This is a genomic window from Pseudoalteromonas sp. SR44-5 (assembly GCF_014163675.1).
In the GTDB taxonomy this organism is placed as follows: Bacteria; Pseudomonadota; Gammaproteobacteria; order Enterobacterales; family Alteromonadaceae; genus Pseudoalteromonas; species Pseudoalteromonas rhizosphaerae.
This window is the reverse complement of the sequence record NZ_JACJDT010000001.1, coordinates 1-57,671: the sequence shown is the minus strand read 5'-3', so window position 1 is coordinate 57,671 and position 57,671 is coordinate 1. Positions and strand designations below refer to the sequence as shown.

At 40.4% G+C, this 57,671-nt stretch carries 59 protein-coding genes (1 of these 59 running past the window's edge); 28 read left to right on the top strand and 31 right to left on the bottom strand.

Annotated features, from left to right (window positions below; genetic code table 11):
• On the top strand, positions 1 to 307 hold the 3' portion of the coding sequence (gene arcA / locus H5154_RS00295) for a two-component system response regulator ArcA (protein WP_182717015.1). 410 nt of this gene lie to the left of the window's left edge; 307 of the gene's 717 nt are visible here — the last part of the coding sequence; the start codon falls outside the window, past its left edge; its stop codon occupies positions 305 to 307.
• Positions 308 to 334: 27 nt separating this feature from the next.
• Here the strand turns inward: arcA and arcB are convergent, their stop codons facing one another.
• Positions 335 to 2,659, bottom strand: coding sequence for an aerobic respiration two-component sensor histidine kinase ArcB (gene arcB, locus H5154_RS00290; protein WP_182717014.1), 2,325 nt, complete (start codon positions 2,657 to 2,659; stop codon positions 335 to 337).
• Positions 2,660 to 2,872: 213 nt separating this feature from the next.
• Between arcB and folE2 the strand changes: the two genes are divergently transcribed.
• The 4 genes from folE2 to H5154_RS00270 all read left to right on the top strand — a co-directional run bounded on the left by folE2 (position 2,873) and on the right by H5154_RS00270 (position 6,237).
• Complete coding sequence (gene folE2, locus H5154_RS00285; protein WP_182717013.1) at positions 2,873 to 3,793, top strand: GTP cyclohydrolase FolE2; 921 nt, start codon at positions 2,873 to 2,875, stop codon at positions 3,791 to 3,793.
• Positions 3,794 to 3,884: 91 nt separating this feature from the next.
• Complete coding sequence (locus H5154_RS00280; RefSeq protein ID WP_145237569.1) at positions 3,885 to 4,478, top strand: DUF2726 domain-containing protein; 594 nt, start codon at positions 3,885 to 3,887, stop codon at positions 4,476 to 4,478.
• 102 nt (positions 4,479 to 4,580) lie between these two features.
• Positions 4,581 to 5,288, top strand: coding sequence for a 5'-methylthioadenosine/S-adenosylhomocysteine nucleosidase (gene mtnN, locus H5154_RS00275; RefSeq protein WP_182717012.1), 708 nt, complete (start codon positions 4,581 to 4,583; stop codon positions 5,286 to 5,288).
• Position 5,289: 1 nt separating this feature from the next.
• Positions 5,290 to 6,237 carry a cobalamin biosynthesis protein gene (locus tag H5154_RS00270; protein WP_182717011.1) on the top strand — a complete coding sequence of 316 codons (948 nt, stop codon included), beginning with the start codon at positions 5,290 to 5,292 and terminating at the stop codon, positions 6,235 to 6,237.
• A gap of 63 nt (positions 6,238 to 6,300) precedes the next feature.
• On the opposite strand, the gene tyrS is transcribed toward H5154_RS00270, so the two are convergent.
• Positions 6,301 to 7,500 carry a tyrosine--tRNA ligase gene (gene tyrS / locus H5154_RS00265; RefSeq protein ID WP_145237578.1) on the bottom strand — a complete coding sequence of 400 codons (1,200 nt, stop codon included), beginning with the start codon at positions 7,498 to 7,500 and terminating at the stop codon, positions 6,301 to 6,303.
• A 150-nt stretch (positions 7,501 to 7,650) separates the two neighbouring features.
• On the opposite strand from tyrS, the gene H5154_RS00260 reads away from it, so the two are divergent.
• Together H5154_RS00260 and H5154_RS00255 are read left to right on the top strand one after the other, a co-directional pair.
• Positions 7,651 to 8,964 (top strand): peptidoglycan DD-metalloendopeptidase family protein, encoded by a 1,314-nt coding sequence (locus H5154_RS00260; RefSeq protein ID WP_182717010.1) that lies wholly within the window; start codon positions 7,651 to 7,653, stop codon positions 8,962 to 8,964.
• Between the two features lie 208 nt (positions 8,965 to 9,172).
• The gene (locus tag H5154_RS00255) at positions 9,173 to 9,667 is read left to right on the top strand and encodes a tetratricopeptide repeat protein (protein ID WP_182717009.1); all 495 of its coding nucleotides are present in this window, start codon (positions 9,173 to 9,175) and stop codon (positions 9,665 to 9,667) included.
• Positions 9,668 to 9,938: 271 nt separating this feature from the next.
• On the opposite strand, the gene H5154_RS00250 is transcribed toward H5154_RS00255, so the two are convergent.
• The 4 genes from H5154_RS00250 to H5154_RS00235 form a co-directional block, all read right to left on the bottom strand.
• Positions 9,939 to 10,115: a hypothetical protein gene (locus H5154_RS00250; protein ID WP_167542971.1), complete on the bottom strand. Its 177-nt coding sequence runs from the start codon at positions 10,113 to 10,115 to the stop codon at positions 9,939 to 9,941.
• Positions 10,116 to 10,516: 401 nt separating this feature from the next.
• Positions 10,517 to 11,647, bottom strand: a complete 1,131-nt coding sequence (locus H5154_RS00245; RefSeq protein ID WP_145237582.1) for a sodium ion-translocating decarboxylase subunit beta — start codon at positions 11,645 to 11,647, stop codon at positions 10,517 to 10,519.
• Between the two features lie 11 nt (positions 11,648 to 11,658).
• A complete protein-coding gene (gene oadA / locus H5154_RS00240; RefSeq protein ID WP_182717008.1) occupies positions 11,659 to 13,443 on the bottom strand; it encodes a sodium-extruding oxaloacetate decarboxylase subunit alpha in 1,785 nt (594 codons plus the stop codon).
• 10 nt (positions 13,444 to 13,453) lie between these two features.
• Positions 13,454 to 13,702 (bottom strand): OadG family protein, encoded by a 249-nt coding sequence (locus tag H5154_RS00235; RefSeq protein WP_182717007.1) that lies wholly within the window; start codon positions 13,700 to 13,702, stop codon positions 13,454 to 13,456.
• Between the two features lie 518 nt (positions 13,703 to 14,220).
• Between H5154_RS00235 and H5154_RS00230 the strand changes: the two genes are divergently transcribed.
• From H5154_RS00230 to H5154_RS00220, 3 genes are all read left to right on the top strand, one after another.
• Positions 14,221 to 14,394 carry a DUF1328 family protein gene (locus H5154_RS00230; RefSeq protein WP_145237585.1) on the top strand — a complete coding sequence of 58 codons (174 nt, stop codon included), beginning with the start codon at positions 14,221 to 14,223 and terminating at the stop codon, positions 14,392 to 14,394.
• Positions 14,395 to 14,448: 54 nt separating this feature from the next.
• Complete coding sequence (locus tag H5154_RS00225) at positions 14,449 to 14,640, top strand: hypothetical protein (protein WP_149980895.1); 192 nt, start codon at positions 14,449 to 14,451, stop codon at positions 14,638 to 14,640.
• Between the two features lie 257 nt (positions 14,641 to 14,897).
• Positions 14,898 to 17,861 carry a TonB-dependent receptor domain-containing protein gene (locus tag H5154_RS00220; protein ID WP_182717006.1) on the top strand — a complete coding sequence of 988 codons (2,964 nt, stop codon included), beginning with the start codon at positions 14,898 to 14,900 and terminating at the stop codon, positions 17,859 to 17,861.
• 70 nt (positions 17,862 to 17,931) lie between these two features.
• Here the strand turns inward: H5154_RS00220 and pdxJ are convergent, their stop codons facing one another.
• The 10 genes from pdxJ to rpoE all read right to left on the bottom strand — a co-directional run bounded on the left by pdxJ (position 17,932) and on the right by rpoE (position 26,484).
• Positions 17,932 to 18,663, bottom strand: coding sequence for a pyridoxine 5'-phosphate synthase (pdxJ, locus tag H5154_RS00215; protein WP_182717005.1), 732 nt, complete (start codon positions 18,661 to 18,663; stop codon positions 17,932 to 17,934).
• Positions 18,664 to 18,725: 62 nt separating this feature from the next.
• A complete protein-coding gene (recO, locus tag H5154_RS00210) occupies positions 18,726 to 19,415 on the bottom strand; it encodes a DNA repair protein RecO (RefSeq protein WP_145237591.1) in 690 nt (229 codons plus the stop codon).
• A gap of 17 nt (positions 19,416 to 19,432) precedes the next feature.
• A complete protein-coding gene (gene era, locus H5154_RS00205; RefSeq protein ID WP_145237593.1) occupies positions 19,433 to 20,365 on the bottom strand; it encodes a GTPase Era in 933 nt (310 codons plus the stop codon).
• The gene (gene rnc, locus H5154_RS00200) at positions 20,355 to 21,032 is read right to left on the bottom strand and encodes a ribonuclease III (RefSeq protein WP_145237595.1); all 678 of its coding nucleotides are present in this window, start codon (positions 21,030 to 21,032) and stop codon (positions 20,355 to 20,357) included. Before rnc ends, era begins: the two co-directional genes overlap by 11 nt.
• A 2-nt stretch (positions 21,033 to 21,034) precedes the next feature.
• On the bottom strand, positions 21,035 to 21,970 hold the full coding sequence (lepB, locus tag H5154_RS00195) for a signal peptidase I (protein WP_149980897.1): 936 nt from the start codon (positions 21,968 to 21,970) through the stop codon (positions 21,035 to 21,037).
• 39 nt (positions 21,971 to 22,009) lie between these two features.
• Positions 22,010 to 23,797, bottom strand: a complete 1,788-nt coding sequence (gene lepA, locus H5154_RS00190; protein WP_182717004.1) for a translation elongation factor 4 — start codon at positions 23,795 to 23,797, stop codon at positions 22,010 to 22,012.
• A gap of 69 nt (positions 23,798 to 23,866) precedes the next feature.
• Positions 23,867 to 24,316 (bottom strand): SoxR reducing system RseC family protein, encoded by a 450-nt coding sequence (locus H5154_RS00185; protein ID WP_149980899.1) that lies wholly within the window; start codon positions 24,314 to 24,316, stop codon positions 23,867 to 23,869.
• 12 nt (positions 24,317 to 24,328) lie between these two features.
• On the bottom strand, positions 24,329 to 25,285 hold the full coding sequence (locus H5154_RS00180) for a MucB/RseB C-terminal domain-containing protein (RefSeq protein ID WP_149980900.1): 957 nt from the start codon (positions 25,283 to 25,285) through the stop codon (positions 24,329 to 24,331).
• A gap of 4 nt (positions 25,286 to 25,289) precedes the next feature.
• Entirely contained in the window at positions 25,290 to 25,901 is a 612-nt protein-coding gene (locus H5154_RS00175) for a sigma-E factor negative regulatory protein (RefSeq protein WP_145237606.1), read from the bottom strand.
• A 1-nt stretch (position 25,902) separates the two neighbouring features.
• On the bottom strand, positions 25,903 to 26,484 hold the full coding sequence (gene rpoE / locus H5154_RS00170; protein ID WP_064666393.1) for an RNA polymerase sigma factor RpoE: 582 nt from the start codon (positions 26,482 to 26,484) through the stop codon (positions 25,903 to 25,905).
• 263 nt (positions 26,485 to 26,747) lie between these two features.
• On the opposite strand from rpoE, the gene nadB reads away from it, so the two are divergent.
• Positions 26,748 to 28,373, top strand: coding sequence for an L-aspartate oxidase (gene nadB, locus H5154_RS00165; protein WP_182717003.1), 1,626 nt, complete (start codon positions 26,748 to 26,750; stop codon positions 28,371 to 28,373).
• Here the strand turns inward: nadB and H5154_RS00160 are convergent.
• A complete protein-coding gene (locus H5154_RS00160; RefSeq protein ID WP_310736225.1) occupies positions 28,333 to 28,704 on the bottom strand; it encodes a hypothetical protein in 372 nt (123 codons plus the stop codon). The two genes, nadB and H5154_RS00160, sit on opposite strands and share 41 nt — an antisense overlap.
• Before the next feature lie 40 nt (positions 28,705 to 28,744).
• The gene (locus tag H5154_RS00155) at positions 28,745 to 28,996 is read right to left on the bottom strand and encodes a succinate dehydrogenase assembly factor 2 (protein WP_054205400.1); all 252 of its coding nucleotides are present in this window, start codon (positions 28,994 to 28,996) and stop codon (positions 28,745 to 28,747) included.
• 130 nt (positions 28,997 to 29,126) lie between these two features.
• Between H5154_RS00155 and ygfZ the strand changes: the two genes are divergently transcribed.
• A complete protein-coding gene (ygfZ, locus tag H5154_RS00150) occupies positions 29,127 to 30,038 on the top strand; it encodes a tRNA-modifying protein YgfZ (protein ID WP_182717002.1) in 912 nt (303 codons plus the stop codon).
• A gap of 12 nt (positions 30,039 to 30,050) precedes the next feature.
• On the top strand, positions 30,051 to 30,536 hold the full coding sequence (locus tag H5154_RS00145; RefSeq protein ID WP_182717001.1) for a peptidylprolyl isomerase: 486 nt from the start codon (positions 30,051 to 30,053) through the stop codon (positions 30,534 to 30,536).
• A gap of 69 nt (positions 30,537 to 30,605) precedes the next feature.
• Here the strand turns inward: H5154_RS00145 and H5154_RS00140 are convergent, their stop codons facing one another.
• From H5154_RS00140 to H5154_RS00120, 5 genes are all read right to left on the bottom strand, one after another.
• Entirely contained in the window at positions 30,606 to 31,058 is a 453-nt protein-coding gene (locus H5154_RS00140; protein WP_182717000.1) for a hypothetical protein, read from the bottom strand.
• 16 nt (positions 31,059 to 31,074) lie between these two features.
• A complete protein-coding gene (locus H5154_RS00135) occupies positions 31,075 to 31,890 on the bottom strand; it encodes a DUF481 domain-containing protein (protein ID WP_149980906.1) in 816 nt (271 codons plus the stop codon).
• A gap of 61 nt (positions 31,891 to 31,951) precedes the next feature.
• Entirely contained in the window at positions 31,952 to 32,272 is a 321-nt protein-coding gene (locus H5154_RS00130) for an HI1450 family dsDNA-mimic protein (protein ID WP_145237630.1), read from the bottom strand.
• A 107-nt stretch (positions 32,273 to 32,379) separates the two neighbouring features.
• On the bottom strand, positions 32,380 to 35,496 hold the full coding sequence (locus H5154_RS00125; RefSeq protein WP_182716999.1) for an efflux RND transporter permease subunit: 3,117 nt from the start codon (positions 35,494 to 35,496) through the stop codon (positions 32,380 to 32,382).
• A gap of 11 nt (positions 35,497 to 35,507) precedes the next feature.
• Positions 35,508 to 36,674: an efflux RND transporter periplasmic adaptor subunit gene (locus H5154_RS00120; protein WP_182716998.1), complete on the bottom strand. Its 1,167-nt coding sequence runs from the start codon at positions 36,672 to 36,674 to the stop codon at positions 35,508 to 35,510.
• Positions 36,675 to 36,977: 303 nt separating this feature from the next.
• Between H5154_RS00120 and H5154_RS00115 the strand changes: the two genes are divergently transcribed.
• The 4 genes from H5154_RS00115 to H5154_RS00100 all read left to right on the top strand — a co-directional run bounded on the left by H5154_RS00115 (position 36,978) and on the right by H5154_RS00100 (position 39,822).
• Positions 36,978 to 37,769: a crotonase/enoyl-CoA hydratase family protein gene (locus H5154_RS00115; protein WP_182716997.1), complete on the top strand. Its 792-nt coding sequence runs from the start codon at positions 36,978 to 36,980 to the stop codon at positions 37,767 to 37,769.
• A gap of 97 nt (positions 37,770 to 37,866) precedes the next feature.
• Positions 37,867 to 38,250, top strand: a complete 384-nt coding sequence (locus H5154_RS00110) for a CidA/LrgA family protein (RefSeq protein ID WP_182716996.1) — start codon at positions 37,867 to 37,869, stop codon at positions 38,248 to 38,250.
• Entirely contained in the window at positions 38,243 to 38,950 is a 708-nt protein-coding gene (locus H5154_RS00105; RefSeq protein WP_149980912.1) for an LrgB family protein, read from the top strand. Before H5154_RS00110 ends, H5154_RS00105 begins: the two co-directional genes overlap by 8 nt.
• Before the next feature lie 35 nt (positions 38,951 to 38,985).
• A complete protein-coding gene (locus H5154_RS00100) occupies positions 38,986 to 39,822 on the top strand; it encodes a mechanosensitive ion channel family protein (RefSeq protein WP_149980913.1) in 837 nt (278 codons plus the stop codon).
• Between the two features lie 64 nt (positions 39,823 to 39,886).
• Here H5154_RS00100 and H5154_RS00095 read toward each other — a convergent pair whose 3' ends face one another.
• Positions 39,887 to 42,046 carry a TonB-dependent siderophore receptor gene (locus H5154_RS00095; RefSeq protein ID WP_182716995.1) on the bottom strand — a complete coding sequence of 720 codons (2,160 nt, stop codon included), beginning with the start codon at positions 42,044 to 42,046 and terminating at the stop codon, positions 39,887 to 39,889.
• 101 nt (positions 42,047 to 42,147) lie between these two features.
• Here H5154_RS00095 and H5154_RS00090 point away from each other — a divergent pair, with 101 nt between their 5' ends.
• The 3 genes from H5154_RS00090 to H5154_RS00080 all read left to right on the top strand — a co-directional run bounded on the left by H5154_RS00090 (position 42,148) and on the right by H5154_RS00080 (position 45,372).
• A complete protein-coding gene (locus H5154_RS00090; protein WP_182716994.1) occupies positions 42,148 to 43,290 on the top strand; it encodes a PepSY domain-containing protein in 1,143 nt (380 codons plus the stop codon).
• The gene (locus tag H5154_RS00085) at positions 43,290 to 43,757 is read left to right on the top strand and encodes a hypothetical protein (protein ID WP_149980916.1); all 468 of its coding nucleotides are present in this window, start codon (positions 43,290 to 43,292) and stop codon (positions 43,755 to 43,757) included. The genes H5154_RS00090 and H5154_RS00085 overlap by 1 nt, the downstream gene beginning before the upstream one ends.
• 202 nt (positions 43,758 to 43,959) lie before the next feature.
• Complete coding sequence (locus H5154_RS00080) at positions 43,960 to 45,372, top strand: family 43 glycosylhydrolase (RefSeq protein ID WP_182716993.1); 1,413 nt, start codon at positions 43,960 to 43,962, stop codon at positions 45,370 to 45,372.
• Positions 45,373 to 45,416: 44 nt separating this feature from the next.
• Here H5154_RS00080 and H5154_RS00075 read toward each other — a convergent pair whose 3' ends face one another.
• Both H5154_RS00075 and H5154_RS00070 read right to left on the bottom strand, forming a co-directional pair.
• Complete coding sequence (locus H5154_RS00075; RefSeq protein WP_182716992.1) at positions 45,417 to 46,154, bottom strand: RIO1 family regulatory kinase/ATPase; 738 nt, start codon at positions 46,152 to 46,154, stop codon at positions 45,417 to 45,419.
• Between the two features lie 87 nt (positions 46,155 to 46,241).
• The gene (locus H5154_RS00070; RefSeq protein ID WP_182716991.1) at positions 46,242 to 46,706 is read right to left on the bottom strand and encodes a MarR family winged helix-turn-helix transcriptional regulator; all 465 of its coding nucleotides are present in this window, start codon (positions 46,704 to 46,706) and stop codon (positions 46,242 to 46,244) included.
• A 131-nt stretch (positions 46,707 to 46,837) separates the two neighbouring features.
• On the opposite strand from H5154_RS00070, the gene H5154_RS00065 reads away from it, so the two are divergent.
• Together H5154_RS00065 and H5154_RS00060 are read left to right on the top strand one after the other, a co-directional pair.
• Complete coding sequence (locus H5154_RS00065) at positions 46,838 to 48,004, top strand: hypothetical protein (RefSeq protein ID WP_182716990.1); 1,167 nt, start codon at positions 46,838 to 46,840, stop codon at positions 48,002 to 48,004.
• A gap of 240 nt (positions 48,005 to 48,244) precedes the next feature.
• A complete protein-coding gene (locus H5154_RS00060) occupies positions 48,245 to 50,221 on the top strand; it encodes a phytase (RefSeq protein WP_182716989.1) in 1,977 nt (658 codons plus the stop codon).
• A gap of 29 nt (positions 50,222 to 50,250) precedes the next feature.
• Here the strand turns inward: H5154_RS00060 and H5154_RS00055 are convergent, their stop codons facing one another.
• The 4 genes from H5154_RS00055 to H5154_RS00040 all read right to left on the bottom strand — a co-directional run bounded on the left by H5154_RS00055 (position 50,251) and on the right by H5154_RS00040 (position 53,404).
• Positions 50,251 to 50,835: a YqaA family protein gene (locus H5154_RS00055; RefSeq protein ID WP_145237660.1), complete on the bottom strand. Its 585-nt coding sequence runs from the start codon at positions 50,833 to 50,835 to the stop codon at positions 50,251 to 50,253.
• Positions 50,836 to 51,034: 199 nt separating this feature from the next.
• The gene (locus tag H5154_RS23500) at positions 51,035 to 51,928 is read right to left on the bottom strand and encodes a GGDEF domain-containing protein (RefSeq protein WP_259398212.1); all 894 of its coding nucleotides are present in this window, start codon (positions 51,926 to 51,928) and stop codon (positions 51,035 to 51,037) included.
• Between the two features lie 161 nt (positions 51,929 to 52,089).
• Complete coding sequence (locus H5154_RS00045) at positions 52,090 to 52,422, bottom strand: PBPRA1643 family SWIM/SEC-C metal-binding motif protein (protein ID WP_145237663.1); 333 nt, start codon at positions 52,420 to 52,422, stop codon at positions 52,090 to 52,092.
• 118 nt (positions 52,423 to 52,540) lie between these two features.
• A complete protein-coding gene (locus H5154_RS00040) occupies positions 52,541 to 53,404 on the bottom strand; it encodes a PA4780 family RIO1-like protein kinase (RefSeq protein ID WP_145237666.1) in 864 nt (287 codons plus the stop codon).
• A 211-nt stretch (positions 53,405 to 53,615) separates the two neighbouring features.
• Between H5154_RS00040 and H5154_RS00035 the strand changes: the two genes are divergently transcribed.
• The 5 genes from H5154_RS00035 to H5154_RS00015 all read left to right on the top strand — a co-directional run bounded on the left by H5154_RS00035 (position 53,616) and on the right by H5154_RS00015 (position 56,400).
• Positions 53,616 to 53,834 (top strand): hypothetical protein, encoded by a 219-nt coding sequence (locus tag H5154_RS00035; RefSeq protein WP_145237669.1) that lies wholly within the window; start codon positions 53,616 to 53,618, stop codon positions 53,832 to 53,834.
• An 84-nt stretch (positions 53,835 to 53,918) separates the two neighbouring features.
• Entirely contained in the window at positions 53,919 to 54,809 is an 891-nt protein-coding gene (locus H5154_RS00030) for a dienelactone hydrolase family protein (protein ID WP_182716988.1), read from the top strand.
• A gap of 132 nt (positions 54,810 to 54,941) precedes the next feature.
• Positions 54,942 to 55,310: a hypothetical protein gene (locus tag H5154_RS00025; protein ID WP_179959150.1), complete on the top strand. Its 369-nt coding sequence runs from the start codon at positions 54,942 to 54,944 to the stop codon at positions 55,308 to 55,310.
• On the top strand, positions 55,307 to 55,687 hold the full coding sequence (locus H5154_RS00020) for a hypothetical protein (RefSeq protein ID WP_149980924.1): 381 nt from the start codon (positions 55,307 to 55,309) through the stop codon (positions 55,685 to 55,687). Before H5154_RS00025 ends, H5154_RS00020 begins: the two co-directional genes overlap by 4 nt.
• A gap of 146 nt (positions 55,688 to 55,833) precedes the next feature.
• Positions 55,834 to 56,400: a DUF2799 domain-containing protein gene (locus H5154_RS00015; RefSeq protein ID WP_149980925.1), complete on the top strand. Its 567-nt coding sequence runs from the start codon at positions 55,834 to 55,836 to the stop codon at positions 56,398 to 56,400.
• Between the two features lie 263 nt (positions 56,401 to 56,663).
• Here the strand turns inward: H5154_RS00015 and H5154_RS00010 are convergent, their stop codons facing one another.
• On the bottom strand, positions 56,664 to 57,419 hold the full coding sequence (locus H5154_RS00010) for an SDR family NAD(P)-dependent oxidoreductase (protein WP_220493339.1): 756 nt from the start codon (positions 57,417 to 57,419) through the stop codon (positions 56,664 to 56,666).
• 166 nt (positions 57,420 to 57,585) lie between these two features.
• Here H5154_RS00010 and H5154_RS24145 point away from each other — a divergent pair.
• Positions 57,586 to 57,671 (top strand): LysR family transcriptional regulator (locus H5154_RS24145; protein WP_404936179.1); only part of this gene is annotated, 86 nt, incomplete at its 3' end.

Sequence of the window (57,671 nt, the reverse complement as noted above, 5' to 3'; positions counted from 1 at the left end):
CACTTTCAATGGCTGGGAACTTGACGAAAATAGCCGCTGTTTAACATCACCAAATGGTGATGCCAAACGTTTACCTAAAGGTGAATACAGAGCACTACGTTTAATGCTTGACTCTCCAGGCCGTATTTTTAGTCGTGAGCAGCTAATCAAGCATATGACTGGTCGTGAGTTACGTGCAAATGACCGTACTGTTGATGTAACGATCCGTCGTATCAGAAAGCATTTTGAAAGTGATAACAACACATCTGAGCTTATCAGCACCATCCATGGTGAAGGTTATCGTTTCATTGGTAAAATCGATAGTTAATATCCGTTCTACCAAGTAATGACAGCATTAACGTTCTAATTGCTGTAAGAATAAATGAAGGGCATGTTGCCCTTCATTTATTTTATCTGCCAATATTGTTAGCCAAGTATTTAATACTTCATCACTTTCTTCAATCGCACCATGTTCCATGATCTTAGCGTGTAACTGTACATCATTTAAACCAACTGAACCTGCAGCACCTTTAAGCTTATGTGCGACGGACTTATACTCTTCACGGTCACCAGCTGCTAATGACGTTGCTAACTCTTGCTGATACTGTGGATTTAGCTTTTCAAATAAACTGCTGCTGCGCTTAAATGTTACTATGCCCATCGAATTAACAAAATCTTCTATGGTTTCAACATCAAGTAACTCTACATTGATATTTTCACTGGCTTCTTTGCTAACCGTCAGGCGTGTTTCATCAGACTGTTGTAGATGTTTAATATCAAATAGTTCAGCCAACATTTTATCAAGCTTCGTGGTATTGATGGGCTTGGCTAATGCGCCTTGAATTGAGATACCTTGTAACTCTTCTTCGGCGCTACGCACATTAGCCGTAAGGGCTACAATAGGTAACTTATCAAAATGGCTATCGGCACGGATCTGCCTTGCTACTTCATCGCCATTAATATCTGGCAGTTGCATATCTAGCAGTACTAAATCCAGATCATCCTCAGTTTCAACAAACGACAATGCATCTTCACCGGTTTCAGCCCAGATAACTTCATGGCCGCGTTGCTCAAGTAAGTTAGTGGCGATTTCAGCATTAAGCGGCACATCTTCAACTAGCAAGATATTCAAACTACGGCCAACATAACTTTGTTCAGCCGGAGCAATACAAAGGGCCAGCGGTATTTCAACCACAAAGCAACTGCCCTCCCCTTCGGTACTGCTCACATGTAACTGTCCTTTCATTGCAGTAACCAATGCCTTAGTGACAGCTAAACCGATACCTGATCCTATCGCATTAGTACCATTTAAATCTGGCGCTTTATAATACATATCAAAAATACGATGTAATTGCTCTTGTGGAATACCTTGCCCGGTATCTGTTACTTTCATGACTAACCACGCGCCATCCGCACGGTTTTCCCGAACACACGCTAATTGAACTTTACCTTGTTGGGTAAATTTAACCGCATTATTTATTAAATTCCACACCACTTGGCGTAATCGGGTCGGATCTAGTTGCGCATAAATATCCAACATACCTTTGCGCTTAATTTCAAACTCTAGGCCTTTTTGTTCAGCAATTAATCCAGCAAAGTTAACCACATCATTAATAAAGTCGGAAACATTTATTGAGTCGGTAACAATATCGAGTTGCTCGCGGTCTATTTTATCTAAATCTATAATATCATTAAAAATATTTCCTAATGTTTCAGCACTAGAAAATACTGTATTACACCAACTACGTTGCTGCTTATCCAAGTCGGTGTCTAGCAACATCCGGGTTAAACCCACAATACCATTGAGCGGAGTTCGTAATTCATGACTTAGGGTGGCAATAAATTTCCCCTTGTCTTTATAAGCGGTTTCAAGTGCTTGAGCAGCTTCTTTACGGCTGGTGATGTCGCGGCCAAACGCTAATAAACCAATGTAGTCACCGTCATCATTAATAAATGGGAGCTTGCGCATTTCAAACCAACGGTTTTCATTGCCTACAGGGTATTCAACATCAAGCGTTAATGCGGCGTGAGTTTTTTCGACTTTGTTATCAGTTAGTAATACTTCCGGTAAGAATTGCGTTGGATAAATTTCCTCTGCAGTTTTACCTATTAACTCGTCACTTGATTTACCCATCACCTCTTCAAACATTTTATTACAACCGGCAAAAACACCATTGTTATCACGGTAATAAAATAAATCAGGCGATGAATCAACAATAGAGCGCAGTAACATGCCTTGTTGAGCAAGCTCTTGCTGGGTTTTTTTACGCTCGACGATTTCTCGTCTGAGTTCTTCGATTGCACGGTGTTTGGCATGAAATGCCATTTTACGTTCATCTATCTCTACATTTAAGCGATTGATATTATCTTTTAAAGTTTGATTTAATAATTTTTCTTGCTTGGTGGCACTATCTAAATACGCATAGGAAGCATCTAACTGGCGAATTGAATTGATCAACACACTGATAATAATGGGCGACACTACTGCAGTAAAAAACATTACGGCAAGCACATCAACGAGCATCACCTCGCCCACTGCAACATAATAAAACATACACGACAATATTAATGCCAAGACTAATAGTAATGCATAACAGATAGTTGCGGTTTTGAATTCACCGAATCGAGTAATTAAACTGGAAAGTGTTCGAGCCCATGGACTCAAAGAGGAATCGATCATATATAAATCTGTCTCTTAACTATACATATAAGTATATAAAAAATCAGCTGACTACACAGCTACAAAAAAACCACTAGTGCTAATATGTTAGCATTTTTGCATTAACTATTTTCATGTTCCGCGACGAAAACAGAAAATTTTCATCTACCACGTATTTTTTATTTATTTCGTGTAAAATATCGCGCTTTACAATTGCCAATAACGAGATTTTTCATGCAAAGCAACATGCCCGATATAGCAGATACGGCTCCCGCCTTACAAACAGGTAAATTAGACTGGGTTGGTATGGCTGATATTGAACTGCCTTTTTTATTTGAATCTCGTGATCTTGCGCCTATTAATGTCAACGCTAAAGCTCGTGCTTTTGTTAATCTTCACAAAGAAGACGCAAAAGGTATTCATATGTCGCGGTTATTTTTAGCGCTCGATACCTTATCAACTGAGCAGCAGGTAAACCCCACAACGATTGCTCAAGCACTAGATACTTTTATTTCCAGCCATGAAGGGTTATCGGATCAAGCTAAAATTGAATTTAAGTTTGAACTACCGCTGCGCAGAAAATCACTCCTTAGCGGCAAAGCGGGTTGGAAAAGCTACCCGTTAACCATAGTGGCAAAAATTGACCGCGGTGTACTTAGTTTTGAGTTAAGCCTTGATGTAACTTACTCATCAACTTGCCCATGCTCAGCGGCATTAGCTCGCCAACTTATTCAACAAGCCTTTGTTGAAAAGTTTCAGCAGCATACTCTTAGCCATGAAGAAGTGGTCAACTGGCTTGGCAGTACCGATGGCATAATCGCCACACCGCATTCTCAACGCTCTATTGCCAATGTAAAAGTCAAACTAGATAGCAGCATCCGTGAGTTTGATATTTTAAGCTTGATCAATACTCTTGAAGATGAGCTTAAAACCCCTGTACAAGCGGCAGTTAAGCGTGAAGATGAGCAAGAATTCGCCCGTTTAAATGGTCAAAATCTGATGTTTTGTGAAGATGCTGCGCGTAAAATCAAAGCCGTGTTAGAAGATGCACAATACGCCGATTACTGGTTACAAATAAACCATTATGAATCTCTGCATGCCCATGATGCTGTAGCGATTGCAGTAAAAGGAATTGCTGGCGGATACCAGCCATAACTTAGCTGTTATAAAGTGTAACTTCATTACAACTGGGCACGTAAATTGCTAAGTAATTTATAGTGTCAATTTGTTGTTGTGGAGTTACCGTATGGAATTCGCTTTATTATCAATTTTAGTATTAGTCGTAGGGGCATCTGTTGTTGCGTCAAAGTTTACCGATGATGGCGGAAACCCTTACCCATTCACGCGTAAAACCAGTGTATTTACGCAAGTTGAAAGCTCATTTTTAAACCTTTTAGAACGTGCTGTAGGCGATCAATATAAAATTGTTAGCCGTGTAAAATTAATCGATATCATTGATTGTAAAAAAGGTTTATCTGCTAAAGCTAAACGTGCTGCAATCGCTAAAGCAAAAAACAAACAACTGGATTATGTGCTGATTGATAAAGAAAAGATGACGATTGTGGCAGCGGTTGACTTAGTAAACAACGCCAATAAAGATGGTCATAAAGCACAACGAGACTGGTTTGTTAATGGTGCACTTGAAGCTGCTGGCATTCCACATATCCGTATGAAAGTTAAATCTGGCTATCGGCCATCAGAAGTACGCGAAGCAATTATGTTTAAGCTTGGCAAGCCGACAGCACAAAGTAGTCGCCCGACACGCAACCGTGTTACTAAGCCGGCGGTACTATCTCCTTCGCAAGCTAAAGCCCATTCCACAGCTTTAGCTGAAATATAAGTTTTCTTAAACGATAAAATGCGAGCTTTTAAGCTCGCATTTTTGTTTTTTATCGCTAACTTCACGTATAATCTAAACATCTAATTAGAGGAATTTAAAATTATGAATGTCGGTATTATTGGCGCGATGGAGCCAGAAGTTAAAATTTTGCGTGAAGCAATGCAAAATCCACAAATTCTAACTAAAGCAGGTTTCACTTTTTATACAGGTGAATTAGCTGGTAACACTGTGACTTTAGTGCAATCAGGTATTGGTAAAGTCGCCTCTAGTATTGCAACAACGTTATTGATTGATAATTTTCAACCAGACTGTGTGATCAACACAGGCTCTGCCGGTGGTTTTGATCCATCTCTGAGTGTTGGCGACGTGGTAATTTCATCTGAGGTACGTCATCATGATGTTGATGTAACCGCTTTTGGTTATGAAATTGGCCAAGTACCACAGATGCCTGCTGGTTTTGCCGCTCACCCTAAATTAATCGAGGCTGCACAACAAAGTGTTGAAAGCATCAGTGACGTGAAGACCCTGATCGGCTTAATTTGTACTGGCGATTCATTTATGTGTGATCCGGTGCGTATTGATAAAGCCCGCGCGGACTTCCCTACTATGTTAGCTGTAGAAATGGAAGGCGCTGCCATTGCACAAGTATGCTTTTCTTTAGCTACACCGTTTGTAGTGATCCGTTCAATGTCTGATATTGCAGGTAAAGAGTCACCACAGTCATTTGAAGAATACCTAGAAACCGCTTCAATAAACTCATCAAAAATGGTGGTCGCATTACTAGAAAAGCTGACTACGGTAACGCTATAAGGTGTTACTCAATTTAGTTCAGCAACATTTGGACTTTATTGTATTTATATTAGCGCTCCTTGCTGAGCGCTTTTTACCTTTGGTAAGCTGGTATCACCCAAATACATTTTTAATTGCGGTATTTAGAGCACTTGGGAAACGCGTTTTTCGAAAGAGTGAACCTGCAAGTTACCAATATTTGTCCTCTTCGTTATGTTTCACCTTAGTCATTTTAGTGATCATGACCTTGGTAATCTTACTGCTTGAATTTGCATATTACCCTGAACTATTAGCTGGGTTAATTTTATACCTCAGCCTAGAGTGGCGAAGTGTAGAAAGTAAAGCGCTGCGTATTGCACGACTCGTTAAACAAAATCAAAAGTCTACAGCCCGAGAGTTATTAAAACCACTACTTGCTCGCCAGGTTGATAAATTATCAGGCCCTGGTCTTTGCAAAGCCATTATGGAAACGCTGATCTTAAGAGTGGCTCGTCATTACTTTAGCGTTATTTTCTTTTATTTACTATTAGGCCCTATGGCTGCACTGGCTTATCGCTTACTGACTTTGATCCACCAAGCTTGGCGCAAAGATATTTTGCCTAATAGCCCATTTTTAAAATCACTCAGTTGGCTATTATATATTCTTGAGTGGTTACCTACGCGGATATTGGCGCTGACTGTTGCAGCAAGTAAAGCCAGTAAATTGAGCGTTCATTATATTAAGCATTATGGACGGCATTTTTATCAAACAAATAGTGGCTGGTTATTAAGTTGTTGTTCGGCCTCTGTTGGTGTGCAACTCGGTGGCCCTGCCATATACCAAGATACTCGATTTGATAAAATGCGTATTGGTACTGAGCGTTTACCACAGGCTGATGATATTGCGGTATTGATCAATCGGCTAAATCAAGCGCGTGGCTTTTGGTTACTGGTTATATTTGGCATCGAAATCATTAAAACAATGTTGTAGATCACAAAGAGTAAAAAACCAGCCGAAGCTGGTTTTTAAAACTGAATTTTCATTCTTTACCTATTAAGCACAGGTAATATTTGCAAACTTACGTTTGCCAACTTGATAAATAGCTGTGCTGCCTTTTGCAATTTCAAGCTTAGTATCAGTGACCTTTTCTTCGCCATTGATTTTAACTGCGCCTTGTTTGATCATTCGCATAGCTTCTGACGTACTCGCAACTAAGCCTGCTTCTTTAAGCAAATTAGTAATAAATACGGTATCTTCATCAATCGTTACTGTCATATCTGGGATATCATCCGGTAACGCATTTTTTTGAAAACGTTTAATAAAATCTTCATGCGCACCAACAGCTGCTGCATCGCTGTGAAAACGAGCAATCATTTCTTTTGCTAAATCGATTTTAATATCACGCGGATTAGTACCTTGTGCAACCTTTTCTTTAAGCGCAGCAATTTCGTCAATTGATAAGCTACTTAGCAAATCATAATAACGCCACATCAGCTCATCACTAATAGACATGATCTTACCAAACATATCGTTAGGAGCATCAGTAATACCAATGTAGTTACCTAATGACTTAGACATTTTTTGCACACCGTCGGTGCCCTCAAGTAAAGGCATCATTAATACGGTTTGTGGCTTTTGGCCTTCGTCTTTTTGTAGCTCTCGACCCATTAATAGATTAAAGCGTTGATCAGTACCACCGAGCTCAACATCAGCTTCAAGCGCAACTGAATCCCAACCTTGCACTAATGGATACAAAAACTCATGAATCGCAATTGATTGTCCGCCAGCATAACGCTTTTTAAAATCATCACGTTCTAGCATACGAGCAACAGTTTGACGTGCTGCTAGCTTGATCATCCCTGCAGCGCCTAAATTCTCCATCCAAGTTGAATTAAAAGCAACCGTGGTTTTAGCCGGATCCAGAATTTTAAATACTTGTTCTTTATATGTTTCAGCATTTGCCAATACATCTTCACGGGTTAGTGGCTTACGAGTTACATTTTTACCCGTTGGGTCACCAATCATACCGGTGAAATCACCAATTAAGAAAATCACTTCATGACCTAAGTCTTGGAAGGTTTTCATTTTATTAATTAGCACAGTGTGACCTAAGTGTAAGTCAGGTGCAGTTGGATCAAAACCAGCTTTGATCTTTAGCTTTTTACCAGACTTTAGCTTTTCGACTAACTCGTCTTCAATTAATATTTCTTCAGCACCGCGTTTTATCTCTGCTAGAGCGGTTTGTAAGTCCACTATGTATTACTCCAAAAAATTCAGTCAATCTGGTGATTCTAGCGTAAATCCGCGCCAGTTTAAATCTACAAAACACTGGTATTAACGCTTTATTAAGTATATCCTGCAATATTAGTGATTAATTATCTTGACAGCAGGAAAAGGCACGTTATGGTTCGCGTTGTGCACACTCTCCCAAAAAAACACAAATTGCTTATTCTAGGCTTGGTTTCTGCTATTGCTGCTTTAACACTCATTCCTTCAGAAAAAGCCACCGCCTCTAAAGACAATAGCGCTGATGCGCTAGAAATTGGCAAGCGCTACGAATTACAAATTAAAGTTGATGATAACGAAAAATTAACTGAATTAAATTCGCAAGAAGATGCAGCAAAATTCCCAGAATACAATCTAGTCGATTTTGAAGTAAAGAACGGTGACAATTTAGCACTTATTTTCAAACGCGCCGGCTTTTCAGCGCAAACCGTTCATAAACTGCTTAATACCAATGCAGAAACACGTAAACTTAGTAAAATTCACCCTGGTGAAACATTAAGCTTTGCTACCGCCGAAGATGGTTCTTTGGCACAGTTACGTTATGTGATTTCAAAAACAGATACCCTATTCGTTACATTAAATGAAGAAGGTAACTACGATACGTCTATTGATAGTAAAGAAATTGAAACATTAACTAAATCAACAGGCGGAGAAATTACCAACAGCTTTTGGACCTCAGGTATTGCTGCTGGTTTAAGTGAACGGCAAATAATGAACTTTGCTGACATATTCGGTTGGGATGTGGATTTTGCCAATGATATCCGTAAAGGCGATCAATTTGGTTTAATCTATGAATCGCATTATGTTGATGGCGAGTTTATTGGCACAGGTAAAATTATAGCTGCTGAGTTTATTAACCAAGGTCAACGTTACGCGGCTATTCGTCACAGCGATGGTACTTTTTACACGCCTGAAGGGCGTAGTATGAAAAAAGCATTTTTACGTGCACCGGTTAACTTTAAATATATAAGCTCAAGCTTTAATCCGCGTCGCTTACACCCTGTAACAGGACAAGTAAGAGCACACCGTGGGATTGACTACGCAGCTCGTACTGGAACGCCAGTAGTTGCCTCTGGTAATGGTAAAGTAATTAAAGCCGGATACAGTAAGTATAATGGTAACTATATATTTATTAGTCACGGCACACAGTACGTCACTAAATACCTACACCTTAACAAGAAACTAGTTAAAACTGGTCAAAAAGTTAAGCAAGGTCAACAAATTGGTACTGTCGGCTCCACAGGTCGTGTAACAGGCGCACACTTACACTACGAGTTTTTAGTTAACGGCGTTCACCGTAACCCTAAAACGGTTAAGTTACCGAAGTCAGAGCCACTGCCTCGCGACGAGCTTGCTAAGTTTAAACCAATCGCAGATAACTTCTTAGCGCAGCTAGAGCGCAACCGAGAGCTACAGTTAGCGCTTAAGTAAAGCGGTCAGCGAAAAATATAAGCCGTTGTTATGTAAATAGCAACGGCTTTTTGTTGAACTGTTTGATGTGATGCGCTCCGGTTGTATTCGCAAATTAATGTTGCAATAGAACTTGCATGTGCTGCCTCATATCTACTTTTATAGTTTTGAAAGTTAAGCAAACGTCACCTGATAAACGGCTATGAGCGAAAATTGAATATTTTATTGATTGAAATTTAGCCATGCGATTATTAATATCGCAATTTTCTCCGATAACATTAGTGACCGCCGTTTTGGTGTGCTAAAAAACCACCAAAATGGGACAAATAGATTGTTACGTTTCAGAATGAGCATTGAAGATATAAACAAAAAAGCCAAATCATTAATAGATGAAACTTGGAAAGATAACTCCAAGTGGCATCAAAACTTTGATGAGGCAAAAAGCATTCTTGAGCAAGTCTTACATAACCATACTGATGATGAGCTAACTCTCATAAACTATGGAACTGTTCTATGTGATATGGGCAAACATCAAGAAGCGGCTGAATATTTTAAAAAAGCAATAGATCAAGGCAGTAATAACAAACATGCATTTTACAATTTAGGTGTAGCGCTTATGAATTGTTCAACTGACGAAAATGCAATGTTCTACATGAAAAAAGCAAAATCAAAACAAGCTTGTGCTCTAACCTGGGAGGCTTACTTTGATCCAATGGGGCACTAATAACTTAACAAGATGGGTTTATTATCCATACAAAGCGTTTAAACATCGTTCAGACCATGTGGCCTTCACGGGAAACCCAAAGCTGCGTGACTGTTGTGGGATCGCAGAGTAACGAGCATAGATAAATATTCAAAGATTGATATCTACCGTTACAATTTTTTCGTTGTGTTTCGCGGTGCTCAACCCAACCTACACAGTCCATTTAAACACGAGCTTATCACTTACAACTTAAAGCTTACCGCTCCTAGACCTTAAAACTGGCAGCTACGCTCTACCTCACCAACACATAAATCAATTGCACAACCAATGAAATCATCACTAATGGCCAAATGTATTTGGCGTATTTAGTCGCACCATCTAGGCCCATTTTAGACTGATACTTTTCAAGTAGTGGCACAAGAATGATTAATGCAACAAACAGTGAAATTAAAATCACGAAGATATTCATACCATTCCTATTTAATAAAATATCTATCGAGTATACCTAGGGTCTGTTTATCTTTCGAGGTTAAATTTGCAGCTGCGCGTTTGGTTTTTAGGCAAGGCAGAGCCTATGTAGTGTGGTTATTCCCCATAAATAGGAGATAACTCGGCATAAATGCCAAACACGCGCTGCCCGAAGGGTTCTGCCTAGGGGCGATTAACTCTTTGTTGCTCGATTTTTACTTAGCCCACTAGGTTACAAATCTCGCGCCGTGATTAAATCGCCCCTAGTTTGAACAAATTTTAACCCTGAAAGGTCAACAGACCCTAAGCGCAAAAAAAAAGCGCAGTAAATACTGCGCCAGTCGGTTGGAAGTAAAAGTTACCTCACCATACTCAGCTCGCTGGGTATGGTTTAAGATTTGTTTAACCTACCAGAGCTAACAAGATACCTGCAGCCACAGCACTACCCAGTACTCCCGCAACATTTGGTCCCATTGCATGCATTAATAAGAAATTATGCGGATTATTCTCCAGACCCACTTTATTAACTACGCGTGCAGCCATTGGCACAGCTGATACACCAGCCGCGCCGATGAGTGGATTGATTGGTGATTTAGAGAACTTGTTCATACCTTTTGCCATAAATACACCTGAAGCTGTACCAATTGCAAAAGCCAAGGCGCCGAGTACCAAAATACCAATTGTTTCTACGGTTAAAAACTTATCTGCAGCAAGCTTAGAGCCTACAGCTAAACCAAGGAAAATAGTGGTGATATTTATGATCTCGTTTTGTGCACTATTACTTAAACGGTCAACCACACCAGACTCTCGCATCAAGTTTCCTAAACAGAACATGCCTACCAGTGGCGTTGCTGCAGGTAAAAACAAAATCGTTAAACTCAATACCATTAACGGAAAAATAATTTTTTCCTTTTTTGATACGGTGCGTAACTGTGGCATTTGAATTTTACGTTCTTCTGGTGTGGTTAAAGCCCGCATAATTGGCGGCTGAATAATTGGCACCAACGCCATATATGAGTATGCAGCTACGGCGATAGCACCCAATAAATCAGGAGCAAGTTTTGAGGCTAAGAAGATTGCCGTCGGGCCATCTGCACCACCTATAATCGCAATTGCTGACGCATCTTGTAAAGAAAACTCAAAACCTGGTACATAGTTTAGTAAAATTGCGCCAAACAAGGTTGCAAAAATACCAAACTGAGCTGCAGCACCTAGCAATAACATACGAGGATTAGCTATCAAGGCACTAAAATCAGTGAGTGCACCAACACCCATAAATATTAATAATGGGAATACACCGGTATCAATCCCAATATGATAAACGTAATACAGCAAACCACCGGGGTCTGATAAGCCCGCTACGGGGATATTTGTTAATATTGCCCCAAAGCCAATTGGTAATAATAATAACGGCTCAAAGTTGCGCGCAATTGCCAGATACAACAATAAACACCCTACTGCGATCATAATAAGCGCAGGAAATGTAAAATTAGCAATACCTGTTGCTTGCCAGAGGTTTAATAATGCTTCCATCCTCTGAGCTCCTAAGCTAGTGCTATCATAGCGTCACCCGTTGCCACTGAATCACCTTCAGCAACAAGAATTTCAGCAATAGTACCGGTGTGGGTTGCACGAATTTCAGTTTCCATTTTCATCGCTTCCATGATGATCACTACATCGCCTTCATTTACCGTTTGACCCGCTTTCACCTTGATTTTAAAGATGTTACCAGCAAGTGGAGCGTTAAGTGTTTCGCCGGAAGCAACTGACGCCGATTGTGGAATATGCTCACTATCTTTAAGTGTTACTTCTTTAAGCTCACCGCCTTGTGCAACCACTACATCATAAACTTTACCATCTACTTTTACGCTGTACTGCTCTGCTTTTACTGTGTTGCTGTTACTTTTTTTATTGCTAACTGGTTGTTCTTTATTAGCAGATTCAGCACTTGGCACAGCTTCGAATGCATCTGGGTTATTACGATTCTTAATGAATTTCAACCCAATTTGTGGGAATAATGCATACGTTAACACGTCATCAATCTGCTCATCCGCTAAGCTTAAACCTTGCTCTTGTGCTTCTTTTAATAGCTCAGCTTGGAGTATTTCTAGTTCTGGTTGCAATAAATCAGCTGGGCGGCAAGTAATGACTTCTGCGCCATTAAGTACGCGCTCTTGTAACTCTTTATTCATCGGCGCAGGAGTTACGCCATACTCACCTTTTAGCACTCCGGCAGTTTCTTTGGTGATAGTTTTATAACGCTCGCCCGTCAATACGTTTAATACTGCTTGTGTACCAACAATTTGTGATGTTGGTGTAACTAACGGTAAATAACCTAAGTCTTCACGTACACGTGGGATCTCAAGTAATACTTCATTCAATTTATCCGCAGCACCTTGCTCTTTAAGCTGGTTTTCCATATTAGTTAACATGCCACCAGGCACTTGCGCTAATAAAATACGGCCATCAACACCTTTTAAGCTGCCTTCAAACGCGGCATATTTTTTACGAACATCACGGAAATAAGCAGCAATCTCTTCGAGTTGATTTAAATCCAGCTCAGTATCACGTTCAGTACCTTCAACAATCGATACAATCGTTTCAGTTGCGCTGTGCCCGTAAGTCATACTCATTGATGAAATTGCGGTATCAAGCATATCAATACCAGCATCAATCGCTTTTTGGTAAGTAGCAGTACTTAAACCTGTTGTGGCATGACACTGCATTGCAATTGGGATAGAGACTGTTTCTTTTAACGCTTTGATTAACTCTTCTGCATCGTATGGTTTAAGCAAACCGGCCATGTCTTTAATACAAATTGAATGACAGCCTAACTCTTCAAGCTGCTTGGCAAGCGTTAACCACATATCAAGTGTATGAACCGGGCTTACTGTGTACGAAATTGTACCTTGTGCATGTGCGCCAACTTTAATTGCAGCTTTAATAGCCGTTTCAAGATTACGAACATCGTTCATCGCATCAAAAATACGAAACACATCAACACCATTTTTGTGCGCTCGCTCTACAAATTTTTCAACAACATCATCGGCATAATGACGATAGCCTAAAAGGTTTTGACCACGTAATAACATTTGCTGTTTAGTATTTGGCATAGCTTTTTTAAGAGCACGAATACGCTCCCAAGGATCTTCACCCAAATAACGAATGCATGAATCAAAAGTAGCCCCACCCCATGATTCGATCGACCAATAACCTGCATCATCTAATTTTTGTGCAATCGGTAGCATGTCATCCAAACGCATACGCGTTGCTAATAATGATTGATGCGCGTCCCTAAGTACTAATTCTGTTAATTTTAATTTAGCCACAAGTAACTCCTTATAGTTTTTGTTTATTTTTGTATTGAGCTATGGCTGCACTTATCGCAGCGATGTGTTCACTTGATACACCTGATGCTTTGATTGACGGTGTACGCGTTGGCGTTGTTGCAACCGGCTGTTCAAAACGACTCGCTAATTTAGACATAATGGTAATTGCTGAAATCAACAACGAAAGAAAAACGAAAACGCCCACCATCCCGGTGATCATTAAGTTTGCTGCTGTAGCAAGTAACTGACCTATATCCATCCTGCTCCCCCCTGATTATTTCCACCCAGCCCCGCTAGGTAAAAAATCACTTTATTTAAATAATTATGCAACAATCATAACAAAGAAAAAGACCAAGTCCAACACTTTGTAAATTGGTAAAACCAATTAATACAAAGCTAACATATGCTCAGCAAAGTTAACACTCTACATTTTGCTATAATTTCATAGGATATAGATGATAAAAATACTGAATATAGCTATAACTTATAAGTAAAAGCTTATCCGCAGCTGGAAAACCTACCGACTGAACGACTGAACAACCGCTTGATTAAATACAAAATGGCTCAAAAATGAAATTGGTCTTACCAAAAAACGACTTAAATATTGATTTTTAGAGCGTCGAGTATAAGTTACAGATAAAGCTGTAAATAATTCCCACCTAATTTATGAAGAGAAATGAAATAAACCCCTATGATATTGATAATAAAGGATTTAAATACATGGCATGTAACTAGCATTATTTACTCCGAACAAATTTACAAACCAAGGAGACGACAATGTTACGCTGGACAATTACATTTCTAGTTATTGCACTTATTGCTGCAGTGTTAGGTTTTGGTGGTATCGCAGGTGCCGCAGCAGGAATTGCTAAGATTATCTTTTTTATCTTTATTGTATTGTTAGTTATTTCACTCGTTTCAGGTGCATTGCGCGGCAATGTCCCTAAGTGATAACAATTTATTTTAAATAACAACACATTTATTATTTTTACAAGGAATTACATTATGAAATCGACAACTATTAAAACCGCTGTGATCGCTTTATTCGCTAGTTTTTTTATCATGGGTTGTGAAGACAATCATGCAGAAGAGGCCGGTGAGCGCATCGATGAAGCTGTTACCGACGTACAAAACAAAGTAGAAGACGCCTGTGAAGAAGTAAAAGAAGGCGTTAACGCTAAAGAGACTAACTGTTAATAAATATATTCAAGATTAAAAAGCGGCTTCCGAAGCCGCTTTTTTATTTAAGCTACTGTTTAAAAACAATCTTTTTATCTACCCTGCCGTATTTCATTCGTTTTACATTTCAAACTTTTCAAAATTTTATATTTTGACGCTTTAAATTATTTGTATGTCCCAACTTAATGACTATCTTTAAAAAGCTAAGAGGAAGCATCTGCAATGTGCTTCCTGTTGTATTTAGCCTAATTATTATAAATATTTGGGAGATTACAATGTTAAAAAGTAGAATTTCATCTGCAGTGAAATATGCACTTAGTGCAGGGGTTGTCTCAACCGCACTCATCTATTCACCACTTTCCACAGCACAAGAAACTGAAGTCGACAAAGACGTCGAAGTTATTTCTGTTACAGGTAGCCGTATTCGCCAACCAGGAGCTGTTTCCGCTAGTCCTATCATTTCCATTGGAGAAAAAGAACTTGGTTTTCAACAAGAACCTGAAGTTGAACAAATATTAAGAAACTTACCAGCAACAGTACCTGGTGATGGTAGTAACGTTAATAATGGTTCTGGCGGTGCAGCTACAATAAACTTACGCGGTCTTGGTGCTCAACGCTCATTAGTATTAATGAATGGCCGTCGTATGATCCCATATAACTATAATGGTGCCGTAGATAGTTCAACCATCCCCAGTGCATTAATTGAACGAATTGATATTGTTACCGGTGGAGCATCTGCCGTTTATGGTTCTGATGCAATAGCGGGCGCTGTCAACATAGTGCTAAAAGATGATTTCCAAGGGGTGGTTTTTGACGCCAAACATTCAGAAACTGGCGATGGTGACGGTGATAAAGACAGCTTCAGTATTACTCTGGGTTCTAATCTTGAAGATGACAAAGGTAATGTAGTGTTATCGCTAGGTTGGACACAACGAGATCAAATTTTATTAGGTGATAGACCATTAGGCCTGCTAGGAATTGAAACTAAAACGGGTGCTAACTATGAACAATTCTTAAATGGCGAGCCGCCAATCCCAGCTCCTGATGCATGTAGTGGTCCAAACTCCGTCGAAAGTGGTGGATCTACCACCGCTTTTCCTACTCGATTTACAATTGTTGGTGCTGGCGGTAATGGTAGTGGCCAATTCAGAAATGATGGCACATTAGCCGCTACTGAGTGTAGTGTATTCAACTTCAACCCATACAACTTCTATCAAACACCATCTGAACGCTATTCAGCAACAGCTATTGGTAATTACTACCTGACAGATGATCACCAAGTTTATTCATCTGTGAACTTTACTAATACCAGTGTTGATACCCAAGTAGCTCCTTCTGGTACTTTTGGATCTGTGTTCAATTTACCATTAGCCAATCCATTAATAGGCGATCAAGCAAGGCAATTTATGATCGATGGCGCTACGGCTGCTTTAGGTGAAGGAAGTTTAGATACATCTAATTGGCAAGACATAAATGGCAATGGTATTGTTGATGAAGCTGACTACCTGTCAGTTCAACTTAGAAGACGTACATTAGAGCTTGGCGCTCGAACAGAACGATTTGACAGCACTCAATTTCAAATGGTGACTGGGGTTACAGGTTACTTTTTAGATGATTGGCAATATGATGCAAGCTATCAATATGGTGAATCTAACCGAACAACTGTTCGTGGTGGTTACACCAACTTAACTAACATTCAAAACGCGCTTGATACTACAGATGGCGTTACTTGTAAAAATGGTGATTCTAGTTGTGTTCCTATCAACTTATTTGGTGGTTTTGGTTCAATCACCGAAGAAATGGCAGGTTATGCACAAGCAATTGCATTGCAACAACAAAAATACAGCCAAGAAGTTTTCACTGCTAGTGTAAATGGCTCATTCGACTTTATTGAAATTCCGGGCGCTGGCGCACCACTGGCAATGAGTTTTGGCTATGAAAAGCGTAAAGAAAAAGGCTTATTTGAGCCTGACGAATGTTTAAAGCTTGCTCCAGCAAGCTGCCAAGGTGGTGCTGGCGGTAATCAACTTCCAATCTCTGGCGGTTTCTCCGTTGATGAGTTATTTATGGAAGGCTACTTGCCGGTATTAGATGGGTTACCAGGTGCTGAAACGCTTGATGTTGAGTTTGGTTTTCGTTGGGCTGATTATGATACAGTTGGTAGCAATGAAACCTGGAAGTTAGGCTTTAATTGGCGTCCAGTCAGCGATATTTTAGTCCGCGTCATGCAACAACAAGCTACTCGTGCACCTAATGTTGGTGAGATTGCATCCCCTGTAGTCACAGGATTAGATAATGCTCAAAGTGACCCGTGTTCAGTAGCTAATGCAGGTAATATTGATGAAACATTAAAACAGCTTTGTATATCAACTGGAATGACTGAAGCGCAAGTTGGTAATGTGCAAAATGTTATTTCAGGGCAAGTACAAGTTATTAGCGGTAGTGATCCTCTGAATCCTCCGGGGGCCGAAGAAGCAGACACATTTACAGCAGGTATTGTGTGGACGCCTGAGTTTGATGCGCTTGAAAACTTTACAATCACATTAGATTACTATGATATTGATATTAGTAATATTATTGGCAACTTTTCTGCTCAAGAAATTCTTGATGCTTGTTATGTACTTGGCGATACCAATGAGTGTGCAAAAATAAATAGAATTGGTGGTGATTTAACAATTGCTGGAGCTGGTATAGAACAGTTCACCACTAACTTGAAAAGCCAACGTGCTGAAGGTATCGAACTTGGTTTTAACTTTGCTGTACTAATGGACGAAATGGGCGAATTGCAATTTTCAGGTAATATCAATAAATATCTAACACAGGAGTCACAAAGCTCAGACACAGCTAGAATAATCGATTGTAAAGGTTACTTCAGTACCAGTTGTGACCCTGTATCAGAGCTTCGTTGGGTGCAACGTACTAGCTGGGTATGGGAAGATTTAACAATGTCATTACAATGGCGTCATATAGATGGCGTTGAAGTAGAGCCGATTGAAGCCCCGAATGTTTTTGAAGATTTTAGAAGCATTGACAGCTACGACTACTTTGATTTATTTGCTAGTTATTACGCAACAGAAAACATTGTAGTTAATTTCGGTATAGATAATATTTTTGAAAAAGAACCACCTGTCGTTGGTGGTGAAGCTGGCGATACCAGCTCTAACTCAGGTAATACATTCCCAAGTAACTATGATGTACTTGGCCGCAAATTTAAAATGGGCATTAAAGTCCAATTTTAAATAAATCCTTTCAGTTGCATTAACATGCACCGCACTTTATGCGGTGCATGTTTATAATTTATTACAATGGCTATGCTCTCGCTTCTAGCATTAGTCGCTTCATGTCACGTACTGCTTTATCTAATCCATCAATGGCTGCGCGCGCTATAATTGCGTGACCAATGTTTAATTCGTAAATTTCTTTCATAGCAGCAATCGGTTTCACGTTATGATAATGAAGACCGTGGCCGGCGTTTACTATCAAACCCAAACTTGCTGCATACTTTACGCCTTGATGAATATGCTCAAGTTGTTTTTGTATCTCGGTATCAGTTTGCGCATCCGCATAAGCGCCAGTATGAATTTCAACATAAGGGGCATTACAGGCTTTAGCTGCATCTAGTTGTGCTTTGTCTGCATCGATAAATAATGATACTTTAATACCGGCGTCAGTTAATTTTGCTGTCGCGGCTTTAATCTTATCTAGATTACCAACAACGTCTAAACCGCCTTCGGTGGTCAACTCTTCGCGTTTTTCTGGTACTAAGCAAACATAAGCTGGCTTAACATCTAAAGCAATATCAATCATTTCATCTGTAACCGCTATTTCAAGGTTCATTCGTGTTTGGATTGTTTTAGCCATCACATACACGTCACGATCTTGAATGTGACGACGGTCTTCACGTAAATGAATAGTGATCCCATCAGCGCCAGCATGCTCAGCAACACTCGCAGCATGTACTGGATCTGGGTAATTTGTACCCCGAGCTTGGCGTAAGGTAGCAATATGATCAACGTTTATACCCAAAAGAATATCTTTCATTTTTTTACCTGTAAAAATAACGGTTAAAAATACCGTATTAAGATTGTTGGTGAATACCCAAACTATTTGGATATAAACAGCTCGCGACTTTTTAATGGTTTTTTGCCTAATAAAGGCTTCATTAAATGACGACTTAATTGTTTTGCCATATATAACACATCCGGCGCACTAAAGTCATGAGCTGCAATTGCATTTAACTGCGCGCCAGAAAAGCCACTGCCTTGATTTTCTTGGGCAACAAAGCCGTATTCAGCAAAGTAACTATACGTTTGCTCTGCCGAAATTGGATCGCCTGCGGCATCAAAACTAAAGTCAACGCCATAGCCTAATAATTCTAATAGTTGAAATTCATAAGAACGTAATACAGCTTGTAAATTAGGGTGCTGGTTAAGCTGTTGTAGGTGAGTTTTATACAATTGATAGGCATGATCAATCGGTTCATTAATTGGTACAATGCGGTTGGTTAGTTCATTGAGGTAAAACCCACAATAAAGCTGATCCCCAACTAGTGTGGATTGCGTGCCATGTAGTTCAAATCGTTGGATATATTTCAGGTCGTGTTTACCGGTATAATTTACCAGTAAGGCTTGGAAGGGTTGTAACTGAGCTTTGTATTTTGTTGCTTGGCGACCGCTAATTCGCGCCAGCATGCGCAACTGGCCAACGCCTTCTACTAACATATCAAGCATTACTTGTGAGTCACTAAAAGGACGTCGGTGTAATAAATATGCCGTGTAGAAGTCGCTATCCATAAATATCGCTTAGGCTATTAATCTTCACCATAGCCTAAACTGCGAAGTGCTCTCTCGTCGTCAGCCCAACCTGATTTAACCTTCACCCAAAGTTCTAAAAACACTTTATTATCAAGCATTTCTTCGAGATCTTTACGGGCTTCGCGGCCAATCACTTTAAGCTTTTCGCCTTTATTACCAATAACCATACGTTTTTGCGTTTCACGCTCAACTAAAATCAAGCCATTGATATGCCAAATGCCATTTTCTTGCCATTTAAATTGCTCAATTTCAACGGTAACTGAGTAAGGAAGCTCCTCACCCATAAAGCGCATCAACTTTTCACGGATCACTTCGGCTGCCATAAAGCGCATTGAACGATCTGTTACGTAATCTTCAGGGAAGTAAAATTCACACGGTGGTAAACGCTTAGTTACTTCATCTTTGATCAGGTTGATATTTTTACCTTGAGTCGCAGATACTGGCATAATGCCAACAAAATCAAACTTTTCGCCTAACCACTTCATATGCGGTAGCACAAGGTCACGGTCTTTTACTTGATCAATTTTATTCATCACAAGTAATACTGGTTTGCCATTTTGCTTTACTTTGTTAAGCACCATTTCATCGTCAGCATTCCAGTGAGTACCTTCAACAACAAAAATAACTAGCTCAACATCACCTAATGAACTTGAAGCAGCACGGTTCATTAAACGGTTAATGGCACGCTTTTCTTCAACATGCAGGCCTGGTGTATCAACGTACACGGCTTGGTGCTTACCGACGGTATGAATACCCATAATACGGTGGCGTGTGGTTTGCGGTTTGCGCGAGGTAATACTTACTTTTTGCTCAATAATTTCATTAAGCAAGGTAGATTTACCAACGTTTGGGCGGCCAACAATAGCGACCATGCCACAAAAAGTATCTAAATCACGCGTGTGCGGTTGGATCAATGTATCAAGATTCATTTTTAAGTATCTTCAACGCTTTTTCAGCGGCTTTTTGTTCAGCTTTACGACGAGAACTGCCAACTGAGATGATGCTATCCATACCTTCAACAATACATTCAACCGTGAACGTTTGATTGTGTGCCTGACCTTTAGTATCTACTACAGTATAGCCTGGCAAAGGTAATTTGCGGGCTTGTAAGTATTCTTGTAGTAATGTTTTAGGATCTTTTTGGTTTAAACCTGGCGAAATGGCATCAAGGCGAGATTCGTACCACGCCAAAATCAAGTCTCCACAAACATCAATGCCAGCATCTAAAAATACCGCACCAATAATTGCTTCAACCGCATCAGCTAAAGTTGATTCACGTCTAAAACCACCACTTTTAAGTTCACCCGGCCCTAAGCGTAAGTAATCACCTAGGCCAAACTCTAAACCAAATTCAGCTAAGGTTTGTCCACGCACAAGCGTTGAACGCATGCGGCTAAGATCGCCTTCACGCGCTTTGGGGAACTTACTATATAAAGCATTGGCAATGACAAAGCTTAAAATGGAATCGCCCAAAAACTCTAAGCGTTCATTGTGTTGTCCTTTATGGCTGCGATGGGTCATCGCCTGCTCAAGTAATACTTGATCAATAAAGGTATACCCTATTTTGCTATATAACTCTGTTACATTTTTTTTCATTGTTACTGAATATTACCTAGGCGTTCAAAACGAACACCAGTTGGAACCCAGCCTGGTAAAATGTCATCTGGGCCATTCTCAAATTCAAAACTCATCCATATAAAGACAGCTTTACCCACCAAGTTTTCTTTTGGCACAAAGCCCCATACGCGACTATCTTGGCTGTTATCGCGGTTATCACCCATCATAAAATAATGATCAGCCGGCACTACCCATTCATCAGAACGTGTACCCGGTTGTTGATAGTAACGCCCTTTCATTTCCAGCGCTTCAGGGTTAATTAAAATATTATGTTTTAGCGTAGTCAAATTTTCATCTAACCGAACTAAATCCATAGAGCCTTGCTTAAATTCATCGCGATTAATGATCTCCATGTCAATTTTATTAAATTCATTACACAATAAGTCACCTTGTTGTGTTTGTCCTTGTTCGCAATTTGGCTGAATGTATAAACGCTTATCACGGTAAACGATTTTATCACCCGGTAAACCAATCGCACGTTTAATATAATCGATACTTTCATCTAATGGGTATTTAAATACCACAATATCACCACGTTCTGGCTCTGCCACATCAACTAATTGAGTACGCCAAACAGGGTCTTTCACGCCATACGAATATTTCTGTACTAAGATAAAATCGCCAACTAATAGTGTCGGCATCATTGAACCTGATGGTATTTGAAACGGCTCGAATATAAACGACCTAAAAATCGTAATAGCCGCAATCATCGGAAAAATTGATTTTGCCGTTTCAGTAATCGTCGGTTCTGGCGCAATTAGTGCTGCAGTTTCTTCATCTAGCTCGCCGCCAGCAGAACTTTGCGCAAGAGCTAAGCGTTGCTGCCTTTTTGGTGCAAACATAAAATGGTCAATTAACCAAATTAAGCCTGAACCTAAAGTTAACAACACTAAAAATATTGAAAAATAACCTGCCATGCATTAAATCCTTTATCTTACGTAATTTGGTTAAAAAACTTACTTACCAACTTTAAGAATAGCTAAAAATGCTTCTTGAGGCACTTCAACATTACCTAGTTGCTTCATACGTTTTTTACCATCTTTTTGCTTTTGAAGTAGCTTTTTCTTACGACTCACGTCGCCACCATAACACTTCGCGATTACGTTTTTACGTAACTGTTTAACAGTGGTACGGGCAATAACGTGTGCACCTATTGCCGCTTGAATCGCAATATCAAACATTTGACGAGGAATAAGCTCTTTCAATGCATCAGCTAGTTGACGACCACGCGATTGCGCACTGTCTCTGTGAACAATAATCGCAAGTGCATCAACACGCTCACCATTGATCAAAATATCAACACGTACCATGTCTGATGTTTGAAAGTGCTTAAAGTTATAATCAAGCGAGGCAAAGCCACGACTGGTTGACTTTAACTTATCGAAAAAGTCCATCACCACTTCAGCCATTGGCAGTTCATAAGTAACTGCGACTTGTTTACCGTGATAGTTCATCTTGGTTTGCATACCACGCTTTTCAATACAAAGCGTAATAACACTGCCTAAATACTCTTGTGGTACAAGAATATTAGCTTCAACAACGGGCTCACGAATTTCTAAAATATCATTTACAGCAGGTAAATCAGATGGGTTATCAATCTGAATCGTACCTTCCTTAGTTACAACTTCGTAAATTACCGTTGGTGCGGTGGTAATTAAGTCAATATCGTATTCACGCTCTAAACGCTCTTGAATGATTTCCATGTGCAACATGCCCAAGAAGCCACAGCGAAAGCCAAAGCCAAGTGCTGTTGAATTTTCTGGTTCGAAGAATAACGACGCATCATTTAAGCTTAGTTTATTAAGCGCATCACGGAATGATTCATACTCATCCGAGGCAATTGGAAACATACCGGCATAAACTTGTGGTTTAATTTTTTGAAAGCCCGGTAAGCGCTCAGGTGCTGCATTTTTTTGATGGGTAATAGTGTCACCTACTGGCGCACCATGTATTTCTTTAATACCCGCAATAACAAAACCTACTTCACCAGTTCTTAAAATACCGGTGTTGGTTTGCTTTGGTGTAAAAACACCAACCTGATCTGCAGTGTGTATATGCTCGTTCGACATAATTTTTATCTTGTCGCCCGTTCTTAATTCACCGTGCTTAATACGCACCAGCGATACTACACCTTGATACGGGTCAAACCATGAGTCGATGATAAGCGCCTGTAGCGGCTTGTCTTTATCACCCTCTGGTGGCGGTACGTCCTTAACAATCATTTCAAGAACTTCGGCAATACCCACACCTGTTTTAGCGCTACATTGCACGGCATCTAGGGCATCGATACCAATAATATCTTCAATTTCTTCGGCTACACGAAGTGGATCAGCTTGTGGTAAATCGATTTTATTTAATACCGGAATTACTTCTAAATTCATTTCGATGGCGGTGTAACAATTCGCTAGAGTTTGCGCTTCAACACCTTGACCGGCATCAACAACTAATAATGCACCTTCACACGCTGCTAGTGAACGCGATACTTCATAAGTAAAGTCAACGTGTCCAGGGGTGTCGATAAAGTTAAGTTGGTAAGTCTCACCATCGTTGGCTTTATAATTTAGAGTTACACTTTGCGCTTTAATGGTGATACCACGCTCGCGCTCAATATCCATTGAATCCAATACTTGCTTTTGCATTTCGCGGTCTGTTAAACCACCACAAACTTGGATCAAACGATCTGAAAGGGTCGATTTACCGTGGTCAATATGGGCGATGATCGAAAAATTACGGATATGCTTCATAAACTGGATTCTAAACTTCTATTTTAATGGACTGAGTGTATAAAGCCGTAATTTTACATTTAATTGGCTTCAATCACCATCTATTTGAGTTAAAGGAAGGCTAATAGGGTGAATTTTTATTACTTTAACATCATGCTTTAGGCTTTTCACTCGGCTTTTAGCGATGCCAAAGCCAGTAAAACCACCAGCTATAGCGGCAATGATTTGCAACCATTCAGGCACAGAAAAAACCTCAGCAGCCACTAACGCAAATACCAGACTTAACACTAAAGGCAACATATACACTGCAAAAGCATGCTTTACCATGTGGCTATCATCCAGTGCTAGGGTTACTTTTTGCCCAACCACAACTGGAATTTCAAATCGATAGGGGAAGGTTTTTTTAGCAGTGCCAAATAGCTTACTAAAAATTTGTGAACCACAACGGCCATTACACCCTTCACAGGCTTGCTTTTGTTGGGCTTCTAAATGCGCAGTGGCGCCTTGAATCGACACCACTGTAAGAGTTTGTTCTATCATTATCAGCTTATATTACAAGGGTCTTGCAACCGATTCAGCAATTGCTTTTGCAGTCATTGCTGGAATATTCCCCACCACTGACACATCAAAACTACCGCTATTATGCACATATACTGTCGTGGCACCGGATGACAATGCACCGCTTGGTCTGCGACCTGGTAATGGTCTTTGTACGAACACTGAAATTTCGACAAAACCATCTGAGTATAAATAATAATCCGTCAGTTCATTGTTCAAATCAAGCTTATGACGGTCTGATTTTAGTAAACTAAACCCCTCAGGTAACCAACCTATTTGCCAATTATTACTTCCTGTATTTGCTTCATTTTTGGTAATTGCCGCTGCCGGTAGTGGCGTTGGAAATTTACGATTAAGCATTTCAAGTAATAACGCAGCGGGCTCTTCGGTTACACTAATATGGGTTAACTGTAGTTGTTCTAACATCTCACCGGCATGATTAACATAAGCAGATTTTAGTAATAGTGATGACTCTGCATCAAGCCACAGCCAATAATTAAACTTATACTCGTCTTTTGATTCGATGCGCACAAGCTGCGCAGCACGCCCTGCAATACGGCCTTTACCACCGAGTACAAAATCGTAATGCTGACTTAAGCGCTCGACATCTTTAAACAACACTTCTGGGATTGGGCCTGCTATAGAATCAGTATCTATTGAATAAGGCTCAGACTGTGGCTCAAAATAAGTAACTTGGTCATCGATACGAACCATCTCAAGGCCTGCGCCATTGAGTAAGCTCAAATGTTCGAGTTCTGTATTACCTTGTTTTGCATGCAACCACCGATATGGTTCCATTGACTTTCCTTTCACGACCACAAATGATGCGTCAAAGTTACGATTATGAACGGCGTCAGCCATTTTGAGCAGTAGCTCTTTTGCGGGGTTTTCGTCGTCAGCAAAGGCTGGAGCCATTAATACCAACGACAAAATAAAAGTAATTACTTTCATTTAATTAGTTTTTTTCCTCTTCGGCTTGCGCCTCAGTGTGAGCTTTTTCTAATGAATATGCAACTCGTGCTTGGCGTTGATGTTCTAATACTAACGCGCCAATACGCTGTTGCTGTAACTCACGCAAACCTTGCTCTGCATTTTGTAAAGCGGGTTCTGACGAATAGCTAACTGGTGATGCCATTCCTGTTACTGGTGTTGTTTGTAACATCGGAATTTCATTGCTAGGTGAGTTTTCACCTTGTGGCAATGTTTGTACACCAACAATTGCAAACATGGCGACACTTGCTGCAATTGCAAGTTGTGCAACTGGTTTGCGCCAGTTAAACGCCACTACGTTATCGGTTCCCGTGGCAGCCAATGGTGCAGGTTGTGACGCAGATTGTGTGAAATCAGCATAAACTGGCTCACTTTCCAGCGCTTGCGCAACACTATCGCTTATATCAAAGACGAACGCATCTTCTGACTCAGCACGCATTACGTCACCTATTAGCGCATAACGTCCTAAGGTTGCCGCATCTTGCTGGGCAATAACCTCATCAGTTAATGATTGTTCGCCGTCAAGTAATGCGGATAAATGCTGATTATCCAACTTGTTAACGTGTGCTTTTGTCATATTAAGACTCGCCTATTAATGGGTTTAATTTGTTATCTATTGCTTCACGGGCACGAAAAATACGCGAACGCACCGTCCCGACTGGGCAATCCATCACCACGGCTATTTCTTCATAGCTCATCCCTTCGATTTCTCGTAGAGTGATCGCGGTTTTAAGATCTTCAGGCAAACTATCAATGGTGTTAAAAATCACTGCGCGAACTTCTTCGCTTAATAACAAGTTTTCAGGGGATGCATTTGAACGCATTGCATCAGCACCATCATAAAACTCTGCATCGTCAGCATCTATATCATTTGCTGGCGGTTTGCGGCCCTGAGCCACTAAGTAATTTTTAGCACAATTAACGGCGATACGGTATAACCAAGTATAAAAGGCACTGTCCCCTCTAAAGTTTGGAAGTGCGCGGTATGCTTTAATAAAAGCTTCTTGAGCAACATCAGCAATATCGCCTTGATTTGATACATAACGTGAAATCAAACCGGCTATTTTGTTCTGATACTTCTTTACTAAAAGATTGAAGGCATTTTTATCGCCCTGCTGGACCCTTTTTACTAGCGCTAAATCCAAATCCTGCTCGCTCATTCGAGCCGGTACTCCTCTGTCTGATTATTGCTTGTCATTCATATCCTGCCATTGTTTACAAATACTCTGACTGCTGCATGAATGAAAAGTTCTGTTTAATATTATTTTTTTATAAAATAGCATATAAATATATTGGCGAAAGTTGAAAATCACTAATAGTGTCGCGCCAAATATGATACATATACGCCTATCATAATATTATTATTTGCTCATTACTGTTTATACATTAGTATCTGGGCATTGTAACCGCAAAGACCACGGACATGAACCAAAATAAACACCATATCACGGATGTCGCTATTATTGGCAGCGGCGCAGCTGGCCTCTCATTAGCATTATCTTTAGCTAATCACTGTAAAGTTACCGTGATCAGCAAAGGTGAATTGACGGAAGGTTCCACACTTTATGCACAAGGCGGCATTGCTGCCGTGTTTGATAAAAAGAATGACAGCATTGAATCTCACGTACAAGATACCTTAGATGCCGGTGGTGGTTTATGTGATAAAACCGCCGTGCAATACACCGCAAGTAATGCCCATGACTGCTTGCAATGGCTAATCGAGCAAGGCGTGCCTTTTGATATGGAGTTTGATAGCAAAGGCAAAGAGCGCTTTCATTTAACCCGTGAAGGCGGCCATAGCCATCGCCGAATTTTACACGCTGCAGATGCCACCGGCCGAGCAGTGCAAACAACGCTAATAAGCCAAGTACAAGCGCACCCAGAAATTACCTTATTAGAACAATACAACGCGATAGATTTAATTGGTGATAAAAAATTAGGCCAAAACGGTAAACATATTCATGGCGTATATATGTGGAACCGAGCGGCAAAGAAAGTCGAAACAATTTCAGCTAAGTTTGTAGCCTTAGCAACCGGTGGTGCCAGTAAAGTATACCTTTACACATCCAACCCTGATGTATCCAGTGGTGATGGTATCGCCATGGCTTGGCGGGCAGGTTGTAGAGTAGCCAATATGGAATTTAACCAATTCCACCCGACCAGTTTATATCACCCAGAGCTACAAAACTTTCTGATCACCGAAGCGATGCGCGGTGAAGGTGCTTATTTAAAGCGCCCTGACGGCACACGATTCATGAAAGACTTTGACGAGCGTGAAGAGCTCGCACCACGCGATATTGTTGCCCGCGCTATCGATTTTGAGATGAAGCGCTTAGGTGCTAACTGTGTGTATTTAGATATTAGCCATAAAGATAAAGACTTTATTATTGAGCATTTCCCGACCATTTATGCAAAATGCTTAAGTGTCGGGCTCGATATCACTAAAGATCCAATTCCAGTGGTTCCTGCGGCACATTATACCTGTGGTGGAGTAATGACTGACTTTAACGGCAAGACCGATCTAGATAACTTATATGCGGTAGGCGAAGTCGCTTATACGGGGCTACATGGCGCTAATCGCATGGCCAGTAATTCATTACTAGAGTGCATTGTATTTGCTCACGCCGCAGCAAAAGATATTTTAGCAAAAATACAACATAGTCCAGCATTAAAAGTGCTGCCGATGTGGGATGAAAGCCGCGTAACTAACTCAGATGAAGAAGTGGTGATCACCCATAATTGGCATGAACTAAGACTATTTATGTGGGACTATGTTGGCATTGTGCGTTCAACTAAACGCCTAGAACGTGCGTTACACCGAGTTGAATTACTACAGCAAGAAATTCGTGATTATTATGCAAACTTCCGCGTTTCGAATAACTTGCTTGAACTGCGTAATTTAGTGCAAGTAGCAGAGCTTATAATTCGCAGTGCAATGGAGCGAAAAGAAAGCAGAGGCTTGCATTATACCATTGACTACCCGCAGTTAAATGATAATCCAACGCCCACTATTTTAACTCCGCTTGCTCATGACGAGCAGCCAAAGTAAGACGTTTCAAGCGCACAAAACTCAGTTCATCAACCCCGCTGGCATTAATAATCAGCCAGTGGGAGCTTGCAAAGCCATTAATATATAACCAAACACTGCTTTGATAAACACGGCTTTTGTTGCTGATATGGCCATTTATTTTTAGCGTATTATTTTCAAAACGACATTGCGTAGAATCTAATATAAAAACGCCTTGCTGAGGATGGGATTTTTTATACCAGTGCCAACTTACATAGCCAAAAATAGTACTACTGGCGACACAAATAAATTGCGCTAATACGCTAGTTAAAAATAAGCTATAACACACTGCGAACAAGCTAAAGTAGACCACAAAAGGTCTGTGGTCTGGAACATTATTAGTAACCCTAAACCTATACACGAACTCGGTCTAAAATCAGTTGTACCATCTGTTTAAGCTCAGGATCTTTACATTCTTGATGGCCCATAAACCACGCAAATAGATCGGGATCATCCGCTTCAAGCAAACGTTGAAGAACAGCTTGCTGCTGTACAGATAACGAATCAAATGCCTCATCTACAAATGGCATAAATAACACATCTAGTTCTAACATGCCGCGGCGACAAGCCCAGCGGATACGCGCTTTATTGTGAATTTCAGTCATTTTTTACCTCGTACTAAGTTGCTTAGCAGTTTAACAAATTGCACCTGAATAAACAGCTATTTATGCATCTATACCAGCAGCGCTAACTACGGTATTATACGCGCCTACATTTCTTGTAACGCAGGTTTTTATGTCAACAGTACACGCATGCCCTTTATCACATCAGCTGATCCGCATTAGCGGTGTTGATAAACTCGCCTACCTTCATGGCCAAATTACCCAAGATATTAATAAGCTCAACCAAACCAACTTCTTATGGGCTGGGCACTGTAATGCCAAAGGTAAATTATGGAGTGTAGCCAAGCTCTTTGCTTATCAAGATAGTTACTATTTAGCAGCATCAGCGGTTGAAACCGCTCAATCTTTAACTGAATTAAAAAAGTATGCGGTGTTTTCAAAAGTTGAAATACACGCTGCTACCAGCAAGTTAATTGGTTTAATCGGTGATGATCTAGCTGCAACCTTAAATGCGTTGAACATTCATTTTAATGAGCAAGATAGCGCTTGCGATTTTAGTCATGGTAAAGCACTAAAATTAGCAAAAAACCGCATTTTACTGATGGTTAATGACGAATTTTCACTGCCTGATGAGGTTATCGCCCTTGAAAACGACGCGCTGTGGCACCAACATAGTATTTTAGCGGGTGAGCCTGAGCTCAATGAAGCGGCACTCGGTGAATACGTACCACAAATGGTTAACCTGCAAGCTATCGGTGGAGTAAGCTTTCGTAAAGGCTGTTACACAGGCCAAGAAACCGTTGCCCGCATGAAATACCTTGGTAAAAATAAACGCGCTATGTATATCGTATCAGGGCACAGCGATGGAGAATTAGCTGAACCAGAGCTTGAAACCCAAATGGGTGAAAACTGGCGTCGTGCTGGCAAATTAATAAGCCAAGCCTACAATCAACAAAGTAAAACCTTATTTGGCCTTGTTGTGTTGCCAAACGACAGTGAAACTAGTCAGTTACTGCGTGCAAAACATGCCCCAACGGTAGAGCTATCAATCCTTCCTCTACCCTACTCTCTCGAAGACGAATAAATAGGAGTGACTATGATCGTTGCAACAAATAAAGTGGTAAAAATGCATTATTCAGTCATGGATAATGACAAAAACTCTATCGATAACTCATTTGATGGTGAGCCACTGATCTTTATCGTTGGTACCGGTTACTTAATTCAAGGCCTAGAAGATGCCCTGCAAGGTAAAAAAGCGGGCGACACACTCAGCGTTACTGTGCCACCAGAGCAAGGTTATGGCGAACGCCATGATGATCTGATGCAAGCAGTACCTAAGTCGATGTTTGAAGGCATGGAAATTGAAGTTGGTATGCAATTTCGTGCCTCAACAGATGACGGCGATCAATCTGTAATGATCATTGATATTCAAGAAGACGATGTAATTGTTGATGGTAATAATCCACTCGCTGGCATCACTTTAAACTTTGATGTAGAAATACTTGAAGTGCGTGATGCAACAGCAGACGAGCTAGAGCATGGCCATGTCCATGGTGATGGTGGCTGTGGTCACGACCACTAATATCGACTTAGTGGACTAAACCGACAATAAAAAAAGCGCTACTGCGCTTTTTTTATATCTATAATTTAATCAAACGGGTGTAGGCTCTGCTATTGGCTCACTTATCTTACCCGCCAACGCTGCCAGTAAACCATCTTGGTCGTTAGTTCCCAAGCGATATTGGCTGCCATCTTTTAAAGTTAGCTGTACCGCGCTAAATCCTGACACTGTGTATACCCAACCATCATGGGTAATACGTAAGCCAATACCATGACGAAAAGAGTTTTCTACCGCTTTAGCTTCAATAATATCCACTAACTGTAACTTATCACCAAACACACCAGGACCAAACCCCCAGCTAATTTGGCTGTCATCAACTTTAATGGTTAAACCATGGAACAAAAACCCCACCAGCACTAAAATCGCTGCAAATACCATTAACGGCATATCGGCACCAATTAAATACCAAGCTAAACCAACAAAGCTGGCAATCCAACTTAGAATAACAAAAATGAACAGTGCAAATTGCTTATGCTGATACATAACACTCTCTAAAATATTAAAAACTATAAACTAATGTCGCACTTAGTTCTGAATCAAACTTTAACTTATCGTCTTCCGGCTTAGAATTATAACGATATAAATAAGTAAACTTTAATGATACAGCGCCCATTAGTTGGCTGATCAGTGATGTTTCTGACTTTAATCGTGAGTTCAATCCTGACAATGACTGTTCAATACTTAAATCTTGATTGAAACGTGTTCGAGTCGAGACCGTACGCTCCCACTGCAGTGCTAAACGTAATAAATAACCGGTTTTGGTTTTGTCTTGCTCATCTTCAAGCTCAGCATCATCTTGTGCTACCGAGCGGTATAAACCAGGCCCTATATCAAAATCAACTTGGTTTTTTACCCCTTGATATAAACGATTACCATAACCTGCCGCAAGTGTGCTTTTAAACTCAAGACCACTGAATTCATCTTCTTCATAATCACCATACATAAAGAATGAGGCATTTTTTACCCCTACTTTATAGTTGCCCTGCGCAGAGAAAAATATACGGTTTGCCGAGACTTCATCATTGCCAGTGGTGTCGTTACGATCACGTTTATATAAACTATCTATCTTGAATTGATTACGCCAATTTTCAAGATCTTGATATAAGTTACCTTTGAACTTAAAACTGGTCGAATTAGTATTACCGCGACTAACAATAAATCCAAATTCAGTATCGCCGTATAATAGTTCGCCTTGATGGATTTTATGGATCTCTTCATCTGAGAGTTGACCGTACTCATGAAAGTCTTCAAAAGGATCAACCGCCCAGACTCTAAAGCTAAGCAGACAGCCCAACAACAGCAGTAACCTAATCACTGTTCGCTCACTGTGTTGATATTTAAAACAAGGCTGTTTTCACTAAGATACTGCATCGAGATTATTCGCTATCTTTCCATAATATATGACAAAACGGCGCGTCTTTATCACGGCTAATCAAAATTTTAGCAAATAAAATATCTTGATTATCGAATTCAAGTCCCACTAACACCTGAATAAATAATTCTGGCTCTATTTCTAATGCGACAAAATCTTGCCATTGGTCATCAGGCTCACCTTCTTCAATAAAGCCAAGCTCTTCACGATGCTGGTTAAAATCATCAACATCTTGCTCACTAAGGTTATCTGGGGCTAACTCTAAAAAGATATCGTAAGCTTGATGCGTTACTTCTTCTTCACTGTATAAACGGGGTCCTGTCATTGCCATAAACCTTTCATGATGCTAATGCCAGATATAGTATCAAACCTCAGCAAATTTTTGACAAAAAAAAGCCAGGTTTCCCTGACTTTTTTTATACAGGGCTTATTTTACGTTTGCGTTGTCGCTGTGCCCTTTACTTTTTCGCGCATTGACTGCACCAAACTATAAAATAATGGCACCAGCAAAGTACCCAATATAGTCGCGGCTAACATGCCGGCTAGCACAGTGACACCAAGCGATACGCGGCTTCCAGCACCCGCGCCAGTTGCAAATACTAACGGTAATACACCTAATACAAATGAAAGAGCCGTCATTAATACCGCACGAAACCTCATTTTGGCTGCACTAAGAGCCGCATCAAAAATACTCTTGCCGGCAAGCCGTTCTTCCATCGCAAACTCTACAATCAAGATTGCAGTTTTGGTCGACATACCTATAAGCAGTACTAACCCCACTTGTGCATAAATATTATTTTCCATACCCAGTACGTATAACGCTAACATTGCGCCAAACATCGCCAGGGGAATTGCGGCTATAACTGAAAAAGGGATCGTCCAACTTTCATATTGTGCAACCAAGAACAAGTAAACAAAGATAACGGCCAAAGCAAATAGCAACGGTGCCATATTGCCAGCTTCAATTTCTTGTTTAGATTGCCCTGCCCATTCAAATACATAGCCATTAGGTAACTGCTTAGCTAGCTCTTCCATGGCAGCTATTGCATCACCACTTGAGAACCCCGCAGCTGCTTGACCACTGATACTCGCACTACGATATAAATTAAAGTGCTTAAGGGTTGTTGGCCCAAGAATTGGTTCAAGTTTAGCAAGTGTCGTTAATGGCACCATGTCGCCTTCATTATTACGCACAAAATAATGCTGTAAGTCGGAAGGATTTTTACGGAACTCACTCTCAGCTTGCATGATTACTTTATAAGTACGACTAAACTGATTGAAATCGTTAATATATAATGAGCCGAGCTGGGCTTGGAGCGTTAAGAATATGTCACTTAATGCAACCCCTTGAGCCTTTGCTTTATTGCGATCTATCTCTAAAAAGTACTGCGGTACATTTGCTCTAAAAGTACTGTACACATTACTCAAGCTTGGATGTTGGTTCGCTTCATATACCAGACCATTAAGTACTTGCGCCAATTCAGTCGGATCCCGACCTTCACTGTCTTGTAGGCGAAACTCAAAACCAGCGCTATTACCTAAACCAGGAATTGGCGGCGGGTTAAATACCATTATCTGCGCATCTGGCATGGCCCACATTTTTCCCATCAAACGACCAATCACTGACTTTAAGCCTAGTTCAGCACTAGTGCGTTCTTCCCAGTCTTTTAAAATAACAATACCTAAAGCATTATTTGAGCCCGCCCCGCCAATCAAAGAAAAACCGGATACCGCAATAAAATCAGTTGCTGCAGGTTCTTGTTTAATAATGTCACCTATTTTATGCATCACATCAGCAGTGCGACCAGAAGCCGCCGCATCTGGTAATTGCACATCTACAAACACAAAACCTTGATCTTCGGCTGGCACAAATCCTGTTGGAACGCTTTTAGCCAGCCAGCCTGCCACCACAAAAATAACTAAGGCAAAAATACCCACTCGTGCCGAGCGTTTTAAAACAAAGTGGATGATTTTAGAATAGATGGAAGTTGATTTAACAATGCCTTGCTCGACTGGCGCCAGCCATTTTATCGGTTTCATAGACTTTTCTGTTAACAATAGCGCACATAAAGCTGGACTTAGGGTTAATGCGTTAACCGATGAAATTAATACCGCAAACGAAATCGTTACAGAAAACTGCTTATAAAGCTCCCCGGTAATACCAGGCATAAAGCCTACAGGCACAAATACGGCTAATAACACCAAAGTTGTCGCAATAATAGGCCCGGTTACTTGCTCCATCGCTTTAGTGACCGCCTCCTTAATCGGCAACTTTTCTTCTTTGAGGATCCGCTCAACATTCTCAATTACAATAATTGCATCATCTACCACAATACCAATCGCCAGCACTAAACCAAATAAGGTAATTAAGTTAATTGAGTAACCCATAGCCATCATAAAAGCAAACGTGCCCACCAACGATACTGGAATAGCGATAGTTGGAATAAGTGTCGCGCGCCAATTTTGTAAAAACAAAAACACCACTAAAACAACCAGGCCAACAGCTTGAAATAATGTAACAATCACTTCTTCGATTGAGCGATTGATAAACTCTGTCGTATCGTATGGTATTGAGTATTCAACACCATCTGGTAATTGCTTAGCAAGCTCTGCCATGGTGGCTTTAACATCACTTGCCACTTGCGTTGCATTGGCATCGGTTAATTGGTAAATAACTATAAAAGCGGTATCTTGCTGATTTAACTTAGCGTTAATACTGTAATCAGCTGAGCCAAGTTCGATGCGGGCAATATCAGTTAAACGTACAAAGTTACCATCTTGATTAGCACGAATAATTGTTTGGCCAAACTCTTCTGGAGTTTTTAAACGCCCTTTAGCTTGAATTGAATATTCAAACTGCTGACTTGGTAAACTCGGTGCAGCACCTAATTTACCAGCTGCCACTATGGTATTCTGCTCTTGTAATGCGGCTCTAACTTCGCCTACTGTCAGCCCTAACGCCGCCATTTTATCTGGACGTAACCACAATCGCATTGAATAGGTTTTCTCACCCATAACCTCAGCCGATGCCACGCCTTTAATTCGTCCCAGCGGTTCCGTTAAGTAATTTGTTGCATAGTTACTTAAAAAAATAGCATCAATGTTTGCTTGGCTAGAATACAAGTTAATACCCAATAACATTGAACTGGATTTTTTCTTAACCGATACACCTTGGCGTGTTACTTCGCTGGGTAATCCTGGTTCAGCTAACGCGACACGGTTTTGTACATTGACTTGAGCAATATCAGTATCCGTGCCCACCTTAAAGTATGCAGTTATCGTAGCAGTGCCGTTATTGCTGGAGCTGGACTCGATATACATCATATCTTTGACACCATTAACTTGCTCTTCAATGGGTCTGACCACAGACTCTTCCACTATTTGCGCACTGGCGCCAGGGTAAACTGCGGTGATCTGTATTTGCGGTGGAGTAATCTCGGGATACATATTAACTGGCAGCAAACCCATGGAAATCAAACCCGCTAGCGTAATCACTATCGAAATAACGAGGGCAAATTTAGGCCGCGCGATAAACGTTTTACTTATCATGTGCGTTTCCTTTAGTTTGCAGCGTCTGATTGACTAGAAATTGTACCAGTGGTGTGATCGACCTTTTTTTCAACTGGTTTAACTTCGACCCCTTGACGTACTTTTTGTAAACCTTCAACAATCACTTGCTCACCTTCTTCAAGGCCCGATTGAACGACCCACATCGCATTAATGCGCCGTCCTAGTTGCACAATGCGCGTAGCAACTTTGTTATCTTCACCCACCACGAGTACAAATTTACCTTGTTGATTTTCTTGTACTGCTGCTTGAGGAATAAGTGCTTGTAATTTCTTATCTTTACTTTCAACAATTAAGGTGACAAACAAGCCTGGCATTATAATGTTTTGTGGATTGGCAAATGTCGCTCTTAATTCAACAGTGCCAGTACTGCGATCAATTTTCGTATCGGCAAAATCTAACTGCCCTTTAGCCCCCAAGTCCGAGTTATTTGGCAAACGCAGGGATAAATCGATTGGTACATTTTGAGGGTTATTAGCACTGTCTTGATGTTTTTGACGATAACTAATGTAATCACCTTCTTCTACTTGAAAATTGACATAAATTGGATCCACATCGGTCAATTCCGCTAGTTCATTTGAGGAAGGACTAACAATATTGCCTACATCGTAATTAACCTTACCAATACGCCCTGCAAACGGCGCTTTAATTTCGGTGTAACTTAAATTTAATTTTGCTTTTTCAAGGCTTGCCCTTGCTGAGATAACAGCCGCAGCAGCTTGCTCATACTTAGTGGTTAATTTATCCAAATCAGATTGTGAGATAAACCCTTGTGCAGCAACTTCTTTACCGCGTTTTAAATCGCGAGATGCGCCATCTTCGCCAGCAAGCTTACTTTTTAAGTCCGCTTCAATTTCAGCAACAGAAGATTGATATTCACTTGGATCGATTCTCAGTAGTAGCTGTCCTTTTTCAACAAATGAGCCTTCATCAAAATGACGTTCTATTAATTCACCCTCAACACGAGCGCGAATTTTCACTTCCTGATGAGCTTCCGTGCGAGCAACAAACTCTCGATAATTCCCCACCTCTTGGGTAACAACATTAAATACTGAAACCGCAGGAGGCGGAGCGACTTGTTTGGTAGCATTATCATCTGAGCAACCAGCTAAAAAAGCGATTAATGTTGTACCAACAACCCCTTTGATCGCTAATGACATGTAAGTTCCTAAAATGCTAGGCGTGAACCTTTTTAGCATGGTTTATCTCCTTAGTAGCTGCGCGCACTACCTTTATATGTTTATTTTAAATTGTGTTTAAACGCCAAGTTACGTTCAGAGGCTATTATGGGTCGATCATATAACAAGCCACCCGATTAAAAATATAGACCACTTTGTAATCATTTGTATCTGAGGTTCACAATAACAGGCTATAAAATAGCTTGCTTTTCAAACAAGAAAGCCACGCTTTACATCAATTCAATTAGCTCGTAAGCTAAACTTAAACAGGTCAGAGGAGTTGACATGATTAATTTTGAAACACAACAGGCAATCGCCTTCGTTACATTATCCCGAAAAGATAAACAAAATGCGTTGAATTTTGTCATGTTCAAACAGCTGACAAGTATCATTAAAAAAATTAAAAAAGACCCGACTATCCGCGCTGTCGTTATTCAAGGTGATGGTGAGCATTTTTGTGCTGGACTGGATGTTGCTGCCGTTATGAAAAGTCCCATAAATATTGCCAAGTTGCTATTTAAATGGTTACCGGGTAACTGTAATTTAGCGCAGCAAGTTGTGCTGGGTTGGCAATCACTAAGTGTGCCGGTATTCGCAGTCGTCCAAGGTAATTGCTTTGGTGGTGGCCTGCAAATAGCTCTTGGGGCTGATTATCGGATTGTGCACCCAGATGCTAAATTAGCCATTATGGAAGCGCGCTGGGGACTATGCCCTGATATGGGTGCAAATGTTGTACTACCTAGCTTACTAAAACGTGACGATGCCATGTGGCTTGCCAGTCATGCAGATCCTATTAGTGCTGATAAAGCGCTGCAATTAGGGTTAATAACCGAAGTAAATGCGGATCCAAAGCAACGCTGTTTAGCAATGATCAATACCTTATTAGCTCGCTCACCGGATACTTTAGCGGCAATCAAACGCGTTACCCAACAAAGTTTTAACACTCCAAGAAGACAAATTTTAGCAAAAGAAACCATTAGCCAAATTCGTCTGCTTATTAACAGCAATACAAAAAAGGCCATTGCAAAAGCCAAAGGCGCCGACAACATCGAGTATCAAAATAGTAAACGTTGGTAACAAATTCACTTAATATCAACGCTAAGCAATAAGTCGCATAGTTTTCAACAAGCAAATATGCTGAAGTATAATACGACCTGTAGTGAGTAAATAATCAATGGATCCCCGAACTGTGCTTAAAAAAATCTTTCCTTATTTACTCAGCAGCTGTTTGATTTTAGGTTGCTTGGCGATAGCAAAAATAATCATGCACTGGCTGCAAGGTAGCTTTCCAGCCCCCCTATTAGCGATGCTAATGCTACTTACGTTACTTTTAACAAACGTAGTTAAAGAGCATCACTTAACTCCCTGTGCTAAGCCATTATTAAATGTCATGCCGCTTTTTTTCATCCCTGCTGGGGTTGGTTTTATCGAACACCTTGAAATCATCGCCCTGCAATGGCAATTTCTCAGTGCAGTTTTCATTTTAGTGCCATTGACCAGCTTACTGCTTATCGCAGCAGTGATCAGTGTATTTAAAGGCAGGATTGAACATGATTGATCTATGGTGGTTAAGTATTCCTGTAATTATCACGCTGTTTTTAGGGTTAAGGAAGCTCAATACAACCATTAACAATCCTTTATTAAAAGCGCTGACTAATCCCGTTTTTATCACTATTACGCTTATAGCCATATTACTAGTGAGTTTTTCACTGCCTTATTCGCAATTTGCTAGCCATAGCCAGCTATTAAGCTATTTACTGGAGCCTGCCATTGTTGCGCTTGCATTACCGCTATATCAACAATTTGTGCATATACGAAGAAATCTCTTGCTGATTGTTGGCTGCTGTAGTCTGGGCATAATCAATGCCACTGTGGTTGCAACCTTACTCAGTGCTGCATTTAATGTGCCTACACAATTAGCAGCATCTGTTGCCGCTTTATCGGTCACTACTCCCATTACTCTGCTAGTCACTGATTCACTCGGAGGCATCGCTTCGCTGGCAGCTGCGATGGTGATTTTTATCGGCTTATTAGGTGCTTTGTTCGCGCTACTTATTCTTCGTCAGGTGGGCATTTATAACCATCAGGCACAAGGCGTTGCGATTGGTACTGCATTTCATGCAATAGGCACCGCCGCCGCACTTGTTGAGCATCCGCGTATTGGTGCATTTGCTTCAGTGGCAATGGCATTGAGCGCATTACTTACCGCTTTAATCGTACCATTACTTTATCCTTTTTTGAGTCAAGCTCTGCTATGATGAAATAGTTTAACCACTTTATTTATGGATAATAGATGATCAGTACAGAAATCCAACAAGTTGAAAAATACTACACCATGATCACTGAGTACCTCGTTAAGTACAGCATGCAATTAGTTGGCGCATTGTTGATCTTGATTTTTGGTTTGTGGGTGGCACAAAAAATATCTAAGATGATTGCCGCTTTAATGGCGCGTAACAATATTGATATTACTCTCACTAATTTTGTCAGTAATGTAGTGAAAGTATTGTTTATCGTTATGTTCATTATTATTGCGCTAGGTAAAATTGGCATAAGTGTCACACCTTTTGTTGCTGCAATTGGTGCCGCTTCTCTTGGCGCTGGTTTAGCATTGCAAGGGATGTTATCAAATTATGGCGCAGGCTTGGCTATTATTGCCACCCGCCCCTTTATTGTTGGTGACACGATTGAAGTTAAAAATGTCAGCGGTCAAGTAAAAACCATTGAGTTAGGCTACACCATTTTGATCAACGAAGAAAAAGTCGAGATTACTATTCCTAACAAACATATCGTTGGCGAAATACTACATAACTCATTTAATTATTCATTGGTCAAAGGTGAAATTGATATTGCCTATAACGCCAGTGCTGAGCATGCTATAGAGCTTATAGAAGACGTATTGAAAGACCATGAGTTAGTCGCAAGTGAACCGCTATCACAAGTTGGCATTGAACGGTTTGCTGAAAGTGGAGTAACAATTAGTTACCGCTACTGGGTGCCGACGACGAAAATAATAGAAACCAAGCTGGCCGTAAACGGTGGCGTATATAGTGCGATTCAAGGTGCGGATATTGAAATTCCATTCCCACAACGAATTGTCACAATTAACCAACAAAGTATTGATAGCTAGGCTAGCAATACTGCAAATAAAGGGAGCTAATTGCTCCCTTTATTTATACTAAATCTTAACTTCATTAAAACTTATAACGTACATTCGCTGTTACTGTTCTGCGTTGACCATAGAAGCAATCTCCACGCGCTAAACATGAGGTGATCACGGTCTTATCAGTAATGTTTTGTGCTTGCAAACTGAAACTGTATTGCCCAAAATCATAGCCAATCATAGCGTCAAAGAGTGTGTAATCGGTAGTTTTAATTGGATCAACTACTAAGCCATCTCGCTCACCATAGACACTACCGTCAGATGTCTCTCCCACATAGCGCGCACCTAAGCCCATTTTAAAACCATGCATAGTTTCTGGTCGCCATGTCGTCCAAATTGATGCTTGCTGCTTTGGTAACGCTGCAAGTGTTGCACCATCTTCACGTTGTTTATTGCTCTGACTGACGTAACCATCGCTGTATGCGTATGACGCATACACATCGACACTTTGCCAAGCTAATTGTGCTTCAAGTTCAAGTCCTTTTACCGTCACTTCGCCCTGTTGCACTTGGCCGTTTGGAGAAATTACTTTGCTATCTGTGGCTTGCTCTGCATTAAATGGGGTAGTGCGATTTTGCTCTACAATATGATATACGGCGGCCGTAAGTAGATGCTCTGTTCCGGCAGGTTGATATTTGATACCGGCTTCAACTTGCTCACCTGTTTTTGGTACAAACGCATTACCAAAGGCATCATAGCCTAGCAATGGTTCAAATGATTCACTATAACTTGCATACGGTGAAACCCCTGAGTCAAATAAATACATCAAGCCTAAACGACCGGTGGTCGCATACTGTGACTCACTTTTGCCGTTTTCAGGATTTGTTGTTGCTTTATCACGGCGTAGTGCTGCTGATACAATCCACTGCTGGGCTATTTTCATGCTGTCTTGAATATATAGGCCAGTTTGATAAGTCTTTGATGGGGGAGCGTCAATCAAATCACCCGCTGTTGGTAAATTATCTACTTTACCGTATACAGGACTAAATAAATCGAGCGTGCCAGCAAGTCCAGAAACAGAGTCGTTATCGGTATAAGCATTTTGATAATCGAGCCCCATCACTATTGTGTGCTCAATATTACCGGTTATTATATTGCCATGAAACTGGGCATCACTGGCAATAGCCCGCGAATCAGCGGAGCTAAGATAAGACACTCGCTTGACGCTGCGCCCATCTTCTAAAAATTTAGGTGGCCAACCATAAATCGTATGATAATCAGCATGACTATCGGTGTAACGCGCAGCAAGTTTAAACTGCCAATCAGCATTAATATTTTGCTCTAAAATCGCAGTGATTGACGCTTGCTCAGTATCATAACGATCAAAACCCGGCTCAGAAACAAAACGGTTTGATGGAATTTTGCCGTTTTCGTTTTCTAAAATAGTGCCTGAGTGAGGTAAGAACGAGGTACTCGTGCCTGATTCATTCTTTTGCCAATTAGTTAATAGCGTTATTTTTGTATCATCAGTGGCATACCAGGTTAATGATGGAGAAAACACAATACTGTTATCTGGCACATAATCGGTTTGCGTATCACTCTCTCGCCATAAACCAATTACTCGCCCTTGTAATGACGCATCATCATTTAAAGCACCAGTAATATCTCCCGCAACTTGTTTACGCGAATAGTTACCAACTTGCCCCCAAAGCTGCCCTGATGTTTCAGCTTCTGGTTTTTTACTGACTAAGTTAACAATTCCACCAATTGAACCTTGCCCATATAGCACTGAGCTCGGCCCTTTTAGTATTTCAATTTGCGACAATCCATAAGGGTTAGTACGAACATTATTATAACTACCATACAACGATTTTAAGCCATCTAAGTATTGTACGGGCGACACACCACGAATAACCGACCAATCGCCACGGGTATCAACACCGTATGGACCGTTATATAAACCAGACACATAACCAATTGCATCTTGAATAGTTAATGCGCCTAGGTCTTCAATTCGCTCTTGCGTTAAAACAGAAACAGATAACGGAGTTTCAATGATTGGCACGTCTGATTTTGCACCAGATGCACTCATGTATGAAATCAAACCTCGTTGACTTTTTACCGTAATAACTTCTAAATCGTGATCTTCACTCACAGCTTGCTGTTCGGCAACAGCATTTGAGGGATTTAACAGTGAAAGAAGAGTCAAAGATAAAATACTTAACGGTGTATTTATTCCACTTAACTGCATTAGTATTCCTTAGGACAAATTGAAATTGCAGGCAGTTTAATAGTACAATTATTGAAATGCAATATGAATGATAACAAATATCATTAACAATAGGTTTCACTATGGCTAAAGTAAGCAAGCGATTTTGGTTTCAATTACATGGCTGGTTCTCATTGCCTGTATGGGTTTTATTCTGTTTTATTTGTATTACAGGCACTCTCTCTGTAGTGAGTCATGAGCTTACCTGGTTAACCAACCCTGCAGCTCGAGCAAGTAATCCTAACAATTTGCCTGCAAAACCAATCGATGAATTAATAGCAGCAGTAGAACAACAACATCCAACTGCTGATATCACATCAGTATTGGTGTATGAACCGTATTTAGTAAACGCTATTATATTTACAGATCACAATAAACCCCAAGCAATTGCCTACGTAAATCAATACACAGGGCAAATACAAGCAGTTAATCAAGGCATCACCTTTATTGGTTTTATGCGCGCGTTACATGGTTGGCTGTTGTTTCCATGGCAATCTGGTTATAGCGTCGGTTATTATCTTGTATCTGCAATGGCAATAGTCATGTTTGGCGCATTAGCCACCGGGCTGATTATTTATAAAAATTTCTGGCGTGCTTTTACTCAGCCTAAATTGCGCTTCAATCAAGGTAAAAAAACCTTATTAAAAGATTTACATAGCTTAGCTGGCGTCTGGTCTATGTGGTTTTTACTCATTATGAGCTTAACGGGGTTTTGGTATTTAACTCAAGCAATTATGTGGCATAACGAAATTGATATTGAAGAGCATCCGCCGCTGGTTAGCGTAGCTGATTTGCCCACTTCTAAAACGGTACCGGCCATCAGTCTAAGTCAGGCTCTACAGCTCACTAAGCAGCAGTTTACTGACTTTGAACCTCATTACATCATGTTCCCAGAACATAGCCGAGGCATGTACAGTATCAGCGGCTCGAACAACACTATTTTCTATGATGACTATGCGTTCTCAACGACGATAAATCCTTGGACAGGCGAATTAGCACAGACTAAAAGCCCCGAATCAATGAACGCTCTACAAACTATTTCTCATATTGCAGACCCTTTGCATTACGGCACAATTGGCGGGATCTGGACCAAGCTAGTTTGGTTTATTTTTGGCGTGATCTTAAGCGGTATGTCTATTACAGGCTTTATGATGTGGCGTAGTAAGTTAGCTAAGACAACAAAGGCGCAGCTGCTAACAACTGACTATATTCAGGAGGCACAATAATGGCGCGACTTAAAAGTACTTGGTGGCAACGCTATAAGTATCTACTACATGCTAGTATTTTAATTTTACCATTTTGGTTTTTATATCAATCAATGATTCTCATATTTCCTGACTCATGGGGCGAGCAAACAATGGGAGAGTTTACCCTTGCACCCATGCCACTTAATATGGCACCCCCCTATAGCCACCATGGTGAATACGTTAAAGATTTTATGGTAATGTTTAATAAAGGAAAAATAGCAGATGTACGCCAAGGTTACATGAATATTGGCCCCACCCCATTACCACTTAGTCAGTTATCAAAAGCCGATGAAGGTATTTTACATGGCACGCGTCATGGTCAACATGTGCACGCTATTGCACCAAAATTAATAACCAGCAAAGATAAGGCATGGATCACACTCCAAACGTGGCAAGGTGAATTGCTAGTTCAAAGCTGGGAAATTCCAAGCCAGTTTATTAACTAACAACAATGGGGAGCAAAACATGCTCCCACGCCCACCCAGACCCAACTTTTATTTAACTTAAATCACCATTTATCTTTACAAAAGTAATAATATAATAAAGTATTATAATTAACCTTTTAAAGGTTACACCGTTGAGCTGCTCGTCGAATGCTAAATTTGCTTTAGCTATCGGATCATACACACACTGTACTTTGGAGATAAAATGAAATTTTCCACACAACTACTTTGCTGGCTTAGTTTAGCCGCCAATCCATTTTTTAATAATGCATTCGCTATCGATAATGGCGTCTATACCATAAAATCAAAATATAGCGCCAAATTTGTCGAAGTTGCCAATGCATCAACAGCTGATGGCGCGAATATTAGCCAATGGGCTAATACCAATCACGATACCCAACGCTGGCTCATTACTCAGGTTGAAAATAATAACTACTCTGTAATAAACCTTAACAGCGGTAAAGCAATGGAGGTCTTTGAGTGGTCAACTAATGATGGCGCAAACGTAGTGCAATATGACTATAGCGCTGGCGCAACCCAGCATTGGCAAATTAATAACGAAGGCAACGGCTATGTGAGCTTTATCAATGCCAATAGCCAAAAAGCACTCGACCTGTATGACTTTGACGGCAATGACGGGGCTAATATCAGCCAATGGGCATACAATGGCAGTGATGCACAGCTTTGGCAGCTCAATAAACTCGCCAACGTAGAATCCGCTCCCTTTGATCCTTCAACTACCAATGGCGCAACGGATCATTGGCCATTAACCGGTAGTTTAGTCACTCACGATCCAACCATCAGTTACGAAAATGGTACGTGGTGGATATTTCAAACTGGGCCTGGCATCGCTGGAAAGTGGTCAAATGATGGCGTAGCATGGAATGATGCGGCAGCGATTTTTCCTAATGGCTTAAATTGGTGGTCTAACTATGTGCCTGAACACGATGGCATTGATGTTTGGGCGCCTGAACTTAAAAGCTACAATGGGCGTAGCTCGCTTTATTATGCAATATCAACCTTTGGCTCGCGTGTTTCGGCAATTGGTTTAGCCTCAGCAAGTAGTGTCTCTGCCGGTAATTGGCGTGATGATGGTTTAGTGATAAACACCACCAACAGCAATAACTACAATGCGATTGACCCAGATTTAGTCGTCGCCAAAGATGGTGCGCCATGGTTAACATTCGGTTCGTGGAATTCAGGTATCAAGTTAATGCGGATCAACCCAATAACGATGAAACCATTTGGTGAGCTCTATTCCCTTGCTAGCCGCTCAGGTGGCATTGAAGCACCAACGATCATCTATCGCCAAGGATACTACTACCTATTTGTATCTGTTGGTAAATGTTGCGCAGGAACCGATAGCACCTATCGTATCGCATATGGGCGTGCAACGGATATTCGTGGTCCTTACTTAGACAAGAATGGCAACAATATGCTCTCTGGTGGTGGCAGTATTTTAGATGCTGGTAACAGCCAGTGGGCCGGACCTGGCGGCCAAGATATTCTTAATACCGATGTAATGGTTCGCCATGCTTATGATAAAGGTGACAACGGTGTGCCAAAACTATTGATCAGCACACTAAATTGGGACTCAAATGGTTGGCCTAAATTTTAAATCAGCCAACTTAGTAACATTTATAAAGCGTGTAATAACGCGCTTTATAAAAAACGCTCCATGATGGCAGCGGCAATTTGCGTAGCTATTCCACATCCCCACATATATGCACGTTGGATCGGGTAACCTCTAAAAATCCAACGCTTTCTAACATGATTAAAATTACTTAAATAATCAGCTTTGGCATCTGGCAGAGGTTGATCAGCAAGCTTTGCCCATGCTTTATAAACACCCGACATATCTGCACCACGCATAAATTGCTGTAACCAACGAGGAAATCGAGCGTATCGTATCGTCGACTGAAAATCGATGATATACGGTTTACCATCATCACTACAAAGCACATTACCCAAATTGCGCAAATCTAAATGTACAACCCCTCGGCGATGCATTAATGCAACCAGTCGTTCAAAATCTTTAAAAAAACTAACGGGTAGCACTTGTTTTTGTTGTACTAACTGTTTAAGTGGTGTGCCTGTAATATAGTCATAGGCAACAGCAATCGGCGATAATCGTAAAAATCGCCCACTCACTCCAGTTATGCCTGCTAAACGAGCCAACCCTTTATACTCTTGATTCACCGACAAAGGCGCAAAGGTTTTTCTGATCCACCATGGGCTATGTTGAAAATCTTTAATTACTAAATCGAGTTGCTGATCGGTATAACGATAGACAATAGCATTTGCAAAACGTCCAGTATGAACAACATTTAAATTTTCGGCTGCAAACTGATGTTCTGGAAATTGCTGCTGTAACTGCATTAATAAAGTAGCTTCGATCATAACACCCTGCGATTTGTTAAATATAAATGCCTAGGCAACTATATTATCAAATCTCTGCACTCACAGCAATATAACCCTTAGCTAGATTTACAATTTCAAATTATGAATTGCTCTAAATAACAGCTTTGCCAACAGTTTTTTTTCATCATCAGAAAAGTCGATTAGTGCTGTGCGGTAAATATTATTCACAATAGGGAGTATTTCAGGGTAAAGCTGTTGGCCTTTTTCCGTAAGGCATAATAGCGTAGAGCGGCGATCTTCTGCGGATTGTTGTTTTGCAACTAAGCCTTTTTCTTCTAAACGAGACAACAAACGGCTCATCGCGCCACGATCATAAACCATATGCTCACATAGCTCTGCCAAAGTATGCACTTTGCCTCGAGCTAATAGCACCACAACAATATATTGCGCCGAAGTTAAATCCATTGGCGTAAGGCCAGCATCTAGATGAGTTACTAAATTTGACCGTAAATAAGCAACTAACCGACCCAGATCTTGAACGGGATCAAGATCATCAATACAACATTGTACAAGTGAAGCGGACTCTTTCATAAATTCTCAAAAACTGCGTGAAGGTCACTCATTGACCGTTAATAGCTATAATAATTCAATCAAACATAATTGCGTAGTGACACCTAATTAGTGTAGCGTCGAACAAGCTAACTAATGTTATTGAGGAATACATGCAAAGTAAACAACGAGATGTTATCAAGTATATTGCCATACTTATACTGCTACTACTTTGCTGGTCAGAGCAATTTAACAGCTACATCATGGATTTTCTTGACCAAACCTTAGTGCAGTCATCATTAGTTTATGCTTCTGCACGCAGTGTTAACGGCATTATTTCTTTATTACAGTCGGCTGAAGTCGGTATTGGTATAGCAAGCATAGCGCCTGCGCAATTGCTTGATCCGGTGAACGATTTAGCCGAATACATTGCCGATGCGATGCGCATATCATTAGGCTCACTGTTTATCCAGCGGATTTTATTTACTATTTCATCAGGGGTATTTTTTAGCGCCTTGTTTACCGCCAGCGTCATTAGTTATTTAGTCTGTGATTATTTTGGGTATTTAAAACAGCTTAAAGGTAAGTTACTAGCCAGCCTGATTTTAGTGCGGTTTTTAATTCCATTTGTAGTACTTGCAACTGGGCTTGCCAGCCAAGCCTTTCTAGATGAAGAAATTAATTATCAAAATCAATATGTTGAAAAGACCGTTGACACACTTAGCGTACAGGCTAATGCAACCTCCACATTATCAGCACAACTGAGCGCAAAAATTAACAGTGGCAAGCAAACAACCCTCGATGAACTCGAACTTATTGCCGTTCAGCAACAACAATTAAAAGTAATTATTACAGAAAACCAACAGCAGCTTGAGCATTTAAATAAGCAAATTGACGCCATTCAAACGACCCGCAGTTTAGCCGAAAAACTCACCTTAACAGAACTTCCCGAGGCTAAACCATTACTGCAAAAACAGCGCGAGTTAAAGCAACAACAAGCATCTATCAACAATCAGTTCGCCGCGTTATATCAACAGAAAGCTCAGCTGCAACAACAGCTGCATGATTATAACGACCAACTAGCAGGTAATTCTGGCAATTTAATTAGCAAAGTCGTTGATACCGTTACCACTGGCATTACAGATATGGCTAATTTTTTAGAGGGCTTATTTATTGAATTTTTAAACTTAGTGTCGTTACTAATCATCAAATTATTTATCATGCCTTTGCTCTTCTTATATTTATTTAGTAAGGCATTTAAAGCTATTTGGCAACGTTCCGTGCTGCAAGCATTAGCGCAAATGAAAACAGAAATACACACCACCATCACAGAAAAATAACCGCTATATCATGCTTAGGGTCACATCAGCTCAGCATGAAAGCGATGCCCTAATGGGTCATTTTAAAACTAACAATTAAAAATTAAAACCAATAAAAACAGATAGATAAAATAAAAAGCATTGAATGAAAGGAAACCTAAATAGCTTTACTCTCACTGCAGAAGTCTTTCTTTTGTCACGGTTTTGTCATAAAAGTTATTTAGCTTGCATCGCATACATGGCTAACTTAGGACTTTACTCGTGCCAACACTTAAACCACTTGCTTATGCACTGAGCATATTAACACTCACAGCAACATTAGGCGCTTGCAGCAGCCAAGATGTTAATTCCACTCAACCAAGCCAAACTACACTAAAGCTTAACAGCGCACCATTTTGGCAACAAAATAATGTTCAAGGTTCGCAAGCTGCTTGGCTTTTTGATGATGCATGGTTACTAGCCAGTGAAAGCCAAGGCTTAATTGTAGTAGAGCAAAATAAACAACATAGCGAAGTACTTAACGCGGGTAACTTTGAAACTCTGTCAGTGCGTACTATTGGCGATAATCGCTTTTTAGTGACCAGTATTGATAACGAACGTGATCTGGTTGCCGTTTTCACCCTAACTAAAAGTAACGGCAACTGGCAGCTAACGGAGCACACACCGATTGTTGCACCGCAAGCAAAACCTGAAGCGGTCTGCCTATTTAACAATCACAATACGGGGAGTATTTCTGCTTTTGTTGCTGATGTTCGCGGCTTAATGCGCGAAACCTTAATTTATAACTTTGCCACAGAGCAAACCACTAACATTGCGGTCCGAGAATTTGCCGGTGTAAATGAAGCTGCGGGTTGTGCGGTTAATGATGTAAGCCAACAATTATTTATCAGTGAAGAAGAACTTGGCATTTGGCAAATGAACGCCAATGCAGAATCTTCAGCGAGTAAACAACCTCTTACCATGGTTGCTCCCTTTGGTGAACTGGCCAGCGGTATTGGCGCATTAACCACCAGCACTGATGGCAGCCTCTGGTTTACTAGCAGCAGCAATAACACCCTATACCGATATAATCCAGAGCAAGGTATACAACAAAAGTGGCGTGTCTCTGGAGATCTCAGTATTGGTTCTGTGGTAATTGATAATAACGCCACTACTGCTCAAGCCATTATGTATGACGATGAAAGTGGCGCGTACCGCAGCAGCCAGTTAATTTTAGACCCAATCACCAGTACGTCAAAAACCAACACCACCACTGCAAAAACAGCACATGTGTATGCAAAAGTGCAAACGACACCAGTTGCAGCATTTGGTGATGCCGCAGACGATCCAGCCATCTGGGTGCATCCAACCGACGCCGCTAAAAGCTTGATCATTGGCACCGATAAACGTCGCGGACTGATGATCTATAACTTAGCTGGAGAGCAAATTCAAAGCCTTGACGTAGGTAGAGTTAACAATGTTGACGTTCGTCAAAGTAGTAATATCAACAACCCAACTCACACTCTAATTGCAGCCAGTAACCGTAGTGAAAATAGCATTAGTTTGTTCACTGTCGACATACAAAACAGCGTACACCACTTAGGTAGCGTGGCTACCAATTTGAGTGAGATTTATGGCTTATGCATGTATTCATCGAAATCAGGTGACTATGTATTTGTGAATGATAAATCAGGGTTATATCAGCAATATAAAATAACCAGCCAACAGCAACAAGTCTCGGGCAAACTGGTGCGCGAATTTAATCTACCTAGCCAACCAGAAGGCTGTAGTAGTGACGATAAAAATGGGGAACTTTTTGCCGGTGAGGAAGACGCTGGTATTTGGTTTATCCAAGCAGAGCCTGATTCACAGCAAGCGCCTATTTTATTGCAATCCGTGAATGAAATGCTAGTTGATGATGTAGAAGGTATGGAGATTTATCATGGTAAAGACGAGCGCTTATTAGTGGTATCTAGCCAAGGTGACGATAGTTATGTCGTGTATCGCATAAATAAAGGTGAAAAACACCCCACCCTTGAGTTTGTCAGTAAGTTTAATATTCTTGCAAACTTAAATAACGGTATTGATGGCGTGTCAGAAACCGATGGCTTAACCGTTACAGCCAAACCGCTGCCTGGCTACCCTCTTGGCGTATTAATAGTGCAAGATGGCTACAATCGTATGCCACAGCAACCACAAAACTTTAAGCTAGTTGATTGGCGCCAAGTACATTCACTTATCCATGGCGACGTTAAGTAAACGAAACAAATATAGCCGTCACTTGGCGGCTATATTACCGTTGTTAACCACCAAATAACTAACACCAACACAGTCAAACCAAGCATTGCTTTGGTTTTATGTTTTGTGATAATTCGCTCTGCTTGATTGCCAGCATAATACACCACCAGCGCCAGACCAAAATACCGAATTGAGCGGGCAATAGTCGTTGCAATTAAAAACATTATTAATGAATATTTGGTGGCACCCGCTGCGAGCATAGCTATTTGAAAAGGAATTGGCACTATCCCCAACATTATTACAAACCAAAAACCTTGCTGCTGCATTTGTTGTTCTACGTGTTCAAACTGCTCTGGATTTGAAAAGGTATTGATCACCCAATCGCCAACCGCATCAAACAAGTAATAGCCAAGCGCGTAACCAAACAAAGCCCCAATAATACAGCCTAAAGTCGCCATTAAGGCGATTAGCCAAAGCTTTTCACGCCGCGCTTGCATCAACGGCACCAATACTGCTTCAAGAGGAATAGGAACTATTGTTGACTCTAAAAATGAAGCCGCCGTTATGCTGGTTAACATATGCTTTGAATCAATAAATTGTCGTGTTTTTTGCTTTAAGCGCTGCATAACAGCCATAGTATCACCTTGGTAGTGCTTATAAGTTATATTTATAAGCATATTGCAAGCTCAATACCAGCCTTGCATAATAAATAAGTGCATTGTTTTATAAGCATTTTTTAATAAATATTAACAGGAACAGGCAAATAAATTTAACTGATAGTGTAAAAACCCCCAATTAAAATTGTAAATTTTACTGTAATCAATCGCTTAGGGATTAAGCAATGTAATATTGGCTACGGCCACTATTTTTCGCTTTGTACAAGGCTTGATCAGCACGTTTAACTACCTCATTAAACGCTTCTTCTGGGGCCTTAAATGACACACCAATACTTACACTTACCGTTCGATTAGCAGCAAGTTCAATGGTATGTGCAAGTGATAGTAATTGCTCACTTAAATCGCAGGCTTTTGGTCGGTCATCGCCGGGCAGGTATATTGCAAACTCTTCACCACCTAAACGTGCAAAGACACTATTATTAGGTAAAGCTTTGGCATATAAAGATGATAATTCGATCAGTACTTGATCCCCCCTATCGTGACCAAACTGATCATTAATCACTTTAAAAAAATCGATATCAATAAGCAAAATTGTATACGGGGCTGATTGATTTTTTTGCATATATTGATAAAAAAATTGGCGGTTCGCTATTTGGGTTAAGTAATCAGTGATCAGCTCTTTTGATAACTGCTGCTGCACACTTGTTAAATCGCCTATAGTTAACTTTAAACCATAACAAGTAAACAACATGCCTGCAGTACGTAAAACATCCTCAACATAAATACCAATAAACAAAGGCTGGATCAGCACTTCATCAAGTAGATCAAAGGTTAAACCCGCTGACCACAATAATAAACCGATGCTTAAATTAACATAAGCAAAAACTGATAAGTTGGCCCTTTGGACAATGATAAAAATAGCCACCACAATTAATAGGTTAATTGCGTCGGTAAGTACACCATTAAAAAAAATACTGTTATCTAATTCAGGATAGAAATAAATATACGAGGTAACTATTAAAAACAGAGTAACTACAAATACAGCTGAAAACACGGGTTGTAAGGTGTTTTTTGCAGTTTGTTGTTGAAGTTTATTATCACTGTATTTCATACACGTTTCGCTGATTAAGTGAGCGCTATATTAAATAACGCTATCACAAGCTAATGAATATATAGCTTTTAAATACAACTGCCGTTTTATATCACTGGAGCTGATTTTTTAAGTTCCTAACACCAGCACCAACCTGAGTTTACACACCTAAACAAGGTATTTTAACCACAGCATTTTTTGTATTTTTTATTACTGCCACACGAACATGGATCATTACGTTGTGGTGTTTTTTCAAAAACTTGAGTAACAGGTTTATTAAGTACAATATCTAAAGGAGTAATATCTTCAGCAAGCGTACTATCAACACGAATATCTGCAAATAAATCATTAGCTATCAAAATAGCGTTTATTTCAAGCTCACGTGCAGCGCTTTGCACCTGTAAAACGAGCGGATTTTCTTCGCTACCAGGTTTTACTTTCGGTTTAGGCTGATAAGTACCTTGATTATTTTTACCCATAATATCGGGCTTACCACGATAGAAAAATTTTGACACCTGCGTTCCTAACTGTCATTTAAAGCAACTCACCGCGAGTAGCTAAAGGCTGCGCAGTCTAACAGAATTTAATGCTGTTAGCGCGCATCTTTAAAATCGATAATGAAGCTAATAAACTTTAGTCGTCTTCAGGTGCTTGTGCTGCTTTTATTCGCTCTTGGTTTTCTTGCATTTGCTCAAATGCAGCTTTGATTTCATCAAGCACTGAATCAACATCAGCCTCAGCATGGTTATCTGCAACCTCACCGTAAAGAACAGTTTCTGCTGTTAATTCACCCGCTTGATACAAAGCCCACATTTCTTCACCAAAACGCGTATCGAGTATTTCTGGTGCGTACTGCCCGTAATACAAGCGCATATTGCGTACATCACGTAAAAACATTTCTTGCGCATTGTTATTCGCCGCCGCATTTACTGCCTGCGGTAAATCAATCACCACCGGACCGTAGCTATCTACTAACACATTAAATTCAGACAAATCACCATGCACAATACCCGCACATAGCATTAAGCGAATGTAATGAACCATAGTAGCGTGATCTTCAATTGCCTGCTCAGCAGTTAAACTCACATCATTTAAACGCGGCGCAACATCACCATCATTATCGGTGACTAAATCCATGATCAGTACACCATCGTAACAACCATGAGGTTGTGGTACTTTTACGCCAACCCGAGAAAGCGTGAAAAGCGCATCTACTTCCGCATTTTGCCACACGTTTTCTTGTTCTTTACGACCAAACTTAGAGCCTTTTTCCATCGCACGACCGCGGCGGCTATTCCTTACTTTACGTCCTTCTTGGTATTTTACTGCTTGTTTAAAACTTCGGTGTTGTACATCTTTGTACACTTTCGCACAGCGAATATGCTCGCCACAGCGAACCACATAAACCGAGGCTTCTTTTCCACTCATTAATTGGCTGATGACTTCATCAACGATACCGTCTTCTATTAACGGTAAAATCTGTTTTGGCGTTTTCATGACACTCTTATACCGTACTTAGGCATACCTTGTAATCTTCTCGCAAACTATTTTATCTGACAGACCCTTACGTTAAAGCAAAAGCAGACGAAAACCAATGCTAATAAGCGCACAATTGACCTTATCAAGCATGTTAAAGAACAAAAAACTTGACTAAATCGGCTAAATCCACAAACTGCGAAGTTAACAGCCCAAATTATACTTACTTTATATGAATTCAGAAATACGCTATCGCTTCCAATCTGGTCAAATCGCTAATCGTTTTTTAAACGAATTAAAGCATTGGCCTGTCGCCCGAGTAAAAACAAAACTTCTTAATGGTGGTTTTGACGTTAAAGTAAATTATCAATTCGATGGCGCGGGGTTTGATTACACTTGCGCAGAACTTGATGAATTAGCCGCAAAACATGCCGGTGAAGAAGTTAGCTAAGTATATTAAGCATACAGCAATATACATTTTGAGTTCTCTCAGCTATGTTATTAAATCTTAAATCAATAACATATAGGCACTGCAATGAATAACCCACATTCAGATCACATCCCTCAAGAAGCCTTTGATTGGTACGATGAATACGCTCATGGCAAAATGGATAGACGCACGTTTATGAAAAAACTTGGTGGCTTAATCGCCCTTGGTTATTCAATGACAGTGCTCACGTCAGCGTTATTACCAAATTATGCCTTAGCCGAACAAGTTTCGTTTAATGATGAATCAATTAAAGCAACTTACCAAAGTTTTGATTCTCCCAATGGTCATAGCAAAGGACAAGGTTATTTAGTAGTGCCAACACAATTAAAGGGCAAGCGCCCGGTAGTCTTAGTGGTGCATGAAAACCGAGGCTTAAACCCTTATGTAAAAGATGTGGCCCGTCGTTTAGCCAAAGCGGGTTTTGTCGCTTTTGCACCCGATGCGCTATTTCCGCTAGGTGGTTATCCGGGTAATGATGACGAAGGGCGAGCCATGCAAAGCTCAATGGATAAAGAGAGAATTCAAAATGATTTTGTTGCCGCAGCCCACTATTTAAAATCACACCCACTCAGTAATGGTAAACTTGGTGCCGTTGGATTTTGTTTTGGCGGTTATATTGTCAATTACCTCGCTGCGGTTGATTCATCATTATTAAGCGCTGGAGTACCATTTTACGGCACGCCCGCCAGCGAAGCTCTGCGCAAAAATATTAAAGCCCCGTTAATGATCCAATTAGCCGAGCTTGATGAGCGCGTAAATGCAACATGGCCTGACTATGAGCGCGATTTAAAAAGTCTCAATGTAGATTACAAAATGTATATGTATAAAGATGCCAATCACGGTTTTCATAATGACTCAACGGGCCGTTACGATAAACCGAATGCAGAACTTGCATGGCAACGAACTTTAGCATTTTTTGAGCAATATCTTGTTTAATTATATCTTGTTTAATTGCATCTAGTTTAATTGCACCTTGATTAATTGCATAATGGTTAGTGCCAAGCATAGTAAGCTAGCACTAACTTCATTCAGAATTAAGTACTTCAGTTAAGAAAAATCACCGACTCTATGACTAAATTTTTTCTCCTAAAATACATCGCTTTTTTTAGTGGATGTGTTGCTTGTTTTACCCTTCATACACAATTTGCAGTGCCTGCGGTTATTGCATCTTGCCTAACCGGGCTTATTGGCAGCTTTATTCCTTTTCCAAAACAGTATGCAAATCATCCTTACGCAGCTGTTTATGCTGGTAGTTTTGCTGGAATGTGCTCTCAGGGGTTGATTAATACCTATTGGGAATTAGCAATTATTTCATTGATTGGGGCTATTTTATACGTACTGACGACTAAAGTGTTTACTGGCTTTGGTGGTAAATTAGGAAGTATTGCCTTTATTAGTGTTGCTTTGTTTGTATTAGCTAAAGGGCTCGCGGCATGAGTTTATCATCAGTAACACTTGCTTTACTTGGCGCGTTTTTGACCTTTTATTTAGCTAAGCATAACCGTCTAGATGCGATTAGAGCGTCAGCAATTTTAGCTATTATCGCTTACCTTATTTTACTTACCACCGAGTTCAACGCAGAGCTATATAGCAGCATTTTTTTTGGTGGAACATTTATAGGCATGAGCGCACCAAAACGCTTTGGTATTTACACGCTGTTTTCTGCCAGTGTTATTTTTTCGATTTTGTTTGATAATTTAGTGCCTTACCTTAGTAATTTTGGCGGAGCTTTGGGCATAAGTGGATTTTTGTCGATATGTGTCTGCCAAATAGCGATTGTACTAGGCGCTCCTCGCAGTAAAAAACGCCACTAGTTGAGATGCGCTTTGTGGCAATTAAACTAAATAAAACACATAATTTTTTACTTAAAATAGTCTACAAATCAGCTTAAATTGTAGATTTTTAATAACGATGAAACGTATTATACCGTATTGATACAGAGCGAAATAACAGGATAGTTATGCCAAATCGTTTATTTATATTAAGTTGTATAGCACTACTTAATGGCTGCACAACGTTAAGTCAAGATGAGTGTAAAGTCGCTAATTGGCAAAGTTTAGGTTATGAGCACGGCGTAAACGGTGGTGATTATGCCGATGGCATAACAAAGATCGCGGCGTGTAACGATTACAATATTACCCCAAATATAGCACAATTCAAAAGTAGCTACGAACGTGGTTTAGCGGTGTATTGTCAACCTGAAAACGGCTTTACTCTTGCTATGCGTGGAGTCTCGTATAACGGTGTATGTAACAGCCGTGCATTTCGAAAAGCGTGGGAAGAAGGTAACGACCGTTATCAAATTCAACAACGTCGTATAGAAATTGATAACCGTCTAACCGAGCTAAAACAACAACTCTCTGAAACTAATCAGCAATTAAACAGCAATAACATCACGCAAACGCAGCGTAAAGAGTTAAATACACAGCAACGCCAATTAGAACGTGAGTTAAAGGACTTAAGACGCGAAAAATCCTTATTACCACTATTGAATAAAGCCTCAACATTTGAAATTACCTTTCCTTAATTACCTTCTGCCCAGCCTGTAATAATAGGGCAGGGTTAATGCAAAAAGCGAAAGCAAAATTCAGGTTAAAAAAACCACTGTAATTTATGTGAATAAATCTTAACTTGAACTGTCAAAGCAAGTCTGAGCCAGTAAACACTGCTCGAGTTTAACTAATTCTGACAATATATTAAGAGCTTCATAGTAGTGATGAAAGCCCTCACGAAGAGAGCTTTGAATCCTTATAAAAAATAATTCGGCAGAGCACTAAGATTAGCGGTAAATTAAAGAAACATACCGCCAGACGCTTCAATACGCTGTCCGGTAATCCAGCTGCTGTCTTCACTCAGTAACATGGCAACGGCTTTACCAATATCGTCAGCCTCCCCAACCCGACCCAAGGCGGTAACAGATGCCACCATTTGGTTCACTTGTTGGTTGTCACGCACATTACCACCGCCAAAGTCTGTCGCGATGGCGCCAGGTGCCAAGGTATTTACGCGAATTTGTCGGTTTGCGAACTCTTTTGCCATATAACGCGTCATGACTTCGACTGCACCTTTGGCCATCGCGTAGGCACTTGAACCTGGCATACTAAACCGTGCCAAGCCAGATGAAATATTAAGAATATGACCGCCGTCTTTAATATGTGGCAATAATGCTTGGGTTAAAAAGAAAGGTCCCTTTACATGGATTGCCAGCATATTTTCTAACTCTTCATAAGTGGTTTCTTCCACACTTGCACGCAAACCTGTGCCAGCGTTATTTAACAAATAATCGAAATCGCTTCGTGCAAATTCATTGCTCAACAACCCCTTAACCTGACTAACAAATTCAGGAATGGCATCAAAATCGCGCGAATCCAATTGAAGAGCAAAGGCTTTTCGACCTTTTTGTTGAATCTCTTCAATCACATTTTGTGCCGGTTGAACATTATTGTGATAAGTAAAAATAACGTCTATGCCTTTGTCAGCTAACGCTAAAGCACTGTTTCTTCCTAACCCTCGGCTAGCACCAGTAATAATTGCTAATTTATTCATCACTCTCTCCAATCTATTCTATAAGAATTTTAAAACCTTAAACCACAGCGGCTCTGGCCACGTTGAACAGAGTAGATAATTTATTGTGATCGATATACATGATAAAAGTGATAACATTGTTCGGATTAAACAAACAAAGGTAGAAGATGTGGACAAATTTGAAGCCATGCAGCGCTTTGTATTGGTTGCTCAATTTGGCAGCTTTACCAAGGCAGCAGACGCACTTGGCCTGCCAAAGTCAAGCGTATCAAG

Coding starts and splice junctions, on each gene's coding strand:
- H5154_RS00100 (WP_149980913.1), top strand. CDS start 38,986: ATGATCAGTACAGAAATCCAACAAGTTGAAAAATACTACACCATGATC.
- era (WP_145237593.1), bottom strand. CDS start 20,365: ATGAATCTTGATACATTGATCCAACCGCACACGCGTGATTTAGATACT.
- H5154_RS00155 (WP_054205400.1), bottom strand. CDS start 28,996: ATGACTGAAATTCACAATAAAGCGCGTATCCGCTGGGCTTGTCGCCGC.
- H5154_RS00010 (WP_220493339.1), bottom strand. CDS start 57,419: ATGAATAAATTAGCAATTATTACTGGTGCTAGCCGAGGGTTAGGAAGA.
- H5154_RS00145 (WP_182717001.1), top strand. CDS start 30,051: ATGATCGTTGCAACAAATAAAGTGGTAAAAATGCATTATTCAGTCATG.
- H5154_RS00230 (WP_145237585.1), top strand. CDS start 14,221: ATGTTACGCTGGACAATTACATTTCTAGTTATTGCACTTATTGCTGCA.
- H5154_RS00175 (WP_145237606.1), bottom strand. CDS start 25,901: ATGACAAAAGCACACGTTAACAAGTTGGATAATCAGCATTTATCCGCA.
- H5154_RS00015 (WP_149980925.1), top strand. CDS start 55,834: ATGCCAAATCGTTTATTTATATTAAGTTGTATAGCACTACTTAATGGC.
- H5154_RS00125 (WP_182716999.1), bottom strand. CDS start 35,496: ATGATAAGTAAAACGTTTATCGCGCGGCCTAAATTTGCCCTCGTTATT.
- H5154_RS00250 (WP_167542971.1), bottom strand. CDS start 10,115: ATGAATATCTTCGTGATTTTAATTTCACTGTTTGTTGCATTAATCATT.
- lepB (WP_149980897.1), bottom strand. CDS start 21,970: ATGGCAGGTTATTTTTCAATATTTTTAGTGTTGTTAACTTTAGGTTCA.
- H5154_RS23500 (WP_259398212.1), bottom strand. CDS start 51,928: ATGAAATACAGTGATAATAAACTTCAACAACAAACTGCAAAAAACACC.
- H5154_RS00095 (WP_182716995.1), bottom strand. CDS start 42,046: ATGCAGTTAAGTGGAATAAATACACCGTTAAGTATTTTATCTTTGACT.
- H5154_RS00065 (WP_182716990.1), top strand. CDS start 46,838: ATGCAAAGTAAACAACGAGATGTTATCAAGTATATTGCCATACTTATA.
- recO (WP_145237591.1), bottom strand. CDS start 19,415: ATGGATAGCGACTTCTACACGGCATATTTATTACACCGACGTCCTTTT.
- H5154_RS00080 (WP_182716993.1), top strand. CDS start 43,960: ATGAAATTTTCCACACAACTACTTTGCTGGCTTAGTTTAGCCGCCAAT.
- rnc (WP_145237595.1), bottom strand. CDS start 21,032: ATGAAAAAAAATGTAACAGAGTTATATAGCAAAATAGGGTATACCTTT.
- H5154_RS00140 (WP_182717000.1), bottom strand. CDS start 31,058: ATGTATCAGCATAAGCAATTTGCACTGTTCATTTTTGTTATTCTAAGT.
- H5154_RS00085 (WP_149980916.1), top strand. CDS start 43,290: ATGGCGCGACTTAAAAGTACTTGGTGGCAACGCTATAAGTATCTACTA.
- ygfZ (WP_182717002.1), top strand. CDS start 29,127: ATGTCAACAGTACACGCATGCCCTTTATCACATCAGCTGATCCGCATT.
- H5154_RS00260 (WP_182717010.1), top strand. CDS start 7,651: ATGGTTCGCGTTGTGCACACTCTCCCAAAAAAACACAAATTGCTTATT.
- H5154_RS00105 (WP_149980912.1), top strand. CDS start 38,243: ATGATTGATCTATGGTGGTTAAGTATTCCTGTAATTATCACGCTGTTT.
- H5154_RS00070 (WP_182716991.1), bottom strand. CDS start 46,706: ATGAAAGAGTCCGCTTCACTTGTACAATGTTGTATTGATGATCTTGAT.
- H5154_RS00090 (WP_182716994.1), top strand. CDS start 42,148: ATGGCTAAAGTAAGCAAGCGATTTTGGTTTCAATTACATGGCTGGTTC.
- H5154_RS00280 (WP_145237569.1), top strand. CDS start 3,885: ATGGAATTCGCTTTATTATCAATTTTAGTATTAGTCGTAGGGGCATCT.
- H5154_RS00235 (WP_182717007.1), bottom strand. CDS start 13,702: ATGGATATAGGTCAGTTACTTGCTACAGCAGCAAACTTAATGATCACC.
- nadB (WP_182717003.1), top strand. CDS start 26,748: ATGAACCAAAATAAACACCATATCACGGATGTCGCTATTATTGGCAGC.
- H5154_RS00130 (WP_145237630.1), bottom strand. CDS start 32,272: ATGACAGGACCCCGTTTATACAGTGAAGAAGAAGTAACGCATCAAGCT.
- arcB (WP_182717014.1), bottom strand. CDS start 2,659: ATGATCGATTCCTCTTTGAGTCCATGGGCTCGAACACTTTCCAGTTTA.
- rpoE (WP_064666393.1), bottom strand. CDS start 26,484: ATGAGCGAGCAGGATTTGGATTTAGCGCTAGTAAAAAGGGTCCAGCAG.
- folE2 (WP_182717013.1), top strand. CDS start 2,873: ATGCAAAGCAACATGCCCGATATAGCAGATACGGCTCCCGCCTTACAA.
- H5154_RS00040 (WP_145237666.1), bottom strand. CDS start 53,404: ATGAAAACGCCAAAACAGATTTTACCGTTAATAGAAGACGGTATCGTT.
- H5154_RS00020 (WP_149980924.1), top strand. CDS start 55,307: ATGAGTTTATCATCAGTAACACTTGCTTTACTTGGCGCGTTTTTGACC.
- H5154_RS00055 (WP_145237660.1), bottom strand. CDS start 50,835: ATGGCTGTTATGCAGCGCTTAAAGCAAAAAACACGACAATTTATTGAT.
- H5154_RS00075 (WP_182716992.1), bottom strand. CDS start 46,154: ATGATCGAAGCTACTTTATTAATGCAGTTACAGCAGCAATTTCCAGAA.
- H5154_RS00025 (WP_179959150.1), top strand. CDS start 54,942: ATGACTAAATTTTTTCTCCTAAAATACATCGCTTTTTTTAGTGGATGT.
- H5154_RS00180 (WP_149980900.1), bottom strand. CDS start 25,285: ATGAAAGTAATTACTTTTATTTTGTCGTTGGTATTAATGGCTCCAGCC.
- H5154_RS00225 (WP_149980895.1), top strand. CDS start 14,449: ATGAAATCGACAACTATTAAAACCGCTGTGATCGCTTTATTCGCTAGT.
- H5154_RS00245 (WP_145237582.1), bottom strand. CDS start 11,647: ATGGAAGCATTATTAAACCTCTGGCAAGCAACAGGTATTGCTAATTTT.
- H5154_RS00220 (WP_182717006.1), top strand. CDS start 14,898: ATGTTAAAAAGTAGAATTTCATCTGCAGTGAAATATGCACTTAGTGCA.
- H5154_RS00185 (WP_149980899.1), bottom strand. CDS start 24,316: ATGATAGAACAAACTCTTACAGTGGTGTCGATTCAAGGCGCCACTGCG.
- H5154_RS00120 (WP_182716998.1), bottom strand. CDS start 36,674: ATGTCATTAGCGATCAAAGGGGTTGTTGGTACAACATTAATCGCTTTT.
- H5154_RS00115 (WP_182716997.1), top strand. CDS start 36,978: ATGATTAATTTTGAAACACAACAGGCAATCGCCTTCGTTACATTATCC.
- mtnN (WP_182717012.1), top strand. CDS start 4,581: ATGAATGTCGGTATTATTGGCGCGATGGAGCCAGAAGTTAAAATTTTG.
- H5154_RS00035 (WP_145237669.1), top strand. CDS start 53,616: ATGAATTCAGAAATACGCTATCGCTTCCAATCTGGTCAAATCGCTAAT.
- pdxJ (WP_182717005.1), bottom strand. CDS start 18,663: ATGAAAGATATTCTTTTGGGTATAAACGTTGATCATATTGCTACCTTA.
- lepA (WP_182717004.1), bottom strand. CDS start 23,797: ATGAAGCATATCCGTAATTTTTCGATCATCGCCCATATTGACCACGGT.
- H5154_RS00110 (WP_182716996.1), top strand. CDS start 37,867: ATGGATCCCCGAACTGTGCTTAAAAAAATCTTTCCTTATTTACTCAGC.
- H5154_RS00030 (WP_182716988.1), top strand. CDS start 53,919: ATGAATAACCCACATTCAGATCACATCCCTCAAGAAGCCTTTGATTGG.